A 56846-nucleotide genomic window follows, 5' to 3' on the forward strand; every position below is an offset into this window, starting at 1 on the left:
ATCCCCCTCACATCCCCCGCACCCGCGCCTCGCCCCTTTTCCCCAGCATCAACTCGCTCAGCGCCCACACCAGCGCATCGGCGCGATCCGGCGATCGCCCCGGCCCGACATAGCCACCTCCCGCGATCAGCCCGCACATCTGGTCCTCCAGCGCGGGGAAAGCCCCGCGGTGCATCACCCGCCCCGCTTCATAGAGCGCCGCCACCGGCTCGGCCCGCGCCACCTTGCCCCGGCTCGCATGGACCAGCTTCACCGGCATCGCCGCCTCCGCCGCGCGCAGCACGCTTTCCACCATCGCCCCGCCATTATTGGCCTCGGCCACCACGCGATCCGCGTCATGGACCAAAGCCGCCGTCGCGACCGCCCGCGCCCAGCCTTCGGGCGACTGGCCCGCAACGCTCGCATCGGCGATCACATAGGCGCGCCCGTCGCCGCCGACCCCCGCCACCACGATGCCGCAGGCGTCCCCGCCCGCCGACGCCGGCGGATCGACCGCCACCACCACCCGGCCCAGCGCGCCCGGCACATGCGCCACCCGGCACCGCTCGATCAGGTCGCGGCTCCACAAAGCGCCCTCCACCTCCTCGATCAGTTCGCCGTCCAGTTCCTGCCGCCCCAGCCGCGTGCCCCCATAGCTCGCCGCCATGGCGTCGACGAAGCCGTCCGCCAGATGCGCCGCATTCTCCGCCGTCCGCCCCCGCGTCACGATCACATCGTCGCTCCCATCGTCTTTGGCCTGCGCCACCAGCGCCCGCACCAGCGGCACCGGCCGCGGCGTCGTCGTCGCCAGCACCTGCGGCCTTGTCCCCAGCCGCAATCCCATCATCAGATTATGCCAGGCCGCCTCGCCGCCCGCCCATTTCGCGATCTCGTCGGCCCAGCCATGGCTGAACTGCGGCCCGCGCAGCCCCTCCGGCTCGGCCGCGCCGAACAACGTCGCCACCGCGCCATTGGGCCAGGTCAGCTTGCGCAGCGCGGGGGCATAGGCCGGCCGGTTCCACCAGGGCGCGATCGCCAGCAGGCCCGACGCCCCTTCCACCATCACGCTGCGCGCCTCGCCCAGCGTCGCGCCGACCAGCGCGATCCGCGCCTGCGGATCACCCTCGGCAATCCCTCGCACCCATTCCGCCCCGGCCCGCGTCTTGCCGAACCCGCGCCCCGCCATCATCAGCCAGATGCGCCAGTCGCCCGGCGGCGGCAATTGCCCCGGCCGGGCCAGATATTCCCACTCATGCGCCAGCAACGCCGCCGACGCCGCATCCAGCCGCCGCAATATCGCCGCCCTGGACCGCCCATCGTCCCTCGCCAGAAAAACCTGATCCGAAACCGCCATCGCGCTCCCCTGCAATATCCGCCGCGCCAGGACATGAAAAAGGCCGCCCGAAAGCGGCCTTCCAAAGATATTTTCGTGAACCCGATTATTTCCGCGGCGCCATCCCGCCGAAGGTCACCAGGCTTTCCGCCCCATCCTTCGCCACCGCCGCCACGCCGATGAAATGATCGTCCACCACGATATCCTTCAGCACCGTCTCGGTCGTTCCCGTCACGACGCGGCTGTCGGTCCAGTCCTGCGCATCGGCCCGCCGCCAATAGACCTTATACCCCGCCGCCCCCGGCACCGCGTCCCAATATACCCGCGTATCCATCGACAGCGCCCCGTCCAGCGACACGCTCGCCGGCGCGGCCGGTGCATCCGCCAGTTGCCGCAACGCCGCGACGTTCAAGGCCGTCACCTTCGCCAGATAGGGAAAGTCCATTCCCTCGACCGTATCGCCATAGACGCGACCATTTTCCGTCCGCAGATCCTGATGCTGCCGGTCGTAATTCTCGATCCCCACCGAAAAGCGCACCGCGGGAAAGCCCAGGTCCAGGAAGGGCGAATGATCCCCGCCCCGCCCAAAGCGATCGAAGCGCCGCACCGCGAACACATCCAGCCCAATCTGCGGATTGGCCTCCGCGATCCCGTCGATCTTTTTCGCCAGCGCCCGCGACGGCCCGTCATCCTCGCCGCCGATGGCCCGCCGCGTCGCGCTCGCCTTGGCGTCGTCGCCCGCCCGGATACCCTCTGAAAAGACCCGCACCCGGTCGGCCACGACATGTCCGTTCTGACCGATCGTATTGCCGACGATATCGTTGTTCAGCATCGCCCGCACCTGCCAGCCGCGCGCCTTGGCCGTCGCCGCCAGCAGCTTGCCGCCCCACAGCCCCTGCTCCTCGCCCGAGAGCAGCGCATAGACGATCGTCCCGTCGAACTTTTCGCCTGCCAGAACCCGCGCCGCCTCGATCACCAGCGCCGTGCCCGATGCATTGTCGTTCGCGCCCGGCGCATCGCTGGTTACGTTCATGACATCGGTCACGCGGCTGTCGATATGCCCGGCGACGATCACGACCTGGGTCGGATCGCCCGTCCCCTTCTGGATCGCCAGCACATCGACCACTTCCACCCCATCGGGCGCCCGCGGCCCGGTAAAGCGATCCGCCACCGTCTCCACCGTCAAACAACCGCCGCAGCCCTTGGCGATCTTCGCAAATTCCGCCGCGCCCCACCGCCGCGCCGCGCCGATCCCGCGCCTGGCGTCGGTCGCCGACGACAGCGTATGCCGCGTGCCGAAGCCGACCAATGTCTCCACCGTCGCCTTCATCCGCGCCGGATCGGGCGTCCGGCTCGGCGGAATGGTCTCGGCCCCGGCCGATAGGGGAAACAGCGCGACGGCGGCGGCGGTCAAAAACATCATCTTTGTCATGCGCTCTGGTCTACCGCCTGTTGCACGCCTGTAAAGCGCCCCGCGAAATTCTCGCAGCCGCACAATAAACATCACTATAGATCAAATATTTATCCCCTTGACGACAGACCCCGCGCGATTGCACCTGTGCATCCTCAGTTCGGGGGCGAACTGAGTCTTTTACGTGGGGGTTTTACACATGAAGTTCGTTGCCAGCGCCCTTGTGGGCGTGATCGCCTGCGCCTGCGCGCCATCCGTCTTTGCTCAGGTCACGACCGCGCCTGCCGCGCCGGTCGCCACCATCGTCGCTGCGCCCGGCGGCAACGTCCTGCGCGCCGGTATGCAGATCCCGCTCAAAATGTCCGAAGCCCTGACGACCGAGGGCAAGAAGCTGCGCATCGGCCAGCGCGTCCAGCTCGAAGTCGCCGAAACCATAACGCTGAACGGCCAGACCGTGATCCCGGCCGGCAGCCCGGTCACCGGCGAAATCACCGACGTCCGCGACAAGGGCATGTGGGGCAAGTCCGGCCGCATCAACGGCCGCATCCTCTACGTCCGCGCCAATGGCAACCAGATCCGCCTGACCGGCAGCTTCGATGACAAGGGGACGACCGGCACCGCCGGCGTCGTCGCCGCCATCGCCTTCGTACCGATCGCAGGCTTCATCACCACCGGCACCAGCGCCCGCATCCCGCTCGGCGCGCCCGTCACCGCCTTCCTCGATGAAGATGTCAGCGTCGCCTTCGCCGCCGCCGTCGCGCCCGCGCCGGTCGCCGCGCCCGCTGCTGTTCCGGTCGCAACGCCCGCCGTCGCCCCGGCCGCGGCAACCCCGGCAGCGACCAAGACCTCGCTGGTCGACCCGTCGCTCGAAATCAAGACGAACTGAGCCAACAAAAAACCCTCTCCCCTTCGGGGGAGAGGGCTGCGAAGACTTGGTAGCCTGCTGCCTGGTCGAAGCCGGGAGAGGGGGAGCGGCACATCGGATCGCTCCACCCCCCACCCGAAAATTCCAACTCAATGCGTCCGGCTCGTCACCTTGGCGGTGCCGTCGCTCAATATCTGGATCAGATGCGCGCTGCCATTGTCGCACTGCGCCTTCCATCCGCGCACGCCAGGACTGATCTCGGCGCGCTCCGACGCGGTCACGCTGGGGCAGGCCGCCCCGCTCGCCCGGATCGCCTTCTCGAACACGCCGTTGCGCAGCCCGTCGTCCAGCTTCGATACCTGCGCCGTCGCGCCGGTTTCCGGTTCTTGGCGGTTGTCGGCGACCACCCGGTCGCTGCTGCCATCACCGCAAGCGGCCAGCGCACAGCACAGGCCAACCATTATCAACCGCCGCATCGCCATTCCGTCCTCCGCCGCATAATCCGCCATCCCTCTGCGCCCGCGCGTCCGGCAAATCAATCCATGCAAAAAGGCTCCCCCTGCACGCAGGAAGAGCCTTTGCGTCATTCACCGCGGCACGGGGACGATCACTTCTCGCCATTATCCTTCACGCCCACGGTCGGAACGTCGATCGTTTCCTTCTTGGTGCCGACCACGACAGCCTTGGAATCGACGTCGACCTTGGGCAGGTCGCCCCCCTTCACGCTGACTTCGGGCATATTGCCGCCGCTCACATCGGCTTTCCAGAATCCGGTGGCGAACAGCACGCCGACCACGGCCAGGGCCAGAATCAGGACGATCGCGATCGTGCGACCGCCGCTGCTTTTCTTCACGACGACGCGATCGTCATAGGGATCGTTGCGCACTTCAACCATGTCACTCTCCTGCACATTATGTGCGTCACCGAACGGACCCCGGCAATATTTTGTTCCGGATGAGAAACACTCGCAACACGCGCCACAGCCGGGCCGCACCATCCAATCCAGCAGCAGAAAAGGTGGAAGCCCGGCAGTGGGGACGGTTAGGCCGGGCTCCATCTCCCATAACGGCCCCACCCGCATGGCGTTGATTAGACATTGGTCGAACGCGGCCCCTTATCCCGCCTCCGGCCGCCGCCCATCACGCCTCCACCACCGCCCGCCGTCGCCGGATCGCGCCCAGCACATCCTTCACCCGCGCGATCGCGTCGGGGCTGTCGGGCCGCCCCGCCTCACCCGGCCCGGCGCCCGCGCGGCGCTTCTCCATCCGGTCGCGGTGCAGCGTCAAAAGCCGCAGCGCCACCGTCAGGTTGCGCGTACGCTTGATCTTGCGCCCCTTCACCGCGCCTTCGCCATCCAGCGTCAACTCCTCGACCTCGCTCCCGAACAGCACTTCGCGCATCAGCAGCGCCTCGATCTCGGCATAGCCCACGTCCAGCGCCTCGTCCCAGGCGCGGGCGAAACCCGCGTCGCCCTGCCGCCGGCGATAGGCGCTCGCCCGGCACAGGCCCGCCGCCCGCGCCGCCTCGCTGGCATTGCAGGTCTCTGCCAGCGTTTCCAGGAACAGCCGCTCCTTCGCTTTGGTCCAGCCATCCTTGCGCGCCTTGCCCTTCTGCGCCCGCACAGCCCCGCCAACGCGCTGGCGCCGCGCCACCAGCCTCGCCTGCGTGCCCGTCTGCTCCCCCATGCCCGCTCCCCCCGTCGCCCACGCCACGCAAAAGGGGCCGACCCTTTCGGACCAGCCCCTTCACCAAAGCCGCCTTGGCGACTCACATTTTTCCACTGTCCCAATCCCTGCCAGATCAGCGTGACGATGTCAACAGAAATGTTCCATATAGGTTATTTTTCTATTATGGGCTGAACCATCGGCGCTTCCAGCGCCAGCGCCTCCGCCACGCTCGGCCGCGCCTTCACCCGATCCAGCCACGCCGCCGCCCTGGGCCAGCGATCCGCGCTCAGGCCGTCCGATACATAGCCGACGTTGATGATCGGGCACGCCGCAGCCAGGTCCGCCAGGGTGAAGCGATCCGCCACCAGCCAGCCGCTTTCGGGCAGCACGCCCTCCAGATAATCATAGATGGCCGGCATCTCCCCGGCCTCGGCCTGGTCCGCCGCAGCCAGGTCCGGTTCGCGCTTCAGCCGTTTCGCGACCGCGCGGTTGAAGAAGATCTTCTGCCCGATCGGCTGCACCACCGTATCGCCGAACTCCTCATACCAGATGGTTCTGGCCCGCGCCTTCGGTTCAGCCGGGATCATCTCCTCGCCGGGGCGCAAGGCATCCATATAGGTGATGATCGCGGTCGAATCGCACAGCAGGAAATCGCCATCCTCCAGCGCCGGTATCTTGCCGAAGGGCGATCCCTTCAGATACGCATCCGCCCCCCGGCCGAACCCGGCCGCCTGCACCTCGACCGCGATCCCCTTTTCCGCGGCGAAGACAATGACTTTGCGCACAAAGGGCGATGGCCGCGCGCCATGGATAATCATATCGTCTCTCCTCCTGTCATCGGGTCGGTGGCCGCATCCTGCCAATCCAGTAGCGATATGCAACTATTTTATGCGGGCAAAGCAACCGGCTCCAGATAGGGCGCCACGACGCCCATCACCCGCGCGACCGTCTCCGCCTTCTCGCCCACCGGCGCGACATAGTCGATCACCGCGCGCGCCGCCGCCTCGCCCCCGCACGCCATTCCCACGCCTCGCGCGATCGCCCAGGCGCTCAGATATTGGGCCGCCATGCATCCGCCCGCGGTCGCGACCGATCCATGCGCCACGAACGGCGCATCGATCACCCGCACCCCGGCCGCGATCACCCAGGGCTTGCTGGTTACGTCGGTGCAGGCGGGCAGGTCGCCGATCAGCCCCAGCTTCGCCAGGATCAGCGCGCCCGAACATTGCGCGCCGATGATCTGCCGACGGGGGTCCAGCGCGATCCGCGCCATCAGCGCCTCATCGGCCGCCATGTCGAGCGTCCTCACCCCGCTGCCGACCAGCACGATATCGGCCTCGCCCGCAAATTCCAGCGGCTGCTGCACATCGACCCGCACGCCGTTCATCGACGTCAGCGTCTCGCCCGGCCCGCACATCTCCGCGCGCCAGCCCGGCACCCGGTTGAGCAACGCCAGCGCCACGAAACTGTCCAGTTCGTTGAACCCGTCAAAGGTCAAAATCGCAACCCGCATTGCCGCCTCCATCATTCGTCCCGCCATCGGAACCCCGTCTCTAGGAGCGGACGAACATGGCCGCGCGATCCGCTCGCGCGCAATTGGCTACTATCAGAATTGCGGCCCGGCGACCCCCGGTGCAAGCCTCTTCGGCTCAGGCGTGGATCCAGACCCGGCGTCATAGCCAGATCCGGCCCCTGACCCGGCGCTGGCCCCAGGCCCGGCTCCGGCCGGCACCATCGTCCGGGTATAGTCGATCCGTATCCGCACCCAGCTACCCACCATCTGCTTGCCGTTGACCCGCGGCGGCATCACCAGGAATTGCCAGGCCGCCAGCCGCACCGCCTTGGCGAAGCCCGATCCCAGCGGGGACTCGCCCAGCGTCTGGCAATTTTCGACATGATAATGATCGACCGTCTTGCACGCGACCAGGCCATAGCCCTGCGCCGGCGCGTTGGACGGCAGGTAGGTCGACAGTTCCGCATGGGTCGGCCGCCGATACCATTCCGCCTCGAACAACTGCACCCCGCCCGGCCCTTCGCCCGGCCCGGCCACCGCCGCACTATCGCCCTTGCCCTGCCCTGCCCCCTGCGCGCCCTTGGGCATGTTGCCGATATCGGCCGACGCCATCTGCTCGCGGTTCAGCGTCAGGAAGGGGAAGGGCGACGGCGGCTGCTGGGCCGGCTTCTCAACCGGGATCGGCGGGCGGACGACCGGGTCGGCCTGTTTCTGCGGCGCGGCCTTGGTCTGCTCCCGCTTCTCCGCCTTCTCGGCCTTGGCCTGCTGCTGATCGGTCTTCTGCCCCGTCTCCACGTCGAACGTCACCGGCAACCGGTCGTCGACTCGCGGCGGCTCCATCTTCGGCGACAGGGTGAACAGCGCGAGCAGCAGCAGCAGGTTCAGCACCAGCGCGAACGCCATGCCGCCCGCGCGCTGCCGCACCTTGTCCCACGAAATCGCAGGAACCCGGAAAATGGAAGTCAATGTCAAACGCGCCGACCAAACAGGACTCTATGGGTAAGTCCATGCCCAGACGGCACCGGACAGTCAACGCCGTAAGCCGGCAGGCCGGAGGCGCAGGCCAACCCGTAGGCCGGCAGGCCGCGCTATGCGTCCATCAACACACATCCTCTTCGCGCACCACCGGCCGGCTTTCCCGCGTCGCGCGCATCCGGCTCGTCTTGTCGTCCTCGTCGCTGGTCAGCACGACATGATCGTCATGCACTTCCAGCAACACGCCGGCGAAGGGAAAACCGTCCAGGCTCCCCGTCACCCGGTAACTGACCGGATCGCCGACCTTGAAGGTCGCGGGATCGGTGTTGAAGGTAAAGGGACAACCGCCCTCGCCCATGCCCTGCATATCGTCTCTCCTTTACCACCATATTATGCGTCCGCGCCGTCCGATCAAGCTGCCCAAAGCCTCTGCACAAGCGATCACCGCCTCGCTAAAGCCCCCGCCATGGACATCCGCTTCGCCACCCCCGCCGACCTTCCCCTGCTCCACCCCGTGATCGAGCGCGCCTATCGCGGCGACGCCGCCCGCGCCGGCTGGACCTTCGAATCCGACCTGCTCAGCGGCCCGCGCACCAGCCTCGATACACTTCGCACGATCCTCGCCAGTCCTGCCGAACGGCTGGTGGTCGCGCTGGATGCGGGGGAAATGCCGATCGGCTGCGTCCAGATCACCGATAAAGGCGACGGCATCGCCTATCTCGGCCTGCTCTGCATCGATCCGGCGCGCCAGGCCGGCGGCCTTGGCCGTCGCCTCATCGCCGCGGCGGAGGATCATGCCGCCCGCCTCTTCGCCACTCGCCTCATGGAAATGACCGTGATCGACAGCCGCACCGAACTGATCGCCTGGTACGAACGCCGTGGCTACGCTCCGACTGGCGAGACGTGCCCCTTTCCGATTCCGCTCGATCCGCCGCTCGCGATGACGGTGCTGGCGAAAGCGCTGGCGACCCGAAACGAACTCGGCTAGGTCCGCGATCGATGCTTACCAGGCTCTACCAATGGACGCTGGCCAAGGCCGCGCACCGCCACGCCGAACGCTGGCTTTTCGCCATCAGCTTCATGGAATCGAGCTTCTTCCCGATCCCGCCCCATCCGCTGCTCGGCCTGATGTGCCTGGCACGCCCGGAAAAGGCGATCCGCTTCGGGTTCATCTGCACCCTGGCCTCGGTGCTGGGCGGCCTGCTGGGCTACGCCATCGGCCATTTCCTCTATGAAGCCGTCGGCCAGCAAATCCTCTCCGCGCTCGGCCTCACCGCCAAATTCCCGGTCGCGGCCTGCTATCTGCGCGATTACGGCGCGGAAATCATTCTCATCAAGGGCGCGACGCCCATCCCGTTCAAGCTCATCACCATCACGGCGGGCTTCGTCGGGTTGTCGCTGTTCACCTTCCTCTGGGCCAGCATCGTCAGCCGCGCCTTCCAGTTCATGCTGGTCGGCTTCCTGTTCTGGAAATTCGGCCGCCCGATCAAAGCCTTTATCGAGAAATATCTGGCCCTTCTTTCCGCGCTCTTCCTGGTGCTGATCGTCGGCGGGTTCATCGCCGCCTCGATGCTGACCGGCGGCGGCAAGAAGGACGACAGGTGCAGCCACGCCACCATGGCGACGATCGGCCGATAACGCCCATGCGCGCCCCATTCGCTGCGCTCATCGCCGCCTTCTCGGCCCGGCCGAAACTGGCCGCGCTGCTGGCGGGCCTCCTCTCCGCCACCGGCTTCGCCCCGCTCGACCTCTGGCCCGTCACCCTTGCCTGCCTCGCAGCGCTCATCATCCTGATCGAGCGCGCGCCCGACCGCCGCGCCGCCTTCACCCGCGGCTGGCTGTTCGGCGTCGGCCATTTCACCCTGGGCCTCAACTGGATCGCCCACGCCTTCACTTTCCAGGATTCGATGCCGCACTGGTTCGGCTATGGCGCGGTGGTCCTGCTGTCGCTCTACCTCGCCGTCTATCCCGGCCTCGCGACTCTGGGCGCATGGTGGCTCAATCACAAACTCCCCTCCCGCAAGCATTGGGGGGAGGCACGTGACTCCGGCCAAGGGCAACGAGATTTGGCGGCTCAGCCGCCTAGTCGCGGCGAGGTGCGCACAAGCGCGACCTTCACCATCCTCCTCGCCGCCACCTGGCTCGCCACCGAATATCTCCGCGCGACCCTCTTCACGGGCTTCGCCTGGAACCCGCTCGGCGCCACGCTCCTGCCCACCGGCATCGCCATCACCGCCACCCTGATCGGCACCTATGGCCTGGGCGCGCTGACGATCCTCGCCGCCGCCGCCCTGCGCCTCGCCCTCCGCCGCCAGTTCCGCCCGGCCGCCACGATCGCCGCGCCCCTTGCCGCCCTGGCGCTCTGGGGCCTCCTCTCGCCCGCTCCGGCCACGCCCCCAGGCGCGCCCCGCATCCGCGTGGTCCAGCCCAATATCGGCCAGGACGAAAAATATTCGCCGCAACTGGAAGAAGCGCATTTCCGCACCCTCGCGGCCCTGTCCGGCACGCCGCGCCCGGCCCCGCGGCTGATCTTCTGGCCCGAAGCCGCCATCCCCGCCTATCTCGACATGGAACCCGACTGGCGCGCGCGCCTCGCCGGGCTGCTCGGCCCCGGCGACCTGCTGATGACCGGCGCGACCAAGGTCTATTTCAAGCCCGACCCGGACAGCCCGATGGGCGAATCCAAACTGGCCGGCGCCAATAACAGCCTGTTCATCGTCACCCCCGATGCGCGGCTGCTCGGCCGCTATGACAAGGCCCATCTGGTGCCCTATGGCGAATATCTGCCGATGCGGTCGCTGCTCCAGCCCCTCGGTCTCTCCCGCCTCGTCCCCGGCGACGCCGATTTCTGGCCCGGCCCCGGCCCGCAAAGCCTGCCCCTGCCCGCCACGCTCGGCCGTCCGGAACTGAAAATGGGAGTCCAGATTTGCTACGAGATCATTTTCTCGGGCCATGTCATCGACGCCGCCAACCGCCCGGCCTTTCTCTTCAACCCCTCCAACGACGCCTGGTTCGGCAGTTGGGGGCCGGTCCAGCATTTGGCGCAAGCCCGCCTGCGCGCGATCGAGGAAGGCATCCCCATCATCCGCTCCACCCCGACCGGCGTCTCGGCGATCATCGATGCGCGCGGCCATGTCGTCCACGCGCTCGGCCTCAACCGCGCCGGTTTCCTCGACTCCGGCCTGCCTCCCGCGCTATCCCCCCCGCTCTTCGCGCGGCTCGGCAACTGGGCGCCCGGCCTGCTGATGCTCATCCTGCTCGGCGCGGCCATTGCCATCCGCCGAGGCAAAAGCTAATAGCGACATAAAGTTTTCTTTATGTCCTTTCGTCCGCCCATGTCTTACGGGAGTCCCATGCGTAACCAATTCCTCTTCACGTCGGAATCCGTTTCCGAAGGCCATCCCGACAAGGTCGCGGACCAGATTTCCGACTCGATCGTCGATCTGTTCCTGTCGAAAGACCCCGAAGCCCGCATCGCGTGCGAGACCCTGACCACGACCCAGTTGGTCGTTCTGGCCGGCGAAATCCGCTGCAAGGGCGTCTATGAAAATGGCGCCTGGGCGCCCGGCGCGCAGGAAGAGATCGAAGCCACCGTCCGCGAAACGGTCAAGCGCATCGGCTACGAGCAGGACGGCTTCCACTGGCAGACCTTCCGCTTCGAAAACAACCTGCACGGCCAGTCCGCGCACATCGCGCAGGGCGTCGATGAAAGCGGCAACAAGGATGAAGGCGCCGGCGATCAGGGCATCATGTTCGGCTATGCGTCGGACGAAACCCCCGACCTCATGCCCGCCACCCTCTATTACAGCCACAAGATCCTGGAACGCATGGCCGCCGACCGCCATGGCAAGGTCGTGCCTTTCCTGGAACCCGACGCCAAGAGCCAGGTGACGCTCGAATATATCGATGAAAAGCCGGTTCGCGCCACCGCGCTGGTCGTCTCGACCCAGCATGCCGCCGGCATGGACAATGACGACAGCCGCGCCGAACTGCGCGCCTATGTCAAGGGCGTCATGGCCGACATCCTGCCCGAAGGCTGGCTGCCGGGCGATGAAGCCATCTACGTCAACCCGACCGGCCTGTTCGAAATCGGCGGCCCCGACGGCGACGCCGGCCTCACCGGTCGCAAGATCATCGTCGACACCTATGGCGGCGCATCGCCCCATGGCGGCGGCGCGTTCAGCGGCAAAGACCCGACCAAGGTCGACCGCTCGGCCGCCTACATCACCCGCTATCTGGCGAAGAACATCGTCGCCGCGGGCCTCGCCCGTCGCTGCACGATCCAGCTCAGCTACGCCATCGGCGTTGCCGAGCCGCTCTCGCTCTATGTCGACCTGCACGGCACCGGCACCGTCGAGGCTTCGGCGATCGAAGCCGTCCTGCCGACGCTGGTGCGCCTGACGCCCAAGGGCATCCGCACCCATCTGGGCCTCAACAAGCCGATCTACCAGAAGACCGCCGCCTACGGCCATTTCGGCCGCACCCCCGACGGCGACTATTTCCCCTGGGAAAAGACCGATCTGGTCGACGACCTCAAGGCCGCGCTGGCCTGACCTGTTTAGCCCCTCCCCTTTAAGGGAGGGGTAGGGGGTGCGGGCTGTCGTCCACGCGCACTATTGGAGCCACACTCCCACCCCGCAGCGACCAGGTCCGACTTCGCCGAACCAAGTCTCGCTGCCCCTCCCCTGAAGGAGAGGGGGTGTATCTTCCCAAATATCATCCAATCCCAAAAGGGCGTCGAAGCACCATGCTTCGGCGCCCTTTCCGCCTCCTCGCCACCTGTCCATAAGATGACGAAAAGTTCACTAGGAAAGCGGTTCCTCCCGGCCCATACCGCCCTTGTCGGGTTCGCCACCCCTGTCGGACCCGGCACCTCTCCCCAAAGAGGCTTTCAATGACAAAGATGGTTGCCACAGCCCTCCTCGGCCTCGCTCTGATCGCCGGCAATGTTGCTCCTGCATCTGCCGCCCCCTGCAAGGACGCGAAGGGCAAGTTCGTCAAATGCGCCCCCAAACCGCCCGTGAAAAAGGCCGTCTGCAAGGATGCCAAGGGCCGTTTCATCAAGTGCAAATGACCTGACGAACGAAGGCGGCGGGCGGCTTTGAGCCATGTCCCGCCGAAACCGGCGACGCCCCTCCTCAGCGTTTGCCGCCAACTGCTTGTTATTCTGTCCCTTCCCGCTACCCTGCCTGCACAGAAGGGGTTCGGGAGGGGACAGGTTCATGCGTATCACATCATTGGCTCTGGCGGTCGCGCTGGACGAATGGGTGGTAAAGCTGCGCATGACCTCACCGTCTATGATGCGTCCCAGCTCGACACCGCCATGGACCGGATGATGCAGCAGATCGGCTGGCCCAAGGCTTTCCCGCCCGTTCCCCCAGCAACCCCGCTTGCCCTCCCCATCCCGTCCCGCTATCGGCGCGTCCCATGACAGCGCATAAATCCGGCGATCCCACGACCCTCAACCGCCTATATGGCCGCCAGTCCGGGCACAAGCTGCGCCAGGGGCAGCAGGAACTGGTCGACACCCTGCTCCCCGCCATCTCGGTGCCGGAAGACGGCGAAATCACCGCCGCGGGCCTGTTTGGCTATGACCGGCCGCTCCATTTCGAGATCGGCTTCGGCGGCGGCGAACATATGGCCCATCGCGCCGACATGCTGCCCGACCATGGCTTCATCGGCGCCGAACCCTTCCTCAACGGCGTCGTCACCGCGCTCGGCCATGTCCGCGACCAGGCGCTGGGCAATGTCCGCCTCCACATGGGCGATGCGCTCCAGGTGCTGAGCCGCATCCCCGACGGCGCGCTCAGCTTCGTCTATCTGCTCCATCCCGATCCCTGGCCCAAGGCGCGCCATGCCAAGCGGCGGATGATGAACCCAGGCCCGGTCGCGATGATCGCGAAGAAGCTCAAGCCCGGCGGCGAGTTTCGCTTCGGCACCGATCATCCGGTCTATCTGCGCTGGGCGCTCATGGTGATGAACGGCCATCCCGACTTCGAATGGCTCGCCAGCGAGCCCAGGGATTTCCAGACCCGTCCCGGTGGCTGGCCCGAAACCCGCTACGAGGCGAAGGCCCGGCGTATCGGCCATGAGGTCTGGTACTTCCGCTATCGGCGCAGGTAGATCGCACGACAGCGTCGAGGAGACAGCTCTCCTGCGGCCTGGCCGATCCACGCCCGCCGTCCTTCAGCGATGATTTCCGCTACCGCGATTATTCGGCAAGCAACAGAGCCTCCGCCTGATCCGCCAAGGCTGGATTGGCGAGATTCGCCAGATAATCGGAACGTGCGCGCGCCATCTGCGCTGTTGTTTCGGGATGGGTGGATACCCAGAATGCGCCGGACGCGATACCGTCCAGAATGGCCTCGCCCGCTTCCATCGGCGTCAACCCGCTCTGGGAGATCATGGCGTGCATCATCTCGCGCTGACGCTCGATGAAGCCGGACTGGCGATCCGTCGGCGCATCCTCGAAAATGCGCGTCGCCACCTGGGCAGGCAACACCGCCGAAACATGGATCGGCGCTTTCTTGAGTTGCATTTCGAGATAGAGGCATTCGGTGAAGCTCAACACGGCATGTTTGCTCATCATATAGGGCGCCTGGGTGGGCATCATGCCCAGGGCGCCTATGGACGCAACGTTCGCAATATAGCCGGGCTTGCCGCTTTCCAGCATATGCCGCGCAAAAATGCGGCAGCCATGGACAACGCCCCGCACGTTGATCGACAGCAGCCTATCCCAGGTATCGCCTGAAATCTCCCAGCTGAACCCGATGGTTTCGATTCCGGCATTGTTCACCAGCAGTCCGACTTCGCCATATCGGCCATAGGCGGCGTCGGCGAGGCGTTCGAGCGCGGCGACATCGCCAACGTCGGTCGCGACCGGCAACGCCGATCCGCCGGCGGCTTCGATTCCCACAGCCAGCCGCGCGATCCGATCCTCGACCACGTCGGCAAGCACGACATTCATGCCGATCGCCGCAGCGACACGCGCCAACCCTTCGCCAATTCCGCTGCCTGCACCTGTGATGACAGCCGTCCTGCCCTTGAAAATCTCTGCCTTGTTCATGGCCCCCTCCCTTTCGCGCCGATCATTTGTCGGTTTTGTCGATCGCCGGATGCGACCAGTGCGGAGGCTCCCGGCGGGGCAATGTGTCCATGCCATCCAGGCTGCGCACCGGAATGTTCTGATGCCAGGGAAAATGCATGCTGAAACCGATCAGGCCACTGCGTTCCGCTGCCGGCAGATAGCTCATGGCCAACACGGTTTCCGCAAGATATGCGACGTCTTCCGTCGGGAAGTCTTCCGGTATCATAGCCGCCAGCCAGGAACGTCTTTTCGGCTGCTTGCGCGCCTGCGCCCTCATCCTCGATGCCGACATAATAGCCGGTGCGCCCATAGAAATAGGCGACGGGGACCATCGCCTCTCCGGCCTGCATCACCGATTGCAGGCGCGCAATATAGGTAGCGAGCGGCTTGACGGCCGGCCAAATGGGATTGGTTTCGTCGAACATGGTGGAAAAACCGCCTGCAAAGGGACTCGGCTGGAACGCATGCCAGCCGGGCCAATCGCTGGCATGGAAGCGATAGTTCATGCCGTGCAGGATCATGGAATTCACTCCGCCCGCAATCAGCAGGTCCACGCGGCGACGCATTTCGTCCGGCGTCACCTCATAGGCGCGGTCCTTCCAGACCAGGCTTTCCGCCGACACCAGCGGCCGGCCGTAGAGATGCGCGGCCGACCGCGCGAAGCGCATGAACAACGGATCGCCGTCATGCACCAGATCCTCGGTTTCGGGAATGTCCGCTAGGCCATAGCCTTTGATGATGTCGAATGCCCCGCCATGCGCCTGAAACTTGGCCTTGATCCCATGTGCATGATTCCATGCGACGAATGGCTCGATGAACCCGGCGATCATCATATCGGACACGGTCAGCCGATAATCGGAGCGCACCCGCTCGGCCAGTTCATCGCCGGCACTGTTGAAATAGGGCGGAGACCAATGTTCGTCCCACGCCTGCATCCAGCCGGGCTGCACGACGAAGGGCAGATAGGGCGTCAGATCATAGCCTCGCCGCTTGCGGAACTCGCCCAGAAATTGCGGGCCCCATTGGATGTCCTGCATCAATTCGAGGCTGTCGACGAAGGTCGAGCGGATGCCGACTGGATTCTCGCCCAATGGATCGCCGACGCGCGCGGCATGGGCGGCAAAGGCGGTGGGGTCCATATGATCGAGGATAAGCTGCGGCCCACGACCAGCCGCTCCCAGAACGCCGACATCGGACGCATATTGTTTGAACAGGAAGACCTGCCACACGCCCGGTGGCGGGGTCCAGTCCAGCGTCCCGTCTTCGCGCAGCCTGTCGGTCAATACGATGCGGCTTGACGCATCGAGCGCACCCGGCGTCTCAACATCTTTCCATGGCGAAATGGTGAAGCCCATCGGCCCTGCCGCGGCGCCATTGAGCGTGGGTGCGGCGCCCTTCATGGCAACGACCGCAACGATGCGGGCGCGGGCGTCCAGCCGCTTGCCCCAATCGGCAAATTCCGGCGCCTTCACACGGGCATCCAGAAAGTTGAGCGCGCCCAGCCGGCGGGTGCGCTTGGGTATCTCGACCGGGATTGGGCCTGCCGTGCCGCCCTGTACCTCGGTCCGCGCCATGGCGAGTTCAGTAAAGGCCTTTTCCGGCGGAATCGCGACGCCACCGCCCGACGGCCAGGACGAACCAAGCGTGTAATCGAGGCTGAGGCCCAATGCCTTGGCCGCTTCCCCAGCCGCGCGGACATGCACGAAGAAGGACGGCTCGGCATAATCGTTGACGACCGCCTTCTCCTCCGGCGTCAGCGTCACGAAATTGGGCGACATCGCCTGAATTTCACCGCCCGCAAAGCCATTGTCCGCCATCAGCTTCACTTCGCGGCGCAATTCTTCTTCGCTCACCGCGGCACCCGGCCACCACCAGCGTAAACGGGGCTTGGCTTCCGCGGGCGGGTGAGCAAAACCCTCCTCCAGGGAGCCTGCCATGGCCGGGAGCGATGCCAGCATGGCCGATGCCGTCAATAGGCTGGCCACCAATCTGCGTGTCATCGTCATGGCTTCACAGGCCCTTCTCTTTAAAAGGTGACGGGACACAGCGCTTCCTGGCTGCCGCCCTCCGCAAACCCGCGGCCTCAGAAAATGCGGGCGCATCATCATAACATGCGATGGAGCGCGCCGACCGAGATAGCGTCACCCGCCGGCTCGCCCATGATGGTTCGGCAGTCGGCGCCGGAATCATGGCTCAGGGCTTCCGATCGATACGGTCGAGCCGGACCACGCCGGTCAACACCGGATCGGAGGCGGACGTCGAAACCTCAACCCTAAGTTTCCCTGCCGACATTTCCCAGCGTTGCGTCCGGGCATTGAAATCGGCCAGCACGCGGGGATCGGCTATAACCGTTACTTCTCGGCTTTCGCCTGGCTTCAGGTCCGGCTTCGCCCAGCCGATCAGCCGTTTCGCCTTGCCGGGCCGGGTGACATAGATTTGCGGCACATCGGCACCCTCGCGGCTGCCGCTGTTGGTCACTGTGAAACGGACCGTCAGGGTCTTGCCGCCCGTGACCTTCAGTCCCTCATAGCGAAAGCTGGTATAGCTGAGGCCATAGCCGAAGGGGTAAAGCGGCTTCGCGCCCTTCCGGTCGAACCACCGATAGCCGACGTCTGACGCTTCGGGACAATGAATGTCGAACGGCTTGGTCCCGGCCTGGAGCCCATATACAGCGCGGGTTTCCTTGTCCGCCGCTGGCGCGTTGGAGCCGGGAAGTACCGGATTGGGCAGTTGCTCCACCGACGCAGGGAACGTCACCGGCAAATGCCCCGAAGGATTGACCTTACCTGTCAGCACGCGGGCGATCGCCGCCCCCCCACGCTGCCCGCCATACCAGGCGGACAGGATCGCAGACACCTTCGTTTGCCATGGCATGATAACCGGATTGCCGGTCTCAAGCACCACCACGGTTTTGCCGTTGGCGCTCGCGACCGCATCGATCAATTCGTCCTGCCCTTCCCCCAACGACAGGTCGGGCTGATCGATGGCCTCCGCTGCATATTTTTCGGCGAAGATGATCGCCATATCCGCCGCCCCGGCCGCCCCGGCCGCTGCCGCGACATCCTTGCCATCCAGATAGCGGATGTCCGCATCCGGCAATTCGGCGCGCAGCGCGTCGAGTGGCGCCGTACCGCCATAGCCGCGCTTGGCGAAGCCGGCGGCGGGACCGCTCGACGCGCCCTTGGTCACACGCTTCAAGCCCCCGACCGGCGCAACCTGGCTCGACCCGCCACCGCCCGGCACGCCGATATCGGCATTGCCCCCGATGACGACGATCCGCCTGACCGACGCCGCAAGCGGAAGCATGTTCTGCTCGTTGCGCAACAGCACGATGCCCTGTTCGGCGGCGCGCTGCGCGATGGCGGCATGCGCGTCATAGTCGATCGATTGTCCAGGTTGCAGCGGATGGTCCGCGACGCCATGCGCGTACATGGCGCGCAGGACACGCCGTGCAGCGGTATCGATGGCAGTTCTAGGAACGCTGCCCTCCTCAACCGCCTTGACGAGCAGGTCGGAGAAATAGCGCTTTCCGTCCAGTTGCTCGCCCGACTGCTGGTCGAGGCCCGCAAGGATCGCCTCGGTCGAATGAACGGCGCCCCAGTCCGACATGACGAAGCCCTTATAACCCCAATCCCGGCGCAGCACGTCCGTCAGCAAAAATGGATGTTCGCAGGTATAGATGCCACCCACCCGATTATAGCTGCACATCACGGAACCCGGATCGCCCCTTTCGATGCCGATTTGAAAGGCCAGCAGATCGCTTTCCCGCATCGACGCCTCGTCCATTTCGACCGAAGCGACATTGCGGCCAGTCTCCTGATTATTGAGGGCATAATGCTTGATAGTGGCGATAATATTGTTGGATTGGACCCCGGCAATTTGCCCGCCAACCAGAATACCCGCCAAGAGCGGATCTTCGCCCAGATATTCGAAATTCCGTCCCGCTCGCGGATCTCGCACCAGATTGACGCCGCCAACCAGCATGACGTTGAACCCCTTGGCACGCGCTTCCGCCCCGATCATCGCCCCGCCCGCGCGCGCCAACTGCGGGTCCCAACTGGCAGCCAGCGACATGCCGGATGGAAGCGCCGTCGCCACCTCGCCTTTGCGCATATCCATCAGGTTCGAAACGCCCAGGCTGGCATCCGTTTCAACCAGCATCGGAACACCTAACCGTTCCACCCCCTCGACATAGCCCGCGCCGACCGTCATCCCCTGGGGACGCTTCGCCGGAGCGACCATGGCGGCGATAGGGCCATGGAGAAGACGCAGCTTCTCCGCAAAGGTCATTTCCGCCAGCGCATTTTCTGCGCGCCGGTCTGCGGGAACAGTTTCTTCCCTGGCTTGCGCCGAAATACTGCCAATAAGAGCCAGGCAAAGCGCGGCAGGTAGCTTGGTCATGATGGTCTGCTATCCCCTCGACAGGGCAGGCCGGCGGCCACCCATTGATTATGGGGCTGGGATAACGCGCTTCTGTTGCCCGGTCAATATTCGATCGATATCGTTCGATTAATGGCATGACGGTCGATTTCCTATCTCCATCATTGCTTCCAATCCCGGCATCGGCCAAAAAAGGGGCGACATGCCAAAGAAAAGCACCGCCAAAGCCTTCGTGCCCAAAAGGGGCCGTCCTACCGCCGATCAGTTGGCTGCGATTGAGCAGACAATCCTGACGACCGCCCGCGATATGTTTCTTGGAGGCAGCTACGATGCTGTCGCAATGGAGAATATCGCTGCTGTCGCAGGAGTCTCCAAAGGGACGCTGTACGCCCGTTATCCCTCCAAGGAAGCACTGTTCACAGCGATCGTCGAGAACAGGGTGAACCAGTGGTCCGCCGAAGCAGCGCAACAGGATCACCTGCTCAGCAAAGATATCGGGGAGCGTTTACGACATCACGGCCATACCATCGCGCATTCTGTAACCCAGCCCGAAGTCCTCGCATTTCAGCGCCTGCTCTTCGCCACGCGCGAGCGCTTCCCGCAATTGTCGAAGGCGATGTACGAGGCGGGCTATCTCTACATCGTGCGCCTGATCGCCCGGGATATCGCAGAAGCCGCCGAAAGGGACGGCATTCCTGCCCGCCAGCCCGAAACCATCGCACGCATGTTCGTGTCCGCCATTACCGGATGGCATCTACAGGAAAGCGGCGAACACCCCATCACGCTGGAAGAAATCATCGGAGCAGCAGACGGAACCACCGATCTATTCATGGCGGCCAGAGCCCTTTGGTAGGACTTGAATTTAGAACGGTATCGTGCGATATGACCCTCTATCGATAAGGAGGATACCGAAACATGCGCCGTTTCCTGATTGCCGCTGCTGTGACTCTGACACTAGCGAGCACGCCCGTGCTGGCCCAGACGACATCTGCTCCTGCATCTTCGGCCCCGGCTAAGCCGAAATATACGTCTACGGATACCGATCTCGGCACATTGCTCGACGATCCTGTCGCCAAGGCTATCATCGAAAAGCACATCCCCGGCCTGACCACCAACGATCAGGTCGACATGGCTCGCGGAATGACCCTGAAGGCCATTCAGCAATATTCGCCGGACGAGGTCACGGATGCCCGTCTCGCGGCGATCGACGCTGAACTTGCCAAGCTGCACTGAAAAGAGCGACAAACATGAGACGAAAAGGGCGCCCCAGCGGGCGCCTTTTTTGTCCGATACGCATTCCGCCAGCGCTCACGCGGGCATCCTCCATTTTCTTCAATCGCACGGGAACCGTCATTTCGGCCACCGACAGATGCCAGGCGATTTCCCGAGTGGTTGCACGACCGTTGATGCGCAGAATAGCGATGATTGCGGCGTCCAGCCTGTCCAGCCGCCGCAGTGCCGGGGGGCCGCATTCTCCTGATTTACACTGCAATTTGCTCCCCAAATGCCCCGTCAGTCGGACCATCCTTCCAACGACATCTGATAAAAAATGGGCCAGTCTGACGACCGGCCCAAGATGAGTTAGGAGAAATGCCTAGAAGGCATCTTATAATTGAACGATATAGTTCGATTAAGCAAGCCTGTTTTCGGATTCATCTTTTTCTATCCGTCACGTTGGCGCCATCGGGATCGGGTCGTCGTCGCCGGGCTTACGCGGCGTCACCAGGCGTGTCGCTTTGCGCGCAATCTAGTGCTCGATGCTTTCGACGATTTCATAAACGACCGGCACGAAGATGAGAGAGAGCGCCGTCGACGTGATGAGGCCACCTATCATCGCCAGCGCCACGATCGTCATCACGATGGGCCGCGGCGCGCATAGAATACTGGTGGCACAATTTCGATATAATCGTATCATATTTTCTGATTTTCTACGCATATTCAAATTCCATGACGGCGCCATTTCTAATATCATTTTTGTCAGATGCCTGCGAAGTCCGACAGATGGGCATCCGGAGAGCCAGCGCCATAAACTAAACATTGCCGAGACGAATTGTTACTTTTATAAGCTTTTAGATAGATAAAGACAGTCTAAATCATCGCTTCCTGTCCGAGCTGACATCGAAAAACGCCCGATCACAATATCGGTCGGAGCCGTGCAAATACCCTTTTACACGCGTCGCCATCATGTATATAAGTTACGCACAGAGGCATTGAGAAAATGCCTCTGTTCGATCCAGCAAAAAAGGCGGATCGAGCATAATGGGGAGGATATCCATGCGAACCAAGCGTGTTTCGCGCAGCCTATTGCTGTGCTGCAGCCTTTTGGCCCTTACATTGCCTGAAATCGTCAGCGCTCAAGTCACGGATACAGAGATAATTGTTACGGCCACCCGCCGCGAGGAAAAGCTTCAGGAGTATCGATGTCCGTCAATGTCGCGACGGGAGAGCAACTACAGAAATTCAATATTTTCGACGCCAAAGACGTGCAGCAACTCGCGCCCGGTTTGGAGTTGACGAATACGACCGGTCGCAACAACACTACAACCTTGCGCGGCGTCACCTTCGATCCGGATCAGGGCACTGCTCCTGCCGTCCAAGTCTATTATAATGAGATTCCAACCGACGCGCAGACCGCCTATACCGCACTATACGACATTTCCCAGATCGAGATACTGCGCGGTCCGCAGGGCCTGTTGCGTGGATTGTCGGCGCCCGCTGGTTCAATCACCATTGGCACCCGCCGCCCGAATTTCGACACGATCGAAGGTTTCATGCAATCGACCGCCACCGATCGTGCGGGCTACAACGTCCAGGGCGGTGTCTCCCTCCCCTTTTCCGACACGCTGGCGATCCGCGTGGCCGGCTTGGTCGACGGCAATCGCCTGAACAATGTCACAAACGTAAACCTCGGCAAGCGTTCGCGCAGCAGGACCGAAAGCGCGCGCATCACATTGGGCTGGCGCCCAAGCGACGCTTTGAGCGCCTATCTCACCTATCAATATCTGACCGCTGACAATCGCCAGTTCCAGCAATTGGTCGGCAGTGGAAACGAGCCAGTCTACAGCCCGGCCATCTTCGTCAGATTTCCTCTCAAGGACCCAAGCTTCGTCTCCGGCCCCAATCTTAGTCCATCGGATTATGGCGCAGTCAGCGAAGGCATTTTTCGCAACCAGAACGAGACCCATCTGGTCAATCTGGCCTTCGACTATGATCTGGGGGGATCGACGCTATCCTTCGTGGGCGCGCATCAGTTCAGCAAGTTGAAGATTCAGCGCGACCTGGACCCAAGCAATGCCGTGCCCAACTATATCCAGGCTTCCAAGGTCATTACCCCCTATAAGGTGGACACGGCCGAATTGCGCTGGAGCACCAACAATCAGGAAGGATTGGGAGGCGGCCTCGGCATCTTCTACACCAAGCAGACCGGAACCACTATTGTTGACCAACGCAACGACAGTTTCTCCTTTCCGCTCGATCCCAATGGTTTAATCCCTGGCACGACCATTCCCAACCGCTTTCCGGTAGGCGTTCATGTCGTGGTGCCGGTCTATACCCGGACCTGGTCGTTCAACGCCAACCTGCGCTACAAGACCGGCCCGCTGACGATCGAAGGTGGCGTTCGCTATTCGATCCTCAAGGCCATTCAGACGACACAGCAGACGCTGGATCTGGGACCGTTTCCCGATTTTCCATTTCCGGGCGCTCCGGCCGATTATGTGCTGACCGTGGGACCAACGGAAATCATCCCCGCCAATCTCCAGAAGCGCGTGAACAAACCCATTACGGGCGGCGCAACGGTGAACTATGCGCTTGCCGACACGATGAACGCCTATTTCGCCTATGGCCATTCCTTCCGCGCGGGCAGCACCGGCGTATCGGTGCCCGCCGCGATCAGCGACGATCTGATCAGCACGCGGGCAGAAAAGACAGACTCGTTCGAAGTCGGCCTCAAGGGCTCCGTCATGGACCGCAGGATAAATTACTCCATCGCGGCCTTTTACCAGAAGTTCAACGGGTTTCTCAGCCGTTTCACGGCCATCCAATATAATTGCCCCGAAATCAACGGTCAGTGTGACGCGACGGGTCCAGCGATCAACAACGCCATCGACAGCACCAATGGTGGTTTCGACTTCAACTATAACGCAAACGCCAAAGTCAAAGGCATAGAGGCATCTATCGATACGCGCTTTATCGATACATGGGACATGAATGTTTCCGCCGCATATACACGTGCCCGCTTCAGCAATGCGCTGGTGCCTTGCAACGACTTTGACGGATCGGGCTCGCCCAATCAGAACGGTACGCCGAAAATCACAGGAACCGGCAATGTCAGCTACTGCCGCACTAGCGGCCGGATGGCGGAGGTTCCCGATTTCAGCCTGACCGCGAATACGGAACTGCGAATCCCGACCGGGGCCTATACGCCTTTCATCCGCGCCCTCTTCACCTATCGTCCGGGCTTCCATTCGGATCAGGTGAATTATGACTATCGAAGCCGCGAACTGCTCAACCTCTTCCTCGGCGTTCGGGGACCGGACAGTAGATGGGAACTGACCGCATTCGCGCGCAATCTGCTCAACCAGAAGCGGATCACAAATATCTCGCTAGGCAACGGCATTTCACCGACTTCCCAGCCTTTAGGCCCGACGGGCGCTATCCCCTATGATTCCGGTTACCGCCTGGTCAATGTGATGAATCCGCGCGAATTTGGCGCAACAATCAATTTCAAATGGTGACGTCGAATTAGAGAACTGGAAGCGCTGGCACGCCCGCCAGCAAGCTAGCCCGCATGGGCATTATTGACGACGAAAGAGGACTACAAAACTCTGGTAGCGGTCGCTGCGTAGCGGGGACGGCTACCAGAGTCCTCGAAGAACGCAGGTGGTCGAAGCGGGATATCGAGGCTGGAGGAACCGGGCAATGTCTGAGCGCTGGCCAAACGGGCTCAACTGCAATGGACCTCGCCTGCAAATTCTAGATACTGGCCCGTGGCCAGGGCGTTGCCCGGCGAAGGCCGGACAGATGGCAGCATCCTACCAGGAGCGACATGTTATCATTTACCGCTGCAATCAAATATATGAATATTATCAGCCTGTTTAATTGATGCAATAATATCAAAGACTGTATTCCGACCATATATTTGATCGCAATCTGGCAGAAACTTACCGAGCCAATCTTCCGTTTGACAATCTCTGTCGTTTACTGCCAATTTCCTTCCTGGCATTCTCGATCATCTCCAGCTCAGTGACAGCCAAAAGATCTTCCGATACCCGGGTAAGATGGTCCCGCATTGCCGATCGCGCCAAATCACTGTCGCGCGCCACTAGTGCATCGTAAATGCGTCGATGTTCATCGGGCCTGGGATTGATTCCGCCTTGCCGGGCCTGCTCGAACATATGCCGGCAGAGAGGCGATGATTCCCGTAAATCCCACAGATGCTCGACCGCCTGTTCGATCAGGCTATTCTTCGTCCCCTGAGCGATCATCAGATGGAAGGTTCGATCCAATGCCAGCTCAATGGCCGATGCCGGGTCCGCCGCTTCCATGCGGCCCAATATTGCTTTAAGTTCAACCAATTCGTCGTCGGTCATGACGGCCGCGGCCAACGCCGTTGCCTCCCCTTCGAACATTAGTCGCGCTTCGATGAGTTCAAAAGCGCCGACGTTCAGTTCCGCTGTAGCCCGAATATTCGGCGGGGAGATAACGACATAGACACCTGAACCGTGCCGAACTTCAACCAGTTGGCGGATTTCCAGCGCAATGATCGCTTCCCGGATCGTCGGGCGGCTGACGTTGAACTGTTCGGCAAGATCGCGTTCAGGCGGCAGCCGGGATCCCGGCTGATGCACACCGTCCTGGATACCGCGCTCGATTTCAAGCGCCACGCGCTGATATAATTTCAAACGTTCTGCCATGCCACGGACATGTCACAAGGCATGGCGGTTCGCAAGTCATCTTACCAATCTTCCGATGCGCCATTTACCAGTTCCACATGGTGCCGTCTTCCAGCCGCGCAACCGGTAGATAGGCAGGCTTGTAAGGATATTTGGCGGCCAGATCCTCATCGATGTCCACGCCATGGCCGGGCGTTTCGCCGCAGAAGAGTTCGCCCTTGTCGAAATGATAGTCGTGCGGGAAGACGGCATCGGCTTCCTCCGTATGCCGCATATATTCCTGGATGCCGAAATTGGGCACCCATGTGTCGAAATGCAGCGCGGTGCCCATGGTGACGGGCGACAGGTCGGTCGCGCCATGGCTGCCGGTGCGCACCTGATAGAGGGCCGCCAGGTCGGCGATGCGGCGCAGATGCGTGACCCCGCCCGCGCTGACGATGGTGCAGCGGATATAATCGATGAGCTGGTTCTGGATCAGATCCTTCGCGTCCCAGATCGTGTTGAATATCTCGCCCACCGCCAGCGGCGTGACGCTGTGCTGGCGGATCAGCTTGAAGGCTTCCTGATTTTCCGCAGGGGTCACGTCTTCCAGCCAGAAAAGCTGATGGGGTTCCAGCATCTTGGCCAGATTGGCGGCCTCCTGCGGGGTATAGCGATGATGGCCATCATGCAGCAGATGCGGGCCAAAGCCATAGATGTCGCGCAGCGTTTCGAATAGCTTCGGCACGTAGTTGAGCGCCTTGCGGGTGTCCCAGCCGGTGACGGACGGCAGCGCCGCGTCGGCGGGTTCATAGAACAGCTTGCCCCGGCCCACGCCATAGGCGTCCTTGATGCCGGGCACGCCCGTCTGCGCACGAATGGCCTTGTAGCCAAGATCGATATATTGCCCCACCGCGTCCACGGTTTCGGCGATGTCGCTGCCATTGGCATGGCCATAGACCATGATGCCGTCGCGGCTGCGGCCGCCCAGCAACTGGTAGAGCGGCATATTGGCCATTTTTGCCTTGATGTCCCACAGCGCCACGTCGACCGCGGCGATCGCGCGCATCGTCACCGGGCCGCGACGCCAATAGGCACCACGGTAGAGATATTGCCAGATATCCTCGATCCGGCGCGGGTCCATGCCGATAAGGCAGGGGACGACATGATCCTCCAGATAGGCGACCACCGCCTTTTCCCGGCCGTTCATGGTCGCATCGCCAATGCCATAGACGCCCTGGTCGGTCATGATCTTGAGCGTGACGAAATTGCGTCCCGGACAGGTGACGATGACCTTGGCCGATATGATCTTCACTGACGATCTCCCCAAATGAATGCGAGCATGGCGCCCAATGTTGCCGCCTTCATATTGGACTTACCTCTTAATGACAATAGATCAGATAACTTGAAGCTTTATACCGATCGCGTATGAGGGCGAGACATCTCCTGGGATCTGGACACCATCTATGACCACGCATGTTCTGGAATTGCATCCCGACCGGCTACTGCCCGCTGACCCTGCCACGCGGGCGATCGCCAGAGCGCTCTATGACAGCGTCAAGGGCCTGCCGATCGTCAGTCCCCATGGCCATACCGATCCGTTCTGGTTCGCGGGCAATAAGCCCTTCGCCAATGCCACCGACCTGCTGCTGACGCCCGACCATTATCTGTTCCGGATGCTCTATTCGCAGGGCGTGCCGCTCGACGCGCTGGGTGTGCGCAACCCGCAAGCGGACCCGCGCGAGGCCTGGCGGCTGCTGGCGCAACATTATCACCTGTTCCGGGGCACGCCGTCGCGCATGTGGCTCGACTGGGTGTTCGTGCATGTCTTCGGCATGGAAGTCTCCTTGAGCCAAGGGACGAGCGACCTCTATTACGATACGATTACCGATAGGCTGGCGACCGACGCGTTGCGGCCCCGGTCGCTGTTCGACCGCCATGGCATCGAACTGATCGCGACGACCGAAAGCCCGCTCGATTCGCTGGAGCATCACGCCGCCATCCGGACCGAAAATGCGCGTGAAGGCGGCTGGCTGGGGCGCGTCATCACCGCCTATCGCCCCGACCCGGTGATCGACCCGGAATTTGAGGGCTTCGCCACCAATCTGGGTCTGTTTTCCGACCTGACCGGCGAGGATTGTTTCACCTGGTCGGGCTATCTCGCCGCGCATCGCCAGCGGCGCGCCTTTTTCGCGGACATGGGCGCGACGTCGACCGACCATGGCCATCCCACGCCGCGCACCGCTGACCTGAGCGAAGCGGACGCGCGCGCCCTGTTCGAGACGATCTGTTCCGGTCGCTTTTCGGCGCAGGACGCGGAACTGTTCCGGGCGCAGATGCTGACGGAAATGGCCGCTATGAGCGTGGACGACGGGCTGGTCATGCAGATCCATCCCGGATCGTTCCGCAACCATAATGCGCGCCTGTTCGAACGCTTCGGCCGCGACAAGGGCGCCGACATTCCGATGCGGACCGAGTTCGTCGCCAATTTGAAGCCTCTGCTCGACCGCTTCGGCAACGACCCCAGCCTGTCGATCATCCTCTTCACCCTGGACGAAAGCGTCTACGCCCGCGAACTCGCGCCGCTGGCGGGCCATTATCCCTGCCTGAAACTGGGACCGGCCTGGTGGTTCCACGACAGTCCGGAAGGGATGCGCCGCTTCCGCCATATGACGACCGAGACGGCGGGCTTCTACAACACCGTCGGGTTCAACGACGACACCCGCGCGCTGCTGTCGATTCCCGCGCGACACGACGTCGCCCGGCGGATCGATTGCGGCTTCCTGGCGCAACTGGTGATCGAACATCGCATTGCGGAGTGGGAAGCGGCCGATCTGGCGCAAGACCTGACCTATAATCTGGTGAAGAAGGCCTATAAACTGTGAGCGATAGCGCGCTACTGTCCAGCCGGACGCTGGACCGCCTGCCCGCCGCGCTGGCGCAGGCCGACTATGATCGCGATGCCCAGGCGTGCGGGATCGTCCATTTCGGCATCGGCGCGTTCCACCGCGCGCATCAGGCCTGGTACACCGACCGGGCGATGGCGCAGGGCGACAGCGATTGGGGCATCACCGGCGTGTCGCTGCGGTCGGCCGGTGTCGCGCGTCAGCTCAATCCCCAGGACGGGCTTTACACGCTCACCAGTTGCAGCGCGGACGGCCGGACGACGCAGTTGATACGGTCCGTGCGGCAGGTGCTGGTCGCCAGCGATGATCCGGACGCGGTGATCGCCGCGCTTGCCGCGCCGCACACGCATATCGTCACCTTCACCGTCACCGAAAAAGGCTATTGCCGCGCGGCGGACGGATCGCTCGATCTGGCGCTCGCCAATGATGGCAGCATCTACTTTTTCATCGAGCGCGGATTGCAGGCGCGCGCGGAGCGCGGCCTGTCCGGCCTCACCCTGCTGTCCTGCGACAATCTGGCGCATAATGGCCGACAGTTGGAGCGGCTGGTGCGCGCCTATGTCGATGCGCGCAATCCGGCGCTGGCCGCGTGGATCGATCGGGAATGCCGCTTCCCCAGTTCCATGGTCGACCGCATCGTTCCCGCCACCACAGACGGCGATCGCGACGCCGTGCAGGCAGCGATCGGGCTGGAGGATCAGGGTGCGGTCGTGACCGAGCCGTTCAGCCAGTGGGTGATCGAGGATCGCTTTGCCGGTCCCCGTCCGCGCTGGGACGTAGTCGGCGCGGAACTGGTGGCCGATGTCGCACCGTATGAAATGGCCAAGCTGCGGATGCTGAACGGCGCGCATTCGGCGCTCGCCTATCTGGGTCTGCAAAACGGCCATAGCTTCGTCCATGAAGCCGTCGATGATCCGACGATCCGGCCGCTGATCGAAGCGCTGATGCGGCAGGAAGCGGCCCCTACCATCGCCGCCGCGCCGAACCAGGATCTGGACGCCTATGCGACCGCGCTGCTCGCCCGTTTCGCCAACCCGGCGCTCAACCATCGGCTGATCCAGATCGCCATGGATGGCAGCCAGAAAATTCCCCAACGCTGGCTGGAAACCCTGGCCAACAACCAGCGGGACGGCAAAACCTGCCCGGCGATCCTGGAGGCGCTGGCCGCCTGGCGTCGCCACCTGCGCGGTGACAATGCGGTCATGTGGGGCGTTGTCGAAGATCCGATGCGGGAGCAGCTGGCCCCGCTGGCGAAGGGGGAGGCCGCCAGCTTCGCCCATGCGCTGTTCGGCAAGAGCGGCCTGTTCGCAGCGAGTTGGACGGCGAACGATGCCGCCATGCGCGCGTTGATCGAGGCCCTCGGCAGATAGAGGCTATGATGGCATGTGCCCCGGCCTGCGCCGGGGCAGGGAAAGCTATCAAGCGGTGAGATGGTCCGCGGACTTGGGACGATTGCGCAACAAGATCCACAGCACCGCCATACCGATGATGTCGAGCGCGCCCAGCATCACGAACAGCGGCGAATAGCCGAATATGTCGGCGCTCTGCCCGATCAACAGGGTGAAGAGCATCCCGCCGATCCAGGCGATCGTGCCCGCCATGCCGCTGGCCGTGCCGACCATGCGGCTGTCGAACACGTCCGAACACAGCGTAATGAGCGCGCCGTTCAGCATCTGATGCGCGAACCCGCCGACGCAGAAGAGCGCGATCGCAAGCCCCGGCGAACCGGCAAGGCCGATGCAGGCCGGACCGATCATGCACACCGCGCCGATCGACATGGTGATCTTGCGCGACGCCAGCACGCTCGCGCCCCGCCGCATGAGCCAGGGCGGCAGTAATCCGGCGGCCAGCGACCCAAGGTCCGCCGCCACGAACGGCATCCAAGCCCACAGCGCAATGCTTTTCAGGTCCAGATTCCAGACCGCGACCAGATAGAGCGGGATGAAGAAGTTGAAGGTCTGCCATGCCGGCTCGGCGAAGAAACGCGGGATGGCGATGGCCCAGAAGCCACGCGACCGGATCACTTCGGATCGGGTGGACGGGCGCCCCCCATCGCTCGCATCGCCCTGCCCGGCCTTGATCAGCGCGCGTTCTTCCTTGCTCAGGCGGCGATGGCGATCGGGCGTTTCATAGCCGACCCACCATAGGAGCGCCCAGACCAGGCTGAGCGCGCCGGTGACGATGAAGGCGGACTCCCAGCCCCAGGTGAGGATGCAGAACACCACGATCGGCGGGGCCGCTATAGCCCCGACACTGGTGCCCATCTGGAAAGCGCTGGTCGCCAGCGGGCGTTCGCGCGCGGGGAACCATTCCGATACCGATTTGGCGCCAGCGGGAATCGCCGCCGCTTCGGTCGCGCCGAGCATCCCGCGAAAAACAGCCAGCCCCTGCCAACTGGTGGCGAACCCATGCGCCATATTGGCAAGCGCCCAGCCGACCGCGAACAGGAAGAAGCCGAGCCGGGTGCCGAGCAGGTCAAGCACGGTGCCCGCAACCGTCTGCATGATCGTATAGGCGAGCTGGAACGACAGGACGACATAGCTGTAGCTTTCCGTCGTCATCCCCATCTCCTGCTTGAGCGTGGGGGCCGCGACCGACAGCGTCGAGCGGGCCAGATAGTTGAGGATCGTCCCGATCGTCACCAAGCTGATGATCCACCAGCGCAGGTGCCGGATCGGTTTCTTGCCAGAAGAGGTCATGGGCGGGGCGTGTCGATCGGCACGACCTCCAGTGCGGAGACGATGGCATCCCCGACCGTGGGCTTGAAGTTGATCGTGAGGCCGTCCTTGACCGCGGTCGCAGGCAGGCTGCGCGTGATCGCCTTGAGCGTGCCGCCGGCTGCTGCCGCCACGTCGAAGCCAGGAAGCGCTACCTTACCGTTGATCGCCACGTCGAAGACGCGCTTGCCGCGTTCCGCCGACGGTTCGACGAAGTGCAGGATCACGGTGTAACGGCCCGGCTTGGCCGGAATATGATAGGTGAAGTCGCCCGACCGATAAGTGGCGGCCTGATCCCGGTTGGCGGTGCCGGTGATCGCGGCGGCCTGAAACGGCGCGTAGCGGTTCTTGCGTGTGTCGGCCGTGCCGGGTGCGCCGCCGTCGAAAAAAGCGTCGGAGCCGAAGCGATGCGCCGGGTCGGCCGCCGCGAGTATCGCGCCGCTGTCGATGCGGAACGCGGCCGCTGCGTCGCGCCCTACCGTCCAGTCCACGCCGTCGCTCTGCACCCCGCCGTCGAAATGCGCGCGCGCTTCGATCCGGTTCTGCCCTTCGGTCAGGCGAACGCCGGGCCAGACGCAGGTGGCAAAGGCGCAGCCGCGCATCGTGCCGATGGACGTGCCGTTGACCAGCAATTCGGTTTCGGGCGCATTGCTGTAAATCTTGACGTCGGTCACGCCATAGGCGCGATCGACATAGCGCTTGCCTGCAATCTGCACCGCAGGCTGCGCCGACCAGTTGACGCGATAATACCACCAGGCGTCCTTGCGGATCGCGCCGTCATAGGTGACCAGCCCCTTGGTATTGATGTCGATGGAATCGCCTTCCTTGCGCACCTTGGTCGCAAAGTCGAAGCTGTTCCACAGCCAGCTACCCCACAAATAGGGTTTTGCCTTAACCTGCGGCCAGACGCGCTCGTGCAGCCAGGCCTGATATTCTTCGGGCTGGTCGCGGCCCGATGCATTGATCGGCCCGCCCTGCGGATCGTCGCTATGCTGCGACGTCGCGCCGCCCGCGCCATATTCGGTCAGCGCCAGCGGCTGCCCGGCATGTTTCTGATGCAGACCATCCAGCACGGACGAAAAATCTTCCGCCTTGCCATAATACCAGCCCATATAGCGGTTGACGCCCAGCCCGTCGGTAATCCCCGACACGTCGGGCACGCCCGGCATCCCGTTATTCTCGCAGCAATTGGCGAGCACCGTCGGGCGGATCGGATCTTCCGCCTTGGCCAGCGCATTGAGATCGGTCAGAAGCCCGCGCGGATCGGGCACCTCGCTCACCGCCTTGCCGATGAAGTCGGGGCGGTTCGGGCCGAAATCCACCTCATTGGCGATACCCCATACCGCGACGGAGGCATGGTTGTAATTCTGCCGGATCATCTCGACCAGTTGCTGGCGGGCGTTATCGGCCACTACCTTGGGCGCTTCTTTTTCGTCCGGCGACATCGTCCAGGCAGTCACTAGCGGGATCTCGTCCCACAGGATCAGGCCAAGCTTGTCCGCCAGCGCATGAACCGTCGGCCCATGCTGATAATGGGTCAGACGGATCGTGTTTGCGCCCATCTCCCGGATGGTGGACACCATCTTTTCGATGTCGCCTTCGCTCAGCGCCCAGCCGTCCTGGCCGCTATCCTGATGCAGGCCCACGCCGTGCAGGGCCACGACCTTGCCGTTCAGCAGGAAGCCGCGATCGGGATCGAGCGCCATGGTGCGGACGCCGAAAGGCTGGCTGACGCTGTCGAGCAACGCGCCCTTATTGTCCCGAAACTCCGCGACCATCGTGTAGAGATAGGGGTCGGCCGTGCCCTGCCACAGACGCGCCTGGTCGATCGTCAGGTCGATGCGCGCTTCGCCGTCGGTCCGCGCGCTCAACTGCACGGGGCTGGCCTGCCGGGCGACCTCCTTGCCGTCCCGATCCACGAACCGCACAACTACCTGACCACGGAGTGCACGGCCGGCGTCGTTGCGCACGCGCGACAGGATGGAGATCACCGCCTTGCCATTGTCGATGCTACGTGTCTGCGCATAGACCCCGCTGCCGCCATGATCGAGCATCGCGAAATGCGCCGCCTGCGTCACGATCATCTTCACCGGGCGATACAGGCCGCCATGGACGAAGAAATCGCCCGCCAGCGGCAATGTCGGCTGCACGCCCGGCGTTTCGGGCGCGCGGTTATCGACCTTCACCAGCAGGATATTGTCAGCGCCCTGCCGATAGGCTGACGTCGCATCGAAGCGGAAGGCGGAAAAGCCGCCCGCATGGCTGCCCAGCTTTTGCCCGTTCAGCCAGACTTCCGCCGTCCGGCTCGCCGCTTCGAACTCCAGCCACAGACGCTGCGCCCCGGACAGGTGCGCGTCAGGCAGTGTCAGCTTGTACCAGCCGACGCCCTGAGTCTGGTCGATCGGGCGTTTGAGGGTCGCGGCTGCGGGACTGCCGGGCAGGTAGGAGCCGATCCGGTTCCAACTATGAGGCACTTCCACCGGTTGCCATGTCGTATCGCTGGCGGGCGGCGCGGCTGCGTCACCCATTTGGAAGCCCCAGCCTGACGTCAGGGTTACGCTTTGTCGAATTTCCGGTGCGGGCGACACAGCCGCAGATTGCGCCAGAACGACGGTCGGCGCCGCGACCGAACAGAGCAGTGCTGCCGACAGCGTGCATAAGCGATGGGGGATCAAGGCTCTCTCCTGAACAGGATAGTTTTTCAAACTGGTATGACCACGCTGCATTGGAGCGCCTTGGTTGTCAATCCAATTGGCCCCACTTGGCCGTCCACTGCATAGCACCACAAAAATGCTGATCCGGTGGCCGACAGAAAACCGACTACCGGACCAGCCGATGCAGGGGTGCAGCCCTGAATCTATAATAAAATCATTTAGTCCCGCACGGCCCCGCCGGTGGCGGAACGAACCGCGACGGAGCGGAAGAAGTCGAGCTTGCGCGCGTCAGGCCAATTGCCAGGACCAGCGGCCCTGCCCAGTTCCAGCAATGTCCGGCTGGACGGGTCATATCGGGGCCAGTGCAAATCGGCACTGTTGGGATCGCCGGTACGGGCGAAAGCGACCAGCGAACGCGTCATTGCCCGACTGAATAGGCGGTCCTCGCTCGTCCAGGCGCGCGTGGTTCGGAATTGGTTGAAACTGTCCAGCGTACCGAGCCAGAACGGCACTTCGGACGTATGATAAGCCCCCGCCGTAGCAGGATCGAGATCGGTCAGCACGACACCCGGCGCGAAGCTGTGCGCGCGCGAAAATTCATAGCTGAAAATCTTGGACCGCCCATGCGCCGCCTGTGCTCGCGCCCAGCTATCCATCCCGACCGCCATGGTTCCGTCACGATCGGCAGCCCGGGCCTGCGCGCGCGCCTGCTCGTCATTCGACGCCGGATAGAGGCTCAGGAACGTCGAAACCTGCTCGCCGAATTTCGCCTTCGCTTTCGCTCGATAGGCTTCCAGCCCTTGTATCGGGCCAAGCCCGCCAAAGGATTCGTCATGGGTGAAGCCAAGCAACAGCGGCACGTCATTCTGGGCGGATTGTGCGAAAATCTGTTCGACAGGCTGCGGAAAGAGATAGCCGTCCTGCACCGGACCGATTTTGGGACCATCCGCGATGCGTGGCACAACGATCCGGTCGGCGGGCAAGGCGCGCAGTTCCGCGATCGACCTGGCGCGCAAATAGGTTTGCAGCTTGACGCCCTCCTTCTCCGCATCCGGCAAGGGCGCCATGGCGCTGGGACCATCTAGGACCGCGCCGCTCATGCCGACAGCGCGATGGAACAGGCCGCGCGCGAGCGGGGAGGCCTGCAGCGCGCTAACGGACATCGAGCCGGCGGACTGGCCCGCGATCGTCACATTGTCGGGATCGCCGCCGAACCGCGCGATATTGCGCCGGACCCATTGCAGCGCCGCGATCTGGTCGAGAAAGGCATAGTTGCCCGACGTCTTGTGCGACGATTCCGCGGAGAGTTCCGGGTGCGCGAGGAAACCCAGCGCGCCCAGGCGATAGTTGAAATTGACGAAGACCGCGCCTTCGCGGCTGACCGCTTCGCCCCCGTAGAGCGCCATGCTGGACGATCCGACATAGAAGCCACCGCCATGGATATAGACGATAACCGGCGCCTTCTTGCGCACGGCGGTCGTCCAGACGTTGAGGTAGAGGCAATCCTCGCTGGTGACTTCCGCGCCCGAATATTGGTTGGTCATCACCCCGCGCTGCGGCTGCATACATTGCGGGGCATAATGGTCCGCATGATAGGTGCCGTTCCAGCGCTTGGGCGGCTGCGGGTCGCGCCAGCGCAGGTCGCGCACCGGCGGCGCAGCATAGGGAATACCCAGATAAGCCTGCCCGCCCGACGACATTCCGACCCCTTCGATCACCCCCTGATCGAGGGTGACGTGCGGGTTCTGCTTGGCAACCGGCGCAGCGGCGGCCGATGCAGCCAAACCGATGCCGATGGCTATCAAAGAGGTGAGACTGCGGATGATTTCCTCCTGTCGACATCGACCTTGCAGAACGCCGGACCCGATGGATGCAACGCCCGGCACCAGAGCCGAAAAGCTCCTGTGCCGGGCGTAACCGTGTTAGAATTTGAACCGCACGCCGCCCTTATAGGTCCGGCCCATCAGATCATAATAGGCGCTGCCGTTAGCGGGCAATGGCGGGTCTTTGTCGAACATATTGTCTACGTTGAAATAGACCGTGAACTGCTTGTCCGCGCCAAAGCTGTATCGCGCGCCCAGGTCGAGATAGGCGACCGCCGGGATATTATTGTTGCTGATGCTGGTGGTCAGCGCCGGATTATATTCCGGCTCGTCAGGCCCGAACAATCCGTTATTCTGGCTCGAAGGCGACACATAGCGGACATTGGCGTTCAGGCCGAGACGGTCCAGTTCATAATCCAGCGTCAGGTTGAACAACCATTTGGGGAGGCCGGCCGGGCCACCGAACTGCGCGCCGGTCTGACCGGCGCGGTCGATGCCGTTGGGGAACAGGGTCGACACGTCGATGGACGATTTGAACGACATGACGTGCGTCGCTAGCAGGTTGGTCATCAGCGTCCCCGCCAAGCCGACATCGTCCAGATTCTGGCTGTAGGTCGCCTGGAAATCCAGACCGCGGGTCTTGAATTGCGCGACGTTGGCGGTGATGCCGCGCACGCCGGTCAACTGGCCCGCAACAGGATCATTATTGGCGAAACTGATCAGCGAGCACCAGCTATTGCCCGTATAAATCCCGCCGACGAAGCAGTTGTTGACGACACCCTGCGTACCGGTGGACGTGATCGCGTCCTTGATCCCGATATTATAATAGTCGACCGACAGGCGCAGCGCGCGCAGGAACGACGGCTGCCAGGTCACGCCGACCGTCTGGGTGATCGACTTTTCCGGCTTGAGGTCGGCATTGCCGCCCACGATGAATCCGGCGCTGTTGGTCGGAGCCGCGATTCCGGGACGCGGATCGGCGGGCAAGGGCAGAGACTGGGTCTGGGGGGTGAACAGATCGATCAGGTTAGGCGCGCGGATGTCGCGCGACCGCGTGGTGCGGAACATCAGGCCATCGATCACTTCCCAGGTCAAACCCGCCTTCCAGGTGGTGACGCTGCCCGACGTGCTGTAATCGGTCAGGCGGGCAGCGCCGTTGAACTCGATCTTGCGCGCGAAGGCCATATCCTGCGCCAGCGGCACGATGGCTTCAGCATAGACTTCTTTGACGTTCTGGCTGACTTGCGGAAGGGTCAGCCCGGTACCCGACAGCCAGCTATTCGAGCGCGACAGCGCGTCGGTCGTCAGTTCGACCGATTCCCGCCGATATTCCGCGCCGACGCCGACCGACACCGGCCCGGCCCAGGTTGAGAAAGGCTCACCCTGGATGTTCGCGGCGAAATCATGCAGCCTCGTCCGGCCCCTGCCCGTCGCGGTGCCCAGAATGTAAGACTTGGCGGCGTCCGAGACATGGGGGGTACCAAGAATGTTGATGGGCACGCACCCTGCGGCGCGGGCAGCGGCGTTGCGGCAAACGATCTGGCCGTCCACCGAAACCGCATCGAGCGCGTTGCGGAAATTGACGTTGTTGAAATTGTTGCTGATCCGGACGTCCGATGTATTCTGTCCGAACAGATAGGACGCGTCCCATTTCCAAGATCCGCCCAGATCGCCCTTCACGCCGCTCTGAACCCGGATCACCTCATTCTCGATGCGGCGAACATTGGGTCCGAAAGCCTGTCCCGAATAGCCGATAGCCAGACCTGTCGTCGGCACCTGCGCCAGTTGCTCCGCGGTCAGCGCCTGGGCGAGATAAGGATTGTCCCGCGCGATGTTGAGCGCAGGGCCGGCGCCCGCGCCGTCGCGACGCACCAGGATGATACCCGTGCTGGTGACGTTGGAATAAAGCGGTTCGACATAGACGGTCAGGCTGTCATTGAGGTCGAACGACACGCGGCCCATCGCGCTGTAGCGCGTCTGTTCGGGCCTGAGTTGCTGCGTATTGAGGTTGTTGATTCCCGCGGCGGCATTCGCTGCGAGCGCCTCGGGCGTAAAGAAGTCGAGGCTCGCCGTCATGTTGCTGAGGCCCCGGCTGAACGTCGTCGTCGTCACCCCGCCATTCGCCGTCGGCACGAACGCCAGACCGCGAAGCGCGCCGGCGGTCTGGATCACGCCGCCGCTGCTCGCCGCGCCATAATAGTTGCCGTTCGGACCCAGGACCGTGCTGGGCGTGCCGGCAGGCCGGTTGGCGATGACCGCGCTGTTCCACGCCTGCCGCCCCCATCCGCGCGCCGTGTTGTAGTAGCCAGTCCCGCCATCATCATTATATTCGAAACCCGCGACGATATGGCCGCGTCCGTCGGCGAAGCTGGTGCCGCCGGCCAGGGTGGCGAACTTGCTCTTCGCGTCCTTATAACGGGTCTGGCTATATTGGACGGACCCCTTGATACCTTCGAACTTGTCGTCGATCTGGAAATTGATGACACCTGCCACCGCATCGGACCCGTAAGCCGCCGACGCGCCCCCGGTGACGACGTCGGAATTGCGGATCAATACCGTCGGAATGACGTTCAGGTCGGTCGATCCCGCCGTGGTGGTGACGCCCGGCACGATCGTCTGGGGCAAACGGCCCCGATCCAGCAACACAAGCGTGCGCGTGGGTCCCAATCCGCGCAGATCCGCCAGGAAAGCGCCGGTATTCCCGAGGCCGCCGGCATTGGGCGACACCGCCGCGCGGAAGGCGGGAACCCGGTTGATCGCATCGCCGACATTGGTAATGGCGCGCGATTCCAGAAATTCCTGGCCGATGACGGTCGTAGGCGTGGGCGCCGTATATCCGCTGCGCGACAGGCGCGACGCCGTGACGACGATGTCTTGCCCCGCGGTATCGGCGCTGCCATCAACACCGCTTTGCGGCGCAGGCGCCGCCGTACCGCTTTCGGCGGCCTGTTGGGCCGACGCCGTGCCGGCCATGAAAAGGAGCGACGCTCCACCCAGCAGCGCGGCGCGCAGCAATGCGGCGCGGCTACCTAAAAAATGACTATGCGATTGGGCGACATCTTCATGATAGCGCATTTGGTATCCCCTCTTGACGACCGCTTCTGCAGACGGATTTGGCTTGTCCAATTTTCTAAAGCGGTCAGGCTAATCAATATAGTGATTTTTATCACTGCCAAACGATCAATATAATTTGTGATTGATCCACTGGCGGATGTCCGCACCGATAGCCGTCGACCGGCTTAAATCGGCGCGATGTCGAAAGGCCCTGACGATCCTGCCTGACCAACAGCTGTCGGATGAGGATCGGATCGCTGCCTCAACCCATCTCATGTGAGATGGCACGACGGATCTGGTTTCGGCACGACACCAGTCCAGCTTCCGCAGCCTGTATATGATGATATTCCAGCATCTCGCGCATAGCGGGCGTTCCGTCGGCGCGTCCATCACCCGCTGACCGCGCGGTAAAAATGGTCGGTCAGCGTCCTTCACCGTGCGAAGTTGCCTGACCACCCGATGAAGACATGGCATAAATCGAACGACGTTCGCGCGGATGCAGTCCTTCCCAAGAACGTCCAGGCGCGACGATATAGTCCTACTCGTCACATCGACGCGCGCATAAATGCCCTCCCTATGCCCGACGTGGATTTCTGCGTCCGCTCAATCATGGGCCGATCAACCCTGTCGCGACATAGCCGGCTTCGGCGCTGGACCGTCGACTGACCCGATGGTGGCGCCATGACGAGCCTTTTCCCTGAAGTCCTGCACCTTCCCTGCCGGGCACGCTGAACTCTTTAAGGCGTACGCAACTGCAACAAGCCCGCCGGCGCGCCGAACTCGTCGGGCCAGGCCGCATAGGCCACGTCGGTCGGCCCGACCACGAACTCCCGCACCATCCACCGCCCATCGTTCTGCTCCAGCAGCGCATAGACGTCGGGCCCGTCGAATATCCCCTCGCGCACCCGCTCGGCGTGGCGCGTCTTGCGGAAATCGATCGCCCCGCCGGCCCGCGTCTGCGGCACGACATGGGCGAAGGCCCATCTGTCCTGCCGCCGCAGCGTCCGCACCACAAATTGCACTTTCTGCCCCAGGTCGCGTTCGATCGCCGGCCGCAGCGCGTCGAGCAGTACCCGCCGCTGCGGATCGGCGACGCCAATGTCGCTTGCCCCGGCCAGCGCGGCCATCACCATCATCGTCGCGATCATCCACCCCTCCCGTCAAAGCCGGACGTTAGCCCAGCGCCGCCGCCATGGACATGAAAAAGGCCGCGCAGGGCCCCCACCCCACGCGGCCTCTTCGTTAAGGCGAACTAGCCCGGACCGCAGAGGTCCAGCTCAGTTCGCTTTGGAAAGATCCACCTTCTCCACCCATTCGGGGTAGAAGGTCGGTTCGCGATTGGACCAGCCCACCGCCGTCGCCGCCGCCTCGCTGATCGACTGGAGCAGCGCGCGCCGCTTTTCGGGGTGGAGGTGCGGCAGGCTGGCCGCGGCGCAGAAGGCGCCCGGCAACCAGGGTCGCGCCCCCGCGCCCAGCAGTCGCTCGTAGAGGAAGCGGTAGGAGGAAAAGCTGCCCAGCCGGTCCTGGCCCAGGTCGAAGGCGGAGATGGTCACCAGCGGCGCCATGAACGGCTCCACCTGCTCCAGACCGCTGTCATCGGGGACATGCGCCTTGATCTCGTCCAGCCGTCCATAGATGCGCGCCTGCGCCCGGATGGAGGCTTCCTCGACCATGTCGCGGGACCACAGCTTCATCGCGTCGCGGCGATGCAGCCCGATATCCAGCGATCGGCGAATATAGCGTTGCGTGGAGGATGAGAAGCTTGCGAACTCTCGCAGTTCCGCCAGGGTTACAGCCCCATCCGCCGGTCTTGCACTCGTACCCATGTCATGCCCTCCGACTTGAAGTCGTAGGATGGAACATGCGCCCTCTATGGTTACTGAAGGCTTAAGGGCCTGTTCCACCGCTGTTCACAAGGGACCAGATTTCTTTTTGCAGCGCAACATGTAAATCTCATGACTGCGGCGAACGGAATTTTCGGCAATCATCTCAACGCCCAAGCCCCGCGCCAGCGACCAGGCACAGGGCACGCCTCAACCGCCCAGCGCGGTGCGCAATGTCACGCCGATGGTGCGCGGATCGCTCGGCGTGCCGACGATCAGCCCGCTATTGCCAGCCTGCACGGTCAGGTTCTGCATATAATTTTTGTCGAAGATGTTCCGCGCGAACACCGCCACCTCCCAACGCGGCGTGCGATAGCCGATGCTGCCATTGACCAGCGTATAGCCCTTGATGACGGTATAGGCCGACCCGGTCGCATCACCGAAAATCTTCGTGCGCGTCACCGCGTCGGCGCGCAGCACGACCTCGCCCTCGCGACCCGCCATCGACACGGGCAGGCGATATTCGCCGCCCGCCGATCCGGTCCATTTGGGCAGGCCCGGCATCCCCTGCCCCGACAGGTCGCATTGCGCCGTGCCGCTGCCTGTCTTCTCGATCGGGCATGGTCCCTTGGGATAGCTGGAATAGACGCCATCCGAATAGGCCCCCGCCGCCCGCAGCGTCAGCCGTGTCCCCACTCGCGCCGCGGCGTCGAACTCGATCCCCTTGACCGTCACCTTGGGAATATTGGCCAGATAGCTGCGCAGCGCGATCACCGCCGCGCTGTCCACCACATTGGCCTGGAAATCGGTGACGCGGGTATAATAGGCGTCGATGTTGAAGGTCAGCGCGTCGTCCAGCAGCCGGGTCTTGAATCCGCCTTCCCATGTGCTGTTCTTCTCCGGCCGCACCGTCACCGTGCTCAGGATCGGGTCGCCCGACGCATGGCCCGGCACACCGGCGGGATAGACCGGCAGGCCCGACATATTGATCCCGCCCGACTTCTGCCCGCGCGCGAAACTGGTATAGGCCATCACCCCGTCGGTCAGGTCATAGGCGATGTTCACCCGCCCCGATGCGCTGCCATCGCCCAGATGAGCGCTATAGGACTGGCTGCGCAGGATCGAATTTTTGTCGCTGGCCAAGGCAGGCGTCAGCCCCGTGGTCAGCCCGCCAAAAGCCCTTACAGCATAGACGCCGTCCTTCTCTTCATAGGTATATCTTATGCCGCCGGTGATCGCGATCCGGGGCAGCGGCCGCCATGTCACCTCGCCGAATATGCCGAAGCTTTCCGACCGGAAATCGGTGCGCCCGGCGGTCTGGTATCCGTCCAGCAGGTCCGCCGGCCGCCCCGGCAGCAGCCAATAGATCGCCAGCGGCCCATAGATGCTGATAGGATGGCCCACGATCTTCTGGTGGAAATAATAGAGGCCCGCGACATAGTCGACATTGCCGGGCGTGTTGGAACCGATGCGGAATTCCTGGGAAAACTGGTCCTGCCGCGATGGGATATGCTGGGTCGTCTGGATATGCAGCCCGGTATAGTCGCGGTCGTTCCCCGCATCCCAGTTCCAGAAGCGCCAGGCGCTGATCGACGTCAGCGTCGCGCCGCCCAGCCTCCACTCGGCGATTCCCGACACCCCGCCCTCATTGGTGTCCACGCCCAGCGGCGCGTCATTGTCGGTCACCCGGTCATAGGGATTGGCGCTCGGCGGAGCATAGGCGCCACCCGGCGCGTTGGCGGCCAGCGCGGCATATTGCTGGGCGGCGGGCTTGAGCGTCGGCGCAACGCGCACATGCACCTGCGCGCAGCAGTTATTCTTGAAATTCGACCAGTCGCCGATCAGCCGCAGCGAAAAATCGTCCGATGGCGCGAACAGCAATTGCCCGCGGATCGCGTCATTATGGATAGTATTCTGATCCTCATCCCGCGCGATATTGCGGATAGAGCCATCCTGCCGCGTCACCGATCCCGACAGGCGGAACGCCAGCACGTCGCTGGCGATCGGCCCCGTCACCGCCGCCCTGGCCTGCCGGAAATCGCGGCTGCCATAGGATAGTTCCGCTTCCCCGCCCCAGTCGAAACCGGGCTTTTTCGACAGGATGTTGATCGCGCCCGCTGTCGTGTTCTTGCCGAACAACGTCCCCTGCGGCCCGCGCAGCACCTCGACCCGCTCGATATCGGTGAAGTCGAACGCCGCCGTCGCCGGCCGGGCATGATAGACGCCATCGACATAGAAACCCACGCCCGGCTCCAGCCCGTCATTGGCCTGGCTCACCGCCACCACGCTCGACCCCAGCCCGCGAATGGTGAAGGCGGTGTTGCGGGGATTGGCGGACGAATAATTGAGCGCCGGCACCAACTGGCTCAACTGGCTGACATTGACCGTATAGGTGCGGGTCAGTTCCTCGCCACTGACGATGCTGAGCGCGGCGGGCACCTGCTGCGGGTCTTCCTCGCGCAACCGCGCCGTCACGACGACGATCGCGCGGTCGCCCGCATCGCCTTCCGCAGCCTGCGCCATGCCGCCGGTCAAGGCGGCCGATCCCATCAGGACCGCCGCCGCCATCTTCATCCCCGCCGCCACCCTGTCATCCCCCATGATTCGCGGGATCGATAAACCGGCTGCAAGGGACGTGCTATATATATTCGGATATAGCTCCAAAAAGATGAAACAACCGTCTTACTCGCCGTCGCTTTCGGTCTTCAGGCCGCTGCCGTCTGGACTTCCATCAGCCAGACGAACGCCGCGTCAGCGTCGGCGAAGATGCGCAGATAGGACTGGGTCATTTCCCGCCGCACCTGCAATTTCGCGATGGCGCTTGGCGTGACGATCGCGATGCGCGACGCCCGGGGAAACAGCCCTTCGCCCAGATGTTCGCGAAACGCCGCCACCGCGTCCTGCGGCTGCACCGCGCTGCGGCGCATGTCCATGCGCAATCGATAGCCGGGCGAAAACCCCTCGGTCACGAACCGCGCCCTCACCTCCCGCGCATAGGCGGCCACGGCTTCGCCGCTGAACAGGCCATGCCAACTTATGTCGAGTAGGTTGATATCGTGGCGAAAATTGATGTCGTACATGATGAAAGCCTCCACGGCCCTCATGCCCCATCCGCCTTACCGAAATCTTATTCCGCTGCCTGGGCGGCCAGTGGTTCGGCCCGCAACCGCCGTTCCAGCGTCGGCCAGCCTTCGTCGCCCGCATCCGATGCAGCCTGCTGCAAGGCCCGATAGTCGCACAGCACCGCTGCGCCCATCTCGGTCAGTCGCGCCCCCTCGCTCGACGTCGCCACCAGCGGCTGCGCCCAGCAGCGGTTCATCACGTCCACCAGCAGCCAGCAGCGGCGATAACTCATGCCCAGCTTGCGCCCGGCAGCGGAAATCGACCCCTCGGCCGCGATCGCGTCGAGCAGGTCGGCCTTGCCCGGCCCCATGGCGATCTGGTCACCGCAATAAATCTGGATCTTGATCTTCAGCATCGGCTCACCGCCCGTCATAACGCGCGACGGCGGCCAACGCCAGTTGTCGGAAAGCCGTTAATGTCGGGTGCCGGTTCAGGCGCCCGCGCGTCGCTCCAGCACCGCGCCGATCATCGCGCGCCACACCCCGACATCGCCCGCCTGCGCCATCTGCGCATCGGGCTCGCGCAGCGTATGGAGGATGGCATAGGCGTCATCGACATGTGCCGGCCAGGCCGCATCCACTGCGCCGGCCGCATGGGGATCGCTGCCGCCGCCGTTCAGGCTCAACTGGCGACCGGCCAGGACGCGGGCGATACGCTCGATGGCGGGGGTGGTGGACGTCGGCATGGATGTGAAGCTCCTCTCTCGCGGTGGCGGCGGTTTCGCTCTACCACCCTCTGAATAGCATGTTCGTTTCGCCGTAGCTATTGATCCTCGCCTTCCTTGTAGCCGGACGACGGCACCGGATCGCCCTTGTCGCCAGGCTTGGTGGTCGATGGCGGATCGGATGCATCCATCGAATCCTTCAGGCTTTCGTCTCGCTTTTCGTCATGATCCAGCACATGGTCCTGCGCATCGCTCTCACGCGCGTCGCCGGCTTCCTCGCGACTGTTGGGACGCATGTCTGTCTTATTATCGTCCGTCATGTCTCTCTCCTGCATCTGACGGGATCAACGGACGGCGCGGCGACGCGGTTCCGCACATCCTCGCCCCGCCCACCTTCGACAAACGCCGCCGCCAGTTCGACCAGTAACCGGGTGGCCTACAGACTTTCGCCGCGGCGGGGGGTAGACAGAGGCTATGACTGATCTTCCCGAAGACGGCGATCGCGGCGTGGCGCCGCCGATCGCACTCTATTCCATCCTGGGCTTCTGGTTTTTCTATGCCTTGCTGGTGTCGCTCCGGGCCGCGATCGTAGGCTTCGAATCACAAGGGGAGATGGCGGTCCGCCGCATCATCGTCACCGTGATCGGCATCATCGTGACCTGGATACTCTATCTGGCGCTGCGGCGCTTCGACGCGAAGCCGCTGAGCATCAGAATCGTCGCCGCCTTCTCGCTCGCAGCTCCCTTCGCACTCGCCATGGCGGCAGCCAACTACTATATCTTCAACGTCTATGATCCGGGCAATTTCATCTCCGAAGGCGAGATGATGAAGATGACCAAGGAGCAGGGCTATCTCCTCGTCTCGATCGTGGAGGACGCGCTCAGCCGCTATTTCTTCCTCGCCGCCTGGGCGGGTCTCTATCTGGCCCTGTCCTATGCCAGCGAAGCCCATCGCACCGAACGCCGCGCCGCACGGCTGGAAAAGGCTGCCCAGCAGGCCGAACTGCGCTCGCTACGCTATCAGGTCAATCCGCATTTCCTGTTCAATACGCTCAACTCGCTATCCACCCTGGTCATGCGCAACCGCCCGGACGAAGCGGAACAGATGATCATGTCGCTCTCCAACTTCTACCGCACCAGCCTGACCGGCGACCCGCTCGACGACGTTCCGCTGGAGGAGGAGGTCCATCTCCAGAAACTCTATCTGGATATCGAAGCGGTGCGCTTCCCCGACCGGCTCCACACGGTGATCGACATCCCGCCCGCGCTGATGAGCGCCTGCGTCCCCGGTCTCATCCTCCAGCCGCTGGTCGAGAATGCGATCAAATATGGCGTCTCGCGCACCTCCAGCCCGGTCGAGATCCGCATCACCGCGCGCGAGGATGGCGGCCTGATGCACATCGCCGTCACCGACGATGGCGACAATCCGCCCAGCCTGTCGGACAGCGGCAGCGGCATCGGGCTTGCCAATGTCCGCGACCGCCTGACCGCCCGCTTTGGCGATTCCGGCCGTATCGCTTATGGTCCGCGCGAAGGGGACGGCTTCTCCGTCCTCCTCACCTTGCCTATCATCCGCCGGGGTTGCTGACGTCCATGTCTATCCGCACCATGATCGTCGATGACGAACCGCTCGCCGTCGAACGTCTCCAGATGCTCTGCGCGCGCGAACCGCGCATCGCCCTGGTCGGCACCGCCACCGACGGCGAAGCCGCGCTGCGCCTGATCGAAGGGCTGAAGCCCGACCTTGTCATGCTCGACATCGCCATGCCCTTGCTGGACGGCATCGGCGTCGCCCGCGCGGTGGGGCGCATGGGCATCCGCCCCGCGGTGATTTTCGTGACCGCGTTCGAGGGGTTCGCGGTCGAGGCGTTCGATCTCGCCGCGGTCGATTATATGCTCAAGCCCGTCGCCCATGATCGCCTGACCCGCGCGATCGATCGGGTCGAAGTGGCGCTGCGCAACCTGACGTCCGATACAGCGCCCACCATCTCCAGCGAACCACAGCCCGAATGGGCCGAAGAATTCTGGGTGCCGCATCGCTCCGAACTGATCCGCATCGCCACCGACCAGATCGACCGGATCGAAGCGGAACGCGACTATATGCGCCTCCATGTCGGCGGCCACAGCTATCTGCTGCACCAGACGATCAGCAGCCTGGAGGAGCGGCTCGACCCCCAGCAGTTCGTCCGCCTGCACCGCAGCCATATCGTCCGCCGCGACCATATCGCCCGGCTGCGCCACGACGGCAGCGGCGTGTGGTTCGCCGCGCTCGCCGACGGCGGCGAAATCCGCATCGGCCGCACCTTTCTGGCGAACGCACGGGCGATGACGGGGCGGTAATCAACGGAAAGTTAGTCGGCTCTAAATTCAGTTCAGGTGGAGCCGAAAAGCGTGATTTTTGAGCACCGGAGCGCAGAAAAGCGCGCTTTGCAGGCCCGCATGGGCGGAATTTAAAGCCGGCTAAATGGCCTGTCCGGCCGCCACGCCACTGGCCCAGGCCCATTGGAAATTATAGCCCCCCAGCCATCCGGTGACATCCACCGCCTCGCCGATCGCATACAGCCCCGGTGCCTTCGCCGCCTCCATCGTCCGCGACGACAGCCCCGCGGTGGCGATGCCGCCGACCGTGACCTCCGCCTTGGCATAGCCCTCCGTACCCGACGGCGCGAACGGCCAGTCGCCCAATCGCGCGGCCACTTGCCGCAGCGCCTTGTCCGACAGGTTGCCCATCTCGCCCTGCACCCCGATCCGCTCCAGCAGCGTATCGGCCAGCCGCTCGGTCAGCGCCTGCGCCACCACCCGGCGCAGCATGACCCGCGGCCGCTCCCGCTTCTCCGCCAGCAACCAGTCCGCCGCCTTGTCCGGCAGGAAATTCACCTGGATCGGCGTGCGATGCTGCCAGTAGGAGGAAATCTGCAACATCGCCGGTCCGGACAGCCCCCGATGCGTGAACAGCGCGGCCTCGCGAAAGCGCGTCTTGTTCCAACGCACTTCGACATCGGCCGACACCCCCGCCAGCGACTGGAACAGCGCTTCCTCCGGCCCCAGGGTGAAGGGCACCAGCGCCGGGCGCGGCTGCACGATGCTCAACCCGAAATGGCGCGCCACATCATAGGCGAAGCCGGTCGCGCCCATCTTCGGGATCGACGGACCGCCGGTCGCCAGCACCAGCGCGGGCGCGCGATGCACCGTCGCGCCGATCGTCACCCGATAGAGGCCCTCGCCATGGTCGACATCCGCGATCGGTTGCCCCAGCGCCGGCGTCACGCCGCCCTTGGCGCATTCCTCCTCCAGCATCGCGACGATCTGCTTCGCCGACCCGTCGCAGAATAATTGCCCCAGCGTCTTTTCATGCCAGGCGATGCCATAGCGATCGACCAGTCCGATGAAATCCTGCGCCGTGTAACGCCCCAGCGCCGACTTGGCGAAGTGCGGATTGGCCGACAGGTAACGATCTGCGGCAGTATGGATATTGGTGAAGTTGCACCGCCCACCGCCCGATATCAGGATCTTCTTGCCCACGGCGTCGGCATGGTCGACCAGCAGCACCCGCTTGCCGCGCTGCCCGGCGGTCGCGGCGCACATCATCCCCGCCGCGCCCGCGCCCAGCACGATCGCATCCCAAATGCCTGTATCAGCGTCGAGCATCACCGCTCCCGCTTCAGGCGGACGATGGCCTCGTCCAGCGCCTGCAGGAAGCGCGAGCGGTCATTCTTGCCGAAGGGCGGCGGCCCGCCGACCTGATCGCCGCCGGCCCGCAAATCCGCCATGATCGCCCGCGTCGCGATCGCCGCGCCGATGGAACTATGGGTGAACGGCTTGCCATTGGGCGCGATCACCACCGCTCCCGCCTTCAGGCAGCGATCGGCCAGCAATATGTCGGCGGTGATGCACAGCGCCGCCGCATCGGCCCGCTCGGCGATCCAGTCGTCCGCCGCATCGAACCCGTCGCTCACCACCACCCGGTCGAGCAGAGGATGGGCGGGAATGCGGATCGGGCTGTTGCTCACGATCGTCACGGGGATTTCATGCCGCCAGGCGACCTTGTAGATCTCCTCCTTCACGGGGCAGGCGTCGGCATCGACCAATATCTTCATGCGCTGGGCGATAGGCGGTGGGACCGGTCGAGACAATGGGTGGACGCTAAAGAGTGGAACCCGCCCTGTTCCGGCGCGGGCGGGAACGGGGCGGTCATTTGAATAGAAAAGCCGGTTATTTCGCTTCCCGCCATTCCCCGCCTTCACCCCGCGCCGCTCCTGTCCTACATGGGTCGGCATGAACGCCCCTCCCAACGCTCCCCTGTATAACAAGGACATATTGCGGCTCGCCGCCGACATCCCGCACCACCAGCGGCTGCCGGACGCACAGGCCAGCGTCGAGAAGCGATCCCCCACCTGCGGGTCGCGCGTGACGGCCGACGTGCGGATGGCCGACGGCCGCCTCGCCGACATGGGCCTCGATGTGAAAGCCTGCGCGCTCGGCCAGGCGTCCGCCGCGCTGATGGCGGGCCACGCCATCGGCTTGACGGCGCAGGAACTGGCCGACGCCCGCGACAGGCTCGCCGCCTATCTGTCGGGCGACAGCGATGATCTTGCCTTCTGGCCGGGCCTTTCCGTGCTGGCCCCGGCGCGCGGCTATCCCGCCCGCCATGCCTCGATCCGCCTCGGCTTCGAAGCGATCGCCGAAGCCGCCAGACAGGCCGACGCCTGATGGAAGCGCACCAGGCCGTCAGCGCCACCGACATTCTCCTGTCCGAAGGCGTCATCCTGCTCGGCGCCGCCGTGCTGTTCGTGATGCTGTTCCGCCGCTTCGGCCTCGGCGCGGTGCTGGGCTATTTAGTCGCGGGCGCTTTGGTCGGGCCGCAGGGTCTGGGCCTTGTCGGCGGCGGCGAATCGAAACTCGCCATCGCTGAAATCGGCATAGTCCTGCTGCTGTTCCTCGTCGGCCTCGAACTCCATCCCGCCCGGCTCTGGCGCCTCAAACGCGACATCTTCGCGCTCGGTCTCGCGCAGGTCGTGCTGTGCGGCTGCATCCTCACCGCGATCATCTTCTATTCCACCGGCTTTAGTTGGGGGGCGGCGATCGCGCTCGGCCTGCCGCTCGCTCTCTCCTCGACCGCGCAGGTGCTGCCGGGCCTGAAGTCCAGCGGCCGCATCAACTCCCCCTTCGGCGAGAAGGTCTTCTCGATCCTGCTGTTCCAGGATCTCTCGATCGTCCCGCTCATCACCATCGTCGCCGCCCTGTCCCGCAATCCTGCCGATGCCGGGGGGCCGCCGGGCTGGATGATGGCGGGCTATACCGTCGCCGCCATCGCCGGCCTCGTGCTGGCCGGTCGCTTCATCCTGCGCCCGCTACTGGGCCTGGTCGGCCGCATGGGCGAGCGCGAGATGTTCGTCGTCGTCGGCCTCTTCACCGTGCTCGCCGCCGCCGCCCTGATGCACAGCCTGCACCTCTCGACCGCGCTGGGCGCTTTCGTCGCGGGCGTCATGCTCGCCGATTCGCCCTACCGGCATGAAATCGAATCCGACGTCGAGCCATTCCGCTCGATCCTGCTCGGCCTCTTCTTCCTTGCCGTCGGCATGGTGCTGGACCTGCGTGCCGTGGCTGCCAACCCGCTGTTCGTCCTGTCCATGGCGGTCGTCCTGGTCGCGACCAAGGCCGCGATCATCACCGGCCTCGCCCGTCTGTTCGGCATGGAATGGCGTCCGGCGCTGGGCGCGGGCCTGCTGCTCAGCCAGGGCGGCGAATTCGGCTTCGTCCTCTTCACCCAGGCGCAGAATGCGCTGCTGATCGCACCGGAAGCCGCCAGCCTGTTCGCCGCCATCGTCACCTTCTCCATGGCGACGACGCCTTTCCTGATGCTCTTCGCCCGCCGCTTCGAGTTCGCCAAGCCCAGGGACCACGACCTGCCGGGGCCGGACGATGCGCCGCGCGGCTCGGCCATCATCGTGGGCTATGGCCGCTTCGGCCAGACCGTAGCGCAAATGCTGATGGGCCATGGTTTCGCCGTCACCCTGATCGACAAGAAGCCGGCCCAGATCGAGGTATCGAGCCGCTTCGACATGAAGGTCTATTATGGCGACGGCACCCGCATGGATCTGCTCCACCGCGCCGGCGCGGACGAAGCGCGCCTCATCGCCTTCTGCATCGACGACCCCTCGCTCGATTCGCGCGCGCTCCAGCCGATCGCCCAGGCCTTCCCCCAGGCCGCCTTGATGGTTCGCGCCTTCGACCGGCGGCAATTGCTGGAATTGCAGGACATGGACCTCGCCGGCATCGTCCGCGAAGTCTATGAATCGGCCATCTGCATGGGCGTGCAGGCGATGCAGTCCCTGGGCGTGCCGGACGAGGAGGTCGAGGAAGTCGAGCGCCAATATCGCCAGAATGACGCCGATCGCATGGCGCTCCAGATCGAACATGGCAATCTGCTCGCGGCCAAGGACTTGATGTATCGCCCCGGCAAGTCCATGCGGCTGCTTAGCAGAGGGGATGGAGAAAAGGCATGATCGCGATACTGGCCTGCCTGTCGGCGGCACTGGCGATAGGGGCTGGCGCCTTTGGCGCCCACGGCGTCACTGATCCCAAGGCAGCGGAATGGCTGCGCACCGGCGGCCTCTACCAGCTGATCCACGCGGTCGCCGCGATCGCCGTCACCGGGGTTGCCCGCGGCGCGGCGGCGCTGATGCTGGCGGGCGCGGCGATCTTCGCGCTCACCCTCTATGCCATGGCGCTGGGCGGCCCCAAATGGCTGGGCGCGGTCACGCCGGTCGGCGGCACGTTGATGATCGCGGGCTGGCTCTGGGCCGCATGGTCCTTCGGGCAGCGCTGACACCATCGCGCGCCCTTGCCCCCGATCCTCCGCAAGCCTAGATTGAACGCCATGGCCGACCATCATCACCATCACGAACCGACCGGCACCAAGCTCGCCGACGCCGCGCGCCTGACGCTGGAGGCGCAGGACGAACAATGGACGCCGATGCGCGCCGCCATTTTCGATGCGCTCGCGGCGGAAGAGCGTCCGGCCTCGGCCTATGACATAGCGGATACGGTGTCGAAGGCGCGCGGCAAGCGGGTCGCGCCCAACAGCGTCTATCGCATCCTCGACCTGTTCGTGACCAACAACATCGCGATGCGCGTCGAAAGCGCCAACGCCTATATCGCCAACGCCCATCCCGGCTGCCACCATGACTGCATCTTTCTGGTCTGCCGCACCTGCAAGCAGGCGACCCATGTCGATGACGACAAGGTGACCGGCGACGTGCGCGCGGTCGCGGCGCAGGAAGGCTTCCAAGCCGAACGGCCGGTGATCGAGATATTGGGCACCTGTGCGAAATGTGCGGCCTGATGGAGCGTTGCGCTGCCGCCCGGAACGGCCTAGCGGGCCTTGCTTTGATCCGGAACGGCCTTTGGGCCTCGGGAGCCTATGTCTTTGATGAATGATCGCCCGGAAACCCCGCTCCTCGACCAGGTCGTCTGGCCGTCGGACCTGCGCGCCCTCAAGCCCGACCAGCTTCGCCAGTTGGCAGACGAACTGCGGCAGGAGGTCATCTCCGCCGTCGGCGTGACCGGCGGCCATCTCGGCTCGGGCCTCGGCGTGGTAGAACTGACCACCGCGATCCATTATGTGTTCGATACCCCCCAGGACAAGCTGGTGTGGGACGTCGGCCACCAATGCTATCCGCACAAGATCCTGACCGGCCGGCGTGACCGCATCCGCACCCTGCGCATGGGCGGCGGCCTGTCCGGCTTCACCAAGCGCGCCGAATCCGATTATGACCCCTTCGGCGCGGCGCACAGTTCCACCTCGATCAGCGCGGCGCTGGGCTTCGCCGTCGCCAACAAGATGCAGGATCGCCCCGGCAAGGGCATCGCCGTCATCGGCGATGGCGCCATGTCGGCGGGCATGGCCTATGAGGCGATGAACAACGCCCGCGCGGCCGGCAATCGCCTGATCGTCATCCTCAACGACAATGATATGTCGATCGCACCCCCGGTCGGCGGCCTGTCCGCCTATCTCGCCCGCCTCGTCTCCAGCCGCGAATTTCTCGGCCTGCGCGACATCGCCAAGCGCCTCGCCCGCAAACTGCCCCGCCCGCTCCACAATGCCGCGCGCAAAACGGACGAGTTCGCCCGCGGCATGGCGATGGGCGGCACTTTGTTCGAGGAACTGGGCTTCTATTATGTCGGTCCGGTCGACGGCCATAATCTCGACCAGTTGATTCCGGTGCTGGAAAACGTCCGCGACGCGGCCGAAGGGCCGTGCCTCGTCCATGTCGTCACGCAGAAGGGCAAGGGCTATGGCCCGGCCGAAGCGGCGGCCGACAAATATCATGGTGTCCAGAAGTTCGACATCGTCACCGGCACGCAAGCGAAGGCCCCGCCCGGACCGCCCAGCTACACCAATGTCTTCGCCCAGGCGCTCATCGCCGAAGCGCAGCGCGATCCCAAGGTCTGCGCCATCACCGCGGCGATGCCGTCGGGCACCGGCCTCGACAAGTTCGAACTGGCCTTCCCCGACCGCAGCTTCGACGTCGGCATCGCCGAACAACATGCCGTCACCTTCGCTGCGGGCCTCGCGGCCGAAGGGATGCGCCCCTTCTGCGCCATCTATTCGACTTTCCTGCAACGTGCCTACGACCAGGTCGTGCATGACGTCGCGATCCAGAACCTGCCCGTCCGCTTCGCCATCGACCGCGCCGGCCTGGTCGGCGCCGACGGCTCGACCCATGCGGGCAGTTTCGACGTCACCTATCTTGCGACCCTGCCCAACATGGTGGTGATGGCCGCGGCGGACGAAGCCGAACTGGTTCATATGGTCCATACCTGCGCCATGCATGATAGCGGCCCGATCGCGCTGCGCTATCCGCGCGGCAACGGCACTGGCGTCGCCATGCCGGAAATTCCCGAACGGCTTGAAATCGGCAAGGGCCGTCTGGTCCGCGAAGGGCGGCAGGTCGCCATCCTCTCGCTCGGCACCCGCCTCGAAGAAGCACTCAAGGCCGCCGAAGCGCTGGAGGCCAAGGGCCTGTCCACCACCGTCGCCGACCTGCGCTTCGCCAAGCCGCTGGACGAAGCGCTGATCCGCAAGCTGCTGACCAGCCACGAAGTCGCCGTGACCATCGAGGAAGGCGCGATCGGCGGTCTGGGCGCGCATGTCCTGACGCTGGCCAGCGATCTCGGCCTGATCGACAATGGCCTCAAGCTGCGCACCATGCGCCTGCCCGACATTTTCCAGGATCAGGACAAGCCCGAAAAACAATATGCCGACGCCCGGCTGGATGCCGACGCGATCGTGGACACAGTCCTCACTGCGCTGCGCCACAACAGCGTGGGCACGGAAGCGCGGGCCTGACCAGCAACCATAGGGTTGCCTGTAAAGGAAAATCGGATCATATAGGCAATCAGGAGGTTGCCTATATGCCCGACCATATCATCAAGACCATCGACATCGCCGCGCCCATCGCCAGGGTATGGGACGCGCTTATCGATCATGAAAAATTCGGCGCCTGGTTTCTGGTCGCGCTCGACCAGCCCTTCGCCGTCGGGCAAGGCTCGACCGGTCACATGACCTATCCCGGCTACGAACATTTCCCCTGGCAATCGCGCACCGTCGCGATCGAGCCGATGACCCGCTTCGCCTTCGAATGGCCCGCCACCGGCGGCGACGAGGATGCGATCCGGAACGGCGTGCCCGAATGGACGCTGGTCGAGTTTCGGATGGAGCCGACCGCCGGCGGCACAAGGCTGACCGTCACCGAAAGCGGGTTCGATTCCGTCCCCGAACCGCGCCGCGCCAGCGTCCTGCGCTCCAACGACGGCGGCTGGGCGGAGCAGGTGCAGAATATCAGACGCTATGTCGAAGGCTGAACCGGCGCAATTGTTCGCCGCGCTGGGCGACGCGACCCGGCTGGGCATGGTCGGTCGCCTCAGCGACGGCGGCGAACGATCGATCGTGCAAATGGGCGAAGGGCTGGCGATCAGCCGGCAGGCGGTCGCCAAGCATCTGGACGTGCTGCACGGCGCGGGGCTGGTGCATCGTCGCAAGAACGGACGCGAAGTCCATTATGCGCTGCATCGGGAGGCGATCGAAGCCGCCCGGTCGTGGCTGGACGACGTCAATGCCCAATGGGACGGCCCCCTCGCCCGGCTCAAGGCTTTTATCGAGGCCAGCTAAAGCATCGTGCGGAAAAGTGGGAACCGCTTTTCTGCTTGAAACGATGCGACAACAAAAGCCGGAGCGTGCGACTTGCGTCCGATTAAACGCAGCGCGCTCTATCGCGGCAGGCGACAGGGATCACCCCTGTCGCCTGCCAACCCAAACTAGTCCAAAGGTCGTCCTTAAGGCTGCGGCGTCGCGGCGCGCGCTTCCTGGCCGTCGCCTTCGGGCGCGGCGATGATGTCGCGGGTGGTGGCCCCCTTGTCCACGACTTCGGTGCCCGGATCGCCCACCGACGAACGGATGCCCGATGCGGCGTTGGCGCGCCCCGCGGCGTTGAGCGTGGCGCCTTCGCCGGCGCTACGCGCGGCAGGACCGCCGAACATCGCGTCCATCGCCGCCTTGCTCGAATCGACCGACGCAGCGGCCGGCGTCCCCGGCGCAGGCGGCACCAATGCGAAGTCGGGCGGGATGATCAGCGGCGCCTGACGCGAGACGGCGAATTCGTCGGGGCGCTGGCGGTTCATCAGGCCACCACCGCCGCCACAGGCGGACAGGATGGACACAAGGCCGGCAGCTAGGATCAGTTTACGCATTACTTCAAAGTCTCCGTCTTTGCCCCCTTGTCGCGCAGCAGCAACGCCCGCGCAAGCAGGATCAACACGCCGATCGTGATGGCGGCGTCCGCCAGGTTGAAAATCAGGAAAGGCCGCCACTCGCCGAAATGCAGGTCGGCATAATCAACGACATAGCCCAGCCGCATGCGATCGACGATATTGCCGATCGCCCCCCCCAGCACCAGACCCAGCGCGGCGACATCCTGCCGCGCCTTCTCGCGCCACATCCACACGCCGACAAAGCCGGCGATCAGCATCGTCATGCCCACCAGCGCCCAGCGCGCGACATCCGTATCGGCATGGAAGAAGCCCATGGAAACGCCACGATTTTCCAGCCAGCGCAAACGGAAGATCGGCAGGATGTCGATCCCGTCCACCCGGCTCTTGAGCGCCAGCGGATAGGTCACGCTATATTTGATGAGCTGGTCGAGCGCGAGCGTCACGATCGCGACGGTCAGGCCCAGCGGGCGGTGATTGACCGCGCTCATGCCTTGAGCACCTCGTCACAGCGGTCACATAGCGTGCCGTCCTCAGTCACTTCCGGCAGCTTGCGCCAGCAGCGACCGCATTTATGCCAGTCGCTGGGCTTCACCACGATGCCGTCGCCCACGCCCATGGTCACGCGCGCGACGATCGCCACTTCAGCGAAGTCGACACCGTCGCTGGGCAGCAATTCCCCCATGGTGACGTCAGCCTCCAAGCTGGACCGTATGATTTTCTCGCGGCGGAAGGGCTCGATCGCCTCATTCACCTGTTCGCGCTGGCTGCGCAGTTCGCCCCATTTGTCATTGAGATGGCTGTTGATCCAGTGACGGTCGACTTCGGGCCATTCCAGGAAATGGACGCTCTCTTCCTCATTGGGGAAGCGGCTCTGCCACACTTCTTCCGCCGTGAAGGGGATGATCGGCGCCACATAGCGCACCAGCGCATGGAACAGCGTGTCTAGCAGGGTGCGATAGGCGCGCCGCTTGGGGTCCGACTTCGCATCGCAATAGAGGCAATCCTTGCGGATATCGAAGAAGAAGGCGCTGAGGTCGCTGTTCGCGAAATCGAAGATGGCGCGGGTGTAGCGGCTGAATTCCAGCCAGTTCCCGCTCTTCGCCGCCTTGTCCACCACGGCGCGCAGTTCCGCGTCGAGCAGCGCCAGACGGTGGAGCATATAGCGCTCCAGCTCCGGCATTTCCGCGTAGGACACCGCTTCGCCCTCTTCATCATAGTCGGAAAGAGCGCCCAGCATGTAGCGGAATGTATTGCGCAATTTGCGGTAGGCGTCGGACGAGCCGGCCAGCACTTCCTTGCCGATGCGGACGTCATCGAAATAGTCGGTGCTGGCGACCCAGACGCGCAAAATGTCCGCGCCGCTCTCGCTCATGATCTTGAGCGGATCGACCACATTGCCCAGCGACTTGGACATTTTCTTGCCGGTGCCGTCCAGTGCGAAGCCATGGGTCAGCACCGCGCCATAGGGCGCGCGGCCGCGCGTGCCGCAGCTTTCCAGCAGCGAGGACTGGAACCAGCCGCGATGCTGGTCCGAACCCTCGATATACAGGTCGGCGCGCACGCCTTCGCCATAGCGGCCCTCGACCACGAAACTGTGCGTGGAGCCGCTGTCGAACCAGACGTCCAGAATGTCGTTCACGACCTCATAGTCGTTGAGGTCATAGTCCGGGCCGAGCAGCGCCTGATGATCCGCGCCGAACCATGCGTCAGCCCCGGCACCCTTGAAGGCTTCGATGATGCGGGCATTGACCGCGGGATCAACCAGATATTGCCCACTCTTGCGATGGACATAGAGGGCGATCGGCACGCCCCAGGCGCGCTGGCGGCTGATGACCCAGTCGGGGCGCCCTTCCACCATCGAACGAATGCGGTTGGTCGACCGCTCGGGCACCCAGCGAGTCTGCTCGATCGCGTCGAGCGCGATTTCGCGCAGCGTCGGGCCGTTGCCGCTGATAACCGGAGTCGGCATCACGCCGCCCTCGACATCGACCACCGCGCCTTCCTGCGGCTTGTCCATCGGGATGAACCATTGCGGGGTGCAGCGATAGATGATGCGCGCCTTCGACCGCCAGCTATGCGGATAGCTGTGGCGGAAGTCGCTGGCGCTCAGCAATGCGCCGACCGCGCGCAGATCGGTGCAGATCGGCCCTTCGGGACCATTAAACTTGGTGTTGATGACGCTGCCCTGCCCGGCCAGCCAATCCCAGTCGTCGCGATAGAAGCCCGC

54 protein-coding genes (1 of these 54 running past the window's edge) are annotated in these 56846 nt (G+C 63.9%); 22 read left to right on the forward strand and 32 right to left on the reverse strand.

The genetic code is table 11. The annotated features are described in order from the left end of the window. Positions 1-7: 7 nt before the first annotated feature. Positions 8-1333 carry a DNA-packaging protein gene (locus tag K9B33_RS19160; protein WP_224550668.1) on the reverse strand — a complete coding sequence of 442 codons (1326 nt, stop codon included), beginning with the start codon at positions 1331-1333 and terminating at the stop codon, positions 8-10. An 85-nt stretch (positions 1334-1418) separates the two neighbouring features. Continuing rightward, a complete protein-coding gene (locus K9B33_RS19165) occupies positions 1419-2744 on the reverse strand; it encodes a M28 family peptidase (RefSeq protein WP_224550669.1) in 1326 nt (441 codons plus the stop codon). A gap of 178 nt (positions 2745-2922) precedes the next feature. On the opposite strand from K9B33_RS19165, the gene K9B33_RS19170 reads away from it, so the two are divergent. Beyond that, positions 2923-3609 (forward strand): hypothetical protein, encoded by a 687-nt coding sequence (locus K9B33_RS19170; protein ID WP_224550670.1) that lies wholly within the window; start codon positions 2923-2925, stop codon positions 3607-3609. A gap of 128 nt (positions 3610-3737) precedes the next feature. On the opposite strand, the gene K9B33_RS19175 is transcribed toward K9B33_RS19170, so the two are convergent. The 7 genes from K9B33_RS19175 to K9B33_RS19205 form a co-directional block, all read right to left on the reverse strand. Beyond that, positions 3738-4064, reverse strand: a complete 327-nt coding sequence (locus K9B33_RS19175; protein WP_224550749.1) for a hypothetical protein — start codon at positions 4062-4064, stop codon at positions 3738-3740. A gap of 131 nt (positions 4065-4195) precedes the next feature. Next, entirely contained in the window at positions 4196-4483 is a 288-nt protein-coding gene (locus K9B33_RS19180; protein ID WP_224550671.1) for a hypothetical protein, read from the reverse strand. 244 nt (positions 4484-4727) lie between these two features. After that, positions 4728-5273, reverse strand: a complete 546-nt coding sequence (locus K9B33_RS19185) for a hypothetical protein (protein ID WP_224550672.1) — start codon at positions 5271-5273, stop codon at positions 4728-4730. Between the two features lie 152 nt (positions 5274-5425). Continuing rightward, positions 5426-6073, reverse strand: a complete 648-nt coding sequence (locus K9B33_RS19190; RefSeq protein WP_224550673.1) for a glutathione S-transferase family protein — start codon at positions 6071-6073, stop codon at positions 5426-5428. Positions 6074-6141: 68 nt separating this feature from the next. Next, positions 6142-6768 carry a DJ-1/PfpI family protein gene (locus K9B33_RS19195; RefSeq protein ID WP_224550674.1) on the reverse strand — a complete coding sequence of 209 codons (627 nt, stop codon included), beginning with the start codon at positions 6766-6768 and terminating at the stop codon, positions 6142-6144. Positions 6769-6861: 93 nt separating this feature from the next. Beyond that, positions 6862-7671: a hypothetical protein gene (locus tag K9B33_RS19200; RefSeq protein ID WP_224550751.1), complete on the reverse strand. Its 810-nt coding sequence runs from the start codon at positions 7669-7671 to the stop codon at positions 6862-6864. Positions 7672-7867: 196 nt separating this feature from the next. Next, positions 7868-8110, reverse strand: coding sequence for a hypothetical protein (locus K9B33_RS19205; RefSeq protein ID WP_088181863.1), 243 nt, complete (start codon positions 8108-8110; stop codon positions 7868-7870). Positions 8111-8209: 99 nt separating this feature from the next. On the opposite strand from K9B33_RS19205, the gene K9B33_RS19210 reads away from it, so the two are divergent. From K9B33_RS19210 to trmB, 7 genes are all read left to right on the forward strand, one after another. After that, positions 8210-8731, forward strand: coding sequence for a GNAT family N-acetyltransferase (locus tag K9B33_RS19210; protein WP_224550675.1), 522 nt, complete (start codon positions 8210-8212; stop codon positions 8729-8731). A gap of 11 nt (positions 8732-8742) precedes the next feature. After that, the gene (locus K9B33_RS19215; protein WP_224550677.1) at positions 8743-9381 is read left to right on the forward strand and encodes a YqaA family protein; all 639 of its coding nucleotides are present in this window, start codon (positions 8743-8745) and stop codon (positions 9379-9381) included. Between the two features lie 5 nt (positions 9382-9386). Continuing rightward, positions 9387-11039 (forward strand): apolipoprotein N-acyltransferase, encoded by a 1653-nt coding sequence (gene lnt / locus K9B33_RS19220; RefSeq protein ID WP_224550679.1) that lies wholly within the window; start codon positions 9387-9389, stop codon positions 11037-11039. 57 nt (positions 11040-11096) lie between these two features. Then, positions 11097-12296: a methionine adenosyltransferase gene (gene metK, locus K9B33_RS19225; protein WP_224550680.1), complete on the forward strand. Its 1200-nt coding sequence runs from the start codon at positions 11097-11099 to the stop codon at positions 12294-12296. Positions 12297-12637: 341 nt separating this feature from the next. After that, the gene (locus K9B33_RS19230; protein ID WP_224550681.1) at positions 12638-12817 is read left to right on the forward strand and encodes a hypothetical protein; all 180 of its coding nucleotides are present in this window, start codon (positions 12638-12640) and stop codon (positions 12815-12817) included. A 189-nt stretch (positions 12818-13006) separates the two neighbouring features. Next, on the forward strand, positions 13007-13174 hold the full coding sequence (locus K9B33_RS19235) for a hypothetical protein (RefSeq protein ID WP_224550682.1): 168 nt from the start codon (positions 13007-13009) through the stop codon (positions 13172-13174). Beyond that, complete coding sequence (trmB, locus tag K9B33_RS19240; protein WP_224550683.1) at positions 13171-13866, forward strand: tRNA (guanine(46)-N(7))-methyltransferase TrmB; 696 nt, start codon at positions 13171-13173, stop codon at positions 13864-13866. Before K9B33_RS19235 ends, trmB begins: the two co-directional genes overlap by 4 nt. 88 nt (positions 13867-13954) lie before the next feature. Here the strand turns inward: trmB and K9B33_RS19245 are convergent, their stop codons facing one another. From K9B33_RS19245 to K9B33_RS19255, 3 genes are all read right to left on the reverse strand, one after another. Further along, positions 13955-14809 carry an SDR family NAD(P)-dependent oxidoreductase gene (locus K9B33_RS19245; protein WP_224550684.1) on the reverse strand — a complete coding sequence of 285 codons (855 nt, stop codon included), beginning with the start codon at positions 14807-14809 and terminating at the stop codon, positions 13955-13957. Further along, entirely contained in the window at positions 14806-16767 is a 1962-nt protein-coding gene (locus tag K9B33_RS19250) for a glycosyl hydrolase (RefSeq protein ID WP_224550685.1), read from the reverse strand. The genes K9B33_RS19245 and K9B33_RS19250 overlap by 4 nt, the downstream gene beginning before the upstream one ends. 256 nt (positions 16768-17023) lie before the next feature. Further along, a complete protein-coding gene (locus tag K9B33_RS19255; RefSeq protein ID WP_224550686.1) occupies positions 17024-19231 on the reverse strand; it encodes a beta-glucosidase family protein in 2208 nt (735 codons plus the stop codon). Between the two features lie 181 nt (positions 19232-19412). On the opposite strand from K9B33_RS19255, the gene K9B33_RS19260 reads away from it, so the two are divergent. Beyond that, complete coding sequence (locus tag K9B33_RS19260; RefSeq protein WP_224550687.1) at positions 19413-20063, forward strand: TetR/AcrR family transcriptional regulator; 651 nt, start codon at positions 19413-19415, stop codon at positions 20061-20063. Positions 20064-20125: 62 nt separating this feature from the next. Beyond that, positions 20126-20443: a hypothetical protein gene (locus tag K9B33_RS19265; RefSeq protein ID WP_224550688.1), complete on the forward strand. Its 318-nt coding sequence runs from the start codon at positions 20126-20128 to the stop codon at positions 20441-20443. Here the strand turns inward: K9B33_RS19265 and K9B33_RS23290 are convergent. Continuing rightward, positions 20391-20735: an AsnC family transcriptional regulator gene (locus tag K9B33_RS23290; protein ID WP_224550690.1), complete on the reverse strand. Its 345-nt coding sequence runs from the start codon at positions 20733-20735 to the stop codon at positions 20391-20393. The genes K9B33_RS19265 and K9B33_RS23290 overlap by 53 nt on opposite strands. A 222-nt stretch (positions 20736-20957) precedes the next feature. Then, entirely contained in the window at positions 20958-21065 is a 108-nt protein-coding gene (locus K9B33_RS19275; RefSeq protein WP_224550691.1) for an efflux RND transporter permease subunit, read from the reverse strand. A 565-nt stretch (positions 21066-21630) separates the two neighbouring features. Between K9B33_RS19275 and K9B33_RS19280 the strand changes: the two genes are divergently transcribed. Next, a complete protein-coding gene (locus K9B33_RS19280) occupies positions 21631-23946 on the forward strand; it encodes a TonB-dependent receptor (protein ID WP_224550693.1) in 2316 nt (771 codons plus the stop codon). A 426-nt stretch (positions 23947-24372) separates the two neighbouring features. Here the strand turns inward: K9B33_RS19280 and K9B33_RS19285 are convergent, their stop codons facing one another. After that, positions 24373-25125, reverse strand: a complete 753-nt coding sequence (locus K9B33_RS19285) for a FadR/GntR family transcriptional regulator (RefSeq protein ID WP_224550694.1) — start codon at positions 25123-25125, stop codon at positions 24373-24375. Positions 25126-25189: 64 nt separating this feature from the next. Continuing rightward, positions 25190-26398: a D-mannonate dehydratase ManD gene (gene manD, locus K9B33_RS19290; protein ID WP_224550695.1), complete on the reverse strand. Its 1209-nt coding sequence runs from the start codon at positions 26396-26398 to the stop codon at positions 25190-25192. A gap of 151 nt (positions 26399-26549) precedes the next feature. Here manD and uxaC point away from each other — a divergent pair, with 151 nt between their 5' ends. Together uxaC and K9B33_RS19300 are read left to right on the forward strand one after the other, a co-directional pair. After that, the gene (gene uxaC / locus K9B33_RS19295) at positions 26550-27968 is read left to right on the forward strand and encodes a glucuronate isomerase (protein WP_224550696.1); all 1419 of its coding nucleotides are present in this window, start codon (positions 26550-26552) and stop codon (positions 27966-27968) included. Further along, positions 27965-29359, forward strand: coding sequence for a mannitol dehydrogenase family protein (locus K9B33_RS19300; RefSeq protein WP_224550698.1), 1395 nt, complete (start codon positions 27965-27967; stop codon positions 29357-29359). The genes uxaC and K9B33_RS19300 overlap by 4 nt, the downstream gene beginning before the upstream one ends. A 48-nt stretch (positions 29360-29407) precedes the next feature. Here K9B33_RS19300 and K9B33_RS19305 read toward each other — a convergent pair whose 3' ends face one another. The 11 genes from K9B33_RS19305 to K9B33_RS19355 all read right to left on the reverse strand — a co-directional run bounded on the left by K9B33_RS19305 (position 29408) and on the right by K9B33_RS19355 (position 44167). Then, positions 29408-30688: an MFS transporter gene (locus K9B33_RS19305; protein ID WP_224550699.1), complete on the reverse strand. Its 1281-nt coding sequence runs from the start codon at positions 30686-30688 to the stop codon at positions 29408-29410. After that, positions 30685-33294, reverse strand: coding sequence for a glycoside hydrolase family 2 TIM barrel-domain containing protein (locus K9B33_RS19310; RefSeq protein WP_224550753.1), 2610 nt, complete (start codon positions 33292-33294; stop codon positions 30685-30687). Before K9B33_RS19310 ends, K9B33_RS19305 begins: the two co-directional genes overlap by 4 nt. 284 nt (positions 33295-33578) lie before the next feature. Continuing rightward, positions 33579-35165, reverse strand: a complete 1587-nt coding sequence (locus K9B33_RS19315) for a carboxylesterase/lipase family protein (RefSeq protein WP_224550700.1) — start codon at positions 35163-35165, stop codon at positions 33579-33581. A 117-nt stretch (positions 35166-35282) separates the two neighbouring features. Further along, entirely contained in the window at positions 35283-38258 is a 2976-nt protein-coding gene (locus K9B33_RS19320; RefSeq protein ID WP_224550702.1) for a TonB-dependent receptor domain-containing protein, read from the reverse strand. 716 nt (positions 38259-38974) lie between these two features. Continuing rightward, positions 38975-39385 (reverse strand): hypothetical protein, encoded by a 411-nt coding sequence (locus K9B33_RS19325; RefSeq protein WP_224550703.1) that lies wholly within the window; start codon positions 39383-39385, stop codon positions 38975-38977. Positions 39386-39514: 129 nt separating this feature from the next. Continuing rightward, positions 39515-40063 (reverse strand): hypothetical protein, encoded by a 549-nt coding sequence (locus K9B33_RS19330; protein WP_224550704.1) that lies wholly within the window; start codon positions 40061-40063, stop codon positions 39515-39517. A gap of 207 nt (positions 40064-40270) precedes the next feature. Further along, positions 40271-42661 carry a TonB-dependent receptor gene (locus tag K9B33_RS19335; protein ID WP_224550705.1) on the reverse strand — a complete coding sequence of 797 codons (2391 nt, stop codon included), beginning with the start codon at positions 42659-42661 and terminating at the stop codon, positions 40271-40273. A gap of 104 nt (positions 42662-42765) precedes the next feature. Further along, the gene (locus K9B33_RS19340) at positions 42766-43164 is read right to left on the reverse strand and encodes an STAS/SEC14 domain-containing protein (protein WP_318011156.1); all 399 of its coding nucleotides are present in this window, start codon (positions 43162-43164) and stop codon (positions 42766-42768) included. Between the two features lie 23 nt (positions 43165-43187). After that, the gene (locus K9B33_RS19345) at positions 43188-43538 is read right to left on the reverse strand and encodes a winged helix-turn-helix domain-containing protein (RefSeq protein WP_224550707.1); all 351 of its coding nucleotides are present in this window, start codon (positions 43536-43538) and stop codon (positions 43188-43190) included. Positions 43539-43613: 75 nt separating this feature from the next. Then, the gene (locus K9B33_RS19350) at positions 43614-43868 is read right to left on the reverse strand and encodes a hypothetical protein (protein WP_224550708.1); all 255 of its coding nucleotides are present in this window, start codon (positions 43866-43868) and stop codon (positions 43614-43616) included. Between the two features lie 77 nt (positions 43869-43945). Further along, entirely contained in the window at positions 43946-44167 is a 222-nt protein-coding gene (locus K9B33_RS19355; protein WP_224550709.1) for a hypothetical protein, read from the reverse strand. Between the two features lie 154 nt (positions 44168-44321). Between K9B33_RS19355 and K9B33_RS19360 the strand changes: the two genes are divergently transcribed. Further along, a complete protein-coding gene (locus K9B33_RS19360; RefSeq protein WP_224550711.1) occupies positions 44322-45434 on the forward strand; it encodes a sensor histidine kinase in 1113 nt (370 codons plus the stop codon). Between the two features lie 5 nt (positions 45435-45439). Then, entirely contained in the window at positions 45440-46186 is a 747-nt protein-coding gene (locus K9B33_RS19365) for a LytR/AlgR family response regulator transcription factor (protein WP_224550712.1), read from the forward strand. A gap of 120 nt (positions 46187-46306) precedes the next feature. Here K9B33_RS19365 and K9B33_RS19370 read toward each other — a convergent pair whose 3' ends face one another. Beyond that, positions 46307-47494 (reverse strand): NAD(P)/FAD-dependent oxidoreductase, encoded by a 1188-nt coding sequence (locus K9B33_RS19370; RefSeq protein WP_224550714.1) that lies wholly within the window; start codon positions 47492-47494, stop codon positions 46307-46309. Beyond that, positions 47494-47943: a YaiI/YqxD family protein gene (locus tag K9B33_RS19375; RefSeq protein ID WP_224550715.1), complete on the reverse strand. Its 450-nt coding sequence runs from the start codon at positions 47941-47943 to the stop codon at positions 47494-47496. The genes K9B33_RS19370 and K9B33_RS19375 overlap by 1 nt, the downstream gene beginning before the upstream one ends. Before the next feature lie 178 nt (positions 47944-48121). Between K9B33_RS19375 and K9B33_RS19380 the strand changes: the two genes are divergently transcribed. The 7 genes from K9B33_RS19380 to K9B33_RS19410 all read left to right on the forward strand — a co-directional run bounded on the left by K9B33_RS19380 (position 48122) and on the right by K9B33_RS19410 (position 54020). Beyond that, the gene (locus K9B33_RS19380; protein ID WP_224550717.1) at positions 48122-48556 is read left to right on the forward strand and encodes an iron-sulfur cluster assembly scaffold protein; all 435 of its coding nucleotides are present in this window, start codon (positions 48122-48124) and stop codon (positions 48554-48556) included. Further along, positions 48556-50352, forward strand: a complete 1797-nt coding sequence (locus K9B33_RS19385; RefSeq protein ID WP_224550718.1) for a cation:proton antiporter — start codon at positions 48556-48558, stop codon at positions 50350-50352. The genes K9B33_RS19380 and K9B33_RS19385 overlap by 1 nt, the downstream gene beginning before the upstream one ends. Continuing rightward, complete coding sequence (locus K9B33_RS19390; protein WP_224550719.1) at positions 50349-50675, forward strand: DUF423 domain-containing protein; 327 nt, start codon at positions 50349-50351, stop codon at positions 50673-50675. The genes K9B33_RS19385 and K9B33_RS19390 overlap by 4 nt, the downstream gene beginning before the upstream one ends. A 51-nt stretch (positions 50676-50726) precedes the next feature. Beyond that, the gene (locus K9B33_RS19395; RefSeq protein WP_224550721.1) at positions 50727-51191 is read left to right on the forward strand and encodes a Fur family transcriptional regulator; all 465 of its coding nucleotides are present in this window, start codon (positions 50727-50729) and stop codon (positions 51189-51191) included. Positions 51192-51278: 87 nt separating this feature from the next. Continuing rightward, entirely contained in the window at positions 51279-53198 is a 1920-nt protein-coding gene (dxs, locus tag K9B33_RS19400; protein ID WP_390902422.1) for a 1-deoxy-D-xylulose-5-phosphate synthase, read from the forward strand. Between the two features lie 65 nt (positions 53199-53263). Further along, positions 53264-53713, forward strand: coding sequence for an SRPBCC family protein (locus K9B33_RS19405; protein ID WP_224550724.1), 450 nt, complete (start codon positions 53264-53266; stop codon positions 53711-53713). Continuing rightward, positions 53700-54020: an ArsR/SmtB family transcription factor gene (locus tag K9B33_RS19410; protein WP_224550725.1), complete on the forward strand. Its 321-nt coding sequence runs from the start codon at positions 53700-53702 to the stop codon at positions 54018-54020. The genes K9B33_RS19405 and K9B33_RS19410 overlap by 14 nt, the downstream gene beginning before the upstream one ends. A gap of 164 nt (positions 54021-54184) precedes the next feature. Here the strand turns inward: K9B33_RS19410 and K9B33_RS19415 are convergent, their stop codons facing one another. The 3 genes in view from K9B33_RS19415 to ileS are tightly spaced (each overlapping or abutting the next) and all read right to left on the reverse strand, a layout consistent with a single transcriptional unit that may run on beyond the window. Continuing rightward, the gene (locus tag K9B33_RS19415) at positions 54185-54598 is read right to left on the reverse strand and encodes a DUF3035 domain-containing protein (RefSeq protein ID WP_224550726.1); all 414 of its coding nucleotides are present in this window, start codon (positions 54596-54598) and stop codon (positions 54185-54187) included. Then, a complete protein-coding gene (gene lspA / locus K9B33_RS19420) occupies positions 54598-55107 on the reverse strand; it encodes a signal peptidase II (protein ID WP_224550728.1) in 510 nt (169 codons plus the stop codon). The genes K9B33_RS19415 and lspA overlap by 1 nt, the downstream gene beginning before the upstream one ends. Beyond that, positions 55104-56846, reverse strand: partial view of an isoleucine--tRNA ligase gene (gene ileS / locus K9B33_RS19425; RefSeq protein WP_224550730.1) — the 3' portion only. 1134 nt of this gene lie beyond the right edge of the window; the window shows 1743 of its 2877 coding nt (coding positions 1135-2877); its start codon lies beyond the right edge, outside the window — the gene reads right to left on this strand; the stop codon is at positions 55104-55106. The genes lspA and ileS overlap by 4 nt, the downstream gene beginning before the upstream one ends.

This window comes from Sphingobium sp. 3R8 (assembly GCF_020166615.1).
In the GTDB taxonomy this organism is placed as follows: Bacteria; Pseudomonadota; Alphaproteobacteria; order Sphingomonadales; family Sphingomonadaceae; genus Sphingobium; species Sphingobium bisphenolicum.

Excerpts from the sequence above, each read along its gene's own strand:
- K9B33_RS19160 (WP_224550668.1), bottom strand. The coding sequence starts at position 1,333 with ATGGCGGTTTCGGATCAGGTTTTTCTGGCGAGGGACGATGGGCGGTCC.
- K9B33_RS19165 (WP_224550669.1), bottom strand. The coding sequence starts at position 2,744 with ATGACAAAGATGATGTTTTTGACCGCCGCCGCCGTCGCGCTGTTTCCC.
- K9B33_RS19170 (WP_224550670.1), top strand. The coding sequence starts at position 2,923 with ATGAAGTTCGTTGCCAGCGCCCTTGTGGGCGTGATCGCCTGCGCCTGC.
- K9B33_RS19175 (WP_224550749.1), bottom strand. The coding sequence starts at position 4,064 with ATGCGGCGGTTGATAATGGTTGGCCTGTGCTGTGCGCTGGCCGCTTGC.
- K9B33_RS19180 (WP_224550671.1), bottom strand. The coding sequence starts at position 4,483 with ATGGTTGAAGTGCGCAACGATCCCTATGACGATCGCGTCGTCGTGAAG.
- K9B33_RS19185 (WP_224550672.1), bottom strand. The coding sequence starts at position 5,273 with ATGGGGGAGCAGACGGGCACGCAGGCGAGGCTGGTGGCGCGGCGCCAG.
- K9B33_RS19190 (WP_224550673.1), bottom strand. The coding sequence starts at position 6,073 with ATGATTATCCATGGCGCGCGGCCATCGCCCTTTGTGCGCAAAGTCATT.
- K9B33_RS19195 (WP_224550674.1), bottom strand. The coding sequence starts at position 6,768 with ATGCGGGTTGCGATTTTGACCTTTGACGGGTTCAACGAACTGGACAGT.
- K9B33_RS19200 (WP_224550751.1), bottom strand. The coding sequence starts at position 7,671 with ATGGCGTTCGCGCTGGTGCTGAACCTGCTGCTGCTGCTCGCGCTGTTC.
- K9B33_RS19205 (WP_088181863.1), bottom strand. The coding sequence starts at position 8,110 with ATGCAGGGCATGGGCGAGGGCGGTTGTCCCTTTACCTTCAACACCGAT.
- K9B33_RS19210 (WP_224550675.1), top strand. The coding sequence starts at position 8,210 with ATGGACATCCGCTTCGCCACCCCCGCCGACCTTCCCCTGCTCCACCCC.
- K9B33_RS19215 (WP_224550677.1), top strand. The coding sequence starts at position 8,743 with ATGCTTACCAGGCTCTACCAATGGACGCTGGCCAAGGCCGCGCACCGC.
- lnt (WP_224550679.1), top strand. The coding sequence starts at position 9,387 with ATGCGCGCCCCATTCGCTGCGCTCATCGCCGCCTTCTCGGCCCGGCCG.
- metK (WP_224550680.1), top strand. The coding sequence starts at position 11,097 with ATGCGTAACCAATTCCTCTTCACGTCGGAATCCGTTTCCGAAGGCCAT.
- K9B33_RS19230 (WP_224550681.1), top strand. The coding sequence starts at position 12,638 with ATGACAAAGATGGTTGCCACAGCCCTCCTCGGCCTCGCTCTGATCGCC.
- K9B33_RS19235 (WP_224550682.1), top strand. The coding sequence starts at position 13,007 with ATGGGTGGTAAAGCTGCGCATGACCTCACCGTCTATGATGCGTCCCAG.
- trmB (WP_224550683.1), top strand. The coding sequence starts at position 13,171 with ATGACAGCGCATAAATCCGGCGATCCCACGACCCTCAACCGCCTATAT.
- K9B33_RS19245 (WP_224550684.1), bottom strand. The coding sequence starts at position 14,809 with ATGAACAAGGCAGAGATTTTCAAGGGCAGGACGGCTGTCATCACAGGT.
- K9B33_RS19250 (WP_224550685.1), bottom strand. The coding sequence starts at position 16,767 with ATGGCAGGCTCCCTGGAGGAGGGTTTTGCTCACCCGCCCGCGGAAGCC.
- K9B33_RS19255 (WP_224550686.1), bottom strand. The coding sequence starts at position 19,231 with ATGACCAAGCTACCTGCCGCGCTTTGCCTGGCTCTTATTGGCAGTATT.
- K9B33_RS19260 (WP_224550687.1), top strand. The coding sequence starts at position 19,413 with ATGCCAAAGAAAAGCACCGCCAAAGCCTTCGTGCCCAAAAGGGGCCGT.
- K9B33_RS19265 (WP_224550688.1), top strand. The coding sequence starts at position 20,126 with ATGCGCCGTTTCCTGATTGCCGCTGCTGTGACTCTGACACTAGCGAGC.
- K9B33_RS23290 (WP_224550690.1), bottom strand. The coding sequence starts at position 20,735 with ATGGTCCGACTGACGGGGCATTTGGGGAGCAAATTGCAGTGTAAATCA.
- K9B33_RS19275 (WP_224550691.1), bottom strand. The coding sequence starts at position 21,065 with ATGACGATCGTGGCGCTGGCGATGATAGGTGGCCTCATCACGTCGACG.
- K9B33_RS19280 (WP_224550693.1), top strand. The coding sequence starts at position 21,631 with ATGTCCGTCAATGTCGCGACGGGAGAGCAACTACAGAAATTCAATATT.
- K9B33_RS19285 (WP_224550694.1), bottom strand. The coding sequence starts at position 25,125 with ATGGCAGAACGTTTGAAATTATATCAGCGCGTGGCGCTTGAAATCGAG.
- uxaC (WP_224550696.1), top strand. The coding sequence starts at position 26,550 with ATGACCACGCATGTTCTGGAATTGCATCCCGACCGGCTACTGCCCGCT.
- K9B33_RS19305 (WP_224550699.1), bottom strand. The coding sequence starts at position 30,688 with ATGACCTCTTCTGGCAAGAAACCGATCCGGCACCTGCGCTGGTGGATC.
- K9B33_RS19320 (WP_224550702.1), bottom strand. The coding sequence starts at position 38,258 with ATGCGCTATCATGAAGATGTCGCCCAATCGCATAGTCATTTTTTAGGT.
- K9B33_RS19325 (WP_224550703.1), bottom strand. The coding sequence starts at position 39,385 with ATGATCGCGACGATGATGGTGATGGCCGCGCTGGCCGGGGCAAGCGAC.
- K9B33_RS19330 (WP_224550704.1), bottom strand. The coding sequence starts at position 40,063 with ATGGGTACGAGTGCAAGACCGGCGGATGGGGCTGTAACCCTGGCGGAA.
- K9B33_RS19335 (WP_224550705.1), bottom strand. The coding sequence starts at position 42,661 with ATGGGGGATGACAGGGTGGCGGCGGGGATGAAGATGGCGGCGGCGGTC.
- K9B33_RS19340 (WP_318011156.1), bottom strand. The coding sequence starts at position 43,164 with ATGAGGGCCGTGGAGGCTTTCATCATGTACGACATCAATTTTCGCCAC.
- K9B33_RS19345 (WP_224550707.1), bottom strand. The coding sequence starts at position 43,538 with ATGCTGAAGATCAAGATCCAGATTTATTGCGGTGACCAGATCGCCATG.
- K9B33_RS19350 (WP_224550708.1), bottom strand. The coding sequence starts at position 43,868 with ATGCCGACGTCCACCACCCCCGCCATCGAGCGTATCGCCCGCGTCCTG.
- K9B33_RS19355 (WP_224550709.1), bottom strand. The coding sequence starts at position 44,167 with ATGACGGACGATAATAAGACAGACATGCGTCCCAACAGTCGCGAGGAA.
- K9B33_RS19360 (WP_224550711.1), top strand. The coding sequence starts at position 44,322 with ATGACTGATCTTCCCGAAGACGGCGATCGCGGCGTGGCGCCGCCGATC.
- K9B33_RS19365 (WP_224550712.1), top strand. The coding sequence starts at position 45,440 with ATGTCTATCCGCACCATGATCGTCGATGACGAACCGCTCGCCGTCGAA.
- K9B33_RS19370 (WP_224550714.1), bottom strand. The coding sequence starts at position 47,494 with ATGCTCGACGCTGATACAGGCATTTGGGATGCGATCGTGCTGGGCGCG.
- K9B33_RS19375 (WP_224550715.1), bottom strand. The coding sequence starts at position 47,943 with ATGAAGATATTGGTCGATGCCGACGCCTGCCCCGTGAAGGAGGAGATC.
- K9B33_RS19380 (WP_224550717.1), top strand. The coding sequence starts at position 48,122 with ATGAACGCCCCTCCCAACGCTCCCCTGTATAACAAGGACATATTGCGG.
- K9B33_RS19385 (WP_224550718.1), top strand. The coding sequence starts at position 48,556 with ATGGAAGCGCACCAGGCCGTCAGCGCCACCGACATTCTCCTGTCCGAA.
- K9B33_RS19390 (WP_224550719.1), top strand. The coding sequence starts at position 50,349 with ATGATCGCGATACTGGCCTGCCTGTCGGCGGCACTGGCGATAGGGGCT.
- K9B33_RS19395 (WP_224550721.1), top strand. The coding sequence starts at position 50,727 with ATGGCCGACCATCATCACCATCACGAACCGACCGGCACCAAGCTCGCC.
- dxs (WP_390902422.1), top strand. The coding sequence starts at position 51,279 with ATGAATGATCGCCCGGAAACCCCGCTCCTCGACCAGGTCGTCTGGCCG.
- K9B33_RS19405 (WP_224550724.1), top strand. The coding sequence starts at position 53,264 with ATGCCCGACCATATCATCAAGACCATCGACATCGCCGCGCCCATCGCC.
- K9B33_RS19410 (WP_224550725.1), top strand. The coding sequence starts at position 53,700 with ATGTCGAAGGCTGAACCGGCGCAATTGTTCGCCGCGCTGGGCGACGCG.
- K9B33_RS19415 (WP_224550726.1), bottom strand. The coding sequence starts at position 54,598 with ATGCGTAAACTGATCCTAGCTGCCGGCCTTGTGTCCATCCTGTCCGCC.
- lspA (WP_224550728.1), bottom strand. The coding sequence starts at position 55,107 with ATGAGCGCGGTCAATCACCGCCCGCTGGGCCTGACCGTCGCGATCGTG.